This window comes from Arthrobacter sp. P4_F11, assembly GCF_056401395.1.
This window is the reverse complement of sequence record NZ_JBFUJK010000003.1, coordinates 230,163-286,714: the sequence shown is the minus strand read 5'-3', so window position 1 is coordinate 286,714 and position 56,552 is coordinate 230,163. Positions and strand designations below refer to the sequence as shown.

Genomic DNA, 56,552 nt, shown 5'->3' with positions numbered 1-56,552 from the left:
CGGCCCGCAGTGCATCCACCTCACTGCATCCCGGTGGTGAGCCACAGCGCCACGACCGCCAACGGGACGGTGAGGACGACGGCGGCCACGCCGGCGAGGGCGAAGCCTCCCCAGCGGATCTCCACGTTCAGGGAGCGGAGCCGCTCGTGCCACAGCAGCGTGGCCAGGGACGCCCAGGGGGTCACCAGCGGGCCCAGGTTCACGCCGATCAGCAGGGCCGCCAGCCGGGCCGGGGAGCCGCCCACCGGTTCCAGGGCCAGGTAGGCGGGGAGGTTGTTGACCGCGTTGGCTGCCCCGGCGCCCAGGCCGGCGAGCTGCAGGAGCGCCGGCAGGCTCTCGCCCGTGCCGGCGATCCCGGTCAGGAACTGGGTGAGCCCGTTGGCGTGCAGGGTCTCCACCACCATGAACAGCCCGGACGTGAGCATCAGCGGGCGCCAGGGAATCATGGACCAGCGCAGGACGGAGCGCCGCCGCCAGAGGAAAAGCAGGAGCAGCGCCGCCGCCGCCGCGAGCGCCGGGATCTGCACCGGAACCCCGGAGACAAGCGCCGGGAGCAGGACCACCATGACCCCCGACGCCGAGTACAGCAGCACCCGGTCCCGGACCTTATGGACGGGCTGGGGGCCGTAGGTGCCGCGCAGGTCCTTCCGGAACGCCAGCCACAGGAGCACCAGCGGCACGAGGATGCCCACCAGGGCCGGGGCCCACACGAGCGAAGCGAACGCGGCGGGGCTGAGGTTGAGCCGCTCCTGCGCGAGCAGGTTGGTCAGGTTGGAGACCGGCAGCAGCAGCGAGGCCGTGTTCGCCAGCCATACGGTGGTCAGCGCGAACGGCAGCGGCGGAATACGGGCGTGAATGGCCAGCAGCACGACGACGGGAGTCACCAGCACGGCCGTCGTATCCAGCGACAGGAACACCGTGGAAACGGTGGCGAGGGCGATGGCGAGGAACCACAGCAAGATGACCCGGCCGCGGCCCAGGGAGGCCAGCCGCTCGGTGACGACGCGGAAGAGCCCGGCCTCATCCACCAGTTCGGTGACAAGGGACATCGCGACCACGAACGCCAGTATCGGCACGGTGCGTGCTGCCAGCGCCTGGAAGGCGGGGACCGGCAGCAGCCCGGACACCAGCGCCGCGCACCCGGCCAGCAGCATGCCCGCGGGCAGCGCATAGCTCCTGAACTTCTTCAGCCGGGCGATCCTCTTCACCGCCATATCCTCGCACCTTTCAGAGCAGTGGCAGTGCCGTGGCAGCGCCGTGGCCGCGCCGACGTGCCCGCCGCGCCGGAGACGGTAACTTTGTACCTATGAAGTACGCCCCGTCCGTCCTGGACCTCATTGGCCATACGCCGCTCGTCAAACTCAACCACGTGACCGATGGCATCGCAGCCACGGTCCTGGTGAAGCTCGAATACCTGAACCCCGGCGGTTCGATCAAGGACCGCATTGCGGTCAAGATGATCGAGGAGGCCGAACGAACGGGCCAGCTCCTGCCCGGCGGCACGATCGTGGAGCCCACCTCGGGCAACACCGGCGTCGGTTTGGCGCTTGTGGCGCAGCAGAAGGGCTACCGCTGCATCTTCGTCGTGCCGGACAAGGTCGGTGAGGACAAGCGGGCCGTGCTCCAGGCCTACGGCGCGGAAGTGGTGGTCACGCCCACCGCCGTCCCGCCGGACAGCCCGCAAAGCTACTACGGCGTCTCCGACCGGCTCGTCACCGAAATCCCCGGCGCCTACAAGCCGGACCAGTTCTCCAACCCTGCCGCCCCGGCCAGCCACTATGAGACCACGGGCCCCGAGATCTGGCACGACACCGACGGACGCATCACCCACTGCGTGATCGGCGCTGGGACCGGCGGCACGATCACCGGCACCGGCCGGTACCTCAAGGAAGTCTCCGCCGGGCGCCCCGGGGCCGAGGGCGGCGTCGTGAAAATCATCGGCGCGGATCCCGCCGGCTCGGTGTACTCCGGCGGCACGGGACGCCCGTACTTTGTCGAGGGCGTCGGCGAGGACATGTGGCCGGCCAACTACGACAAGTCGGTCCCGGACGACGTCATTGCCGTCAGCGACGCCGACTCCTTCGCAATGACGCGCCGGCTGGCTCGCGAGGAAGGCCTGCTGGTGGGCGGGTCCTCGGGCATGGCCGTCGTGGCCGCCATGGAAGTCGCCAAGGACCTCCCGGCCGACGCCGTCGTCGTGGTCATCCTGCCGGACTCCGGCCGCGGCTACCTGGCCAAGATCTTCAACGACCAGTGGATGCGCTCCTACGGCTTCATGGCCGGCGGGGACGAGGCATCGGTTGGCGAGATCCTCAAGGCCAAGACCGGTGAACTCCCGGACCTCGTGCACATCCACCCGAACGAGTCCGTCCGCGACGTCATCAACATCATGAACGAGTACGGCGTCTCGCACATCCCCGTCCTGTCCCAGGAGCCGCCCGTCGTCATGGGCGAGGTGCTGGGCGCCGTGGACGAACGCACCCTCACGGCCAAGCTCTTCCGCGGCGAGGCCAAGCTCTCGGACAAAATCTCCGAACACATGGAGGCCCGGCTTCCCGTGATCGGCTCGCTCGAATCGATCTCGACCGCCCGCGAACTCCTCTCCGACGCCGACACCCTCATGGTGACGTTTGTCGGCGCCCCGGTGGGAATCCTGACCCGCCACGACCTCCTCGCGTACCTCAGCAACTGACCAGTTCAAGGAGTCCCATGTCTGTGCCTGAAAACCCGTCCTCGAAAAACCAGGGTTTCAACACCCGCGCCATCCACGCCGGCCAGGCGTTTGAGCCCCGTACCGGGGCGGTGGTGCCCCCCGTGCACTTCTCCTCGACTTATGCCCAGGACGGCATCGGCGGGCTGCGGTCCGGTTACGAATACGGCCGGGGCACCAACCCGACCCGTGACTCGCTGCAGGAGCAGCTGGCGGCCCTGGAAGGCGGGAGCGCCGCTTTCTCCTTTGGCTCCGGCCTGGCCGCCGAGGACTCGATGATCCGCGCCCTCACCCGCCCCGGTGACCACATTGTGCTCGGCAACGATGCCTACGGCGGCACGTACCGGCTCATCAGCCGGGTCCTGGGGGAGTGGGGCATCGGCAACACCCCGGTGGACATGTCCGACCTCGACGCCGTCGCGGCCGCCGTCGCAGCAGGCGGCGCGGCCGACGGTGGCGGCAAGACCCGCCTGGTGTGGGTGGAGACGCCGTCGAACCCGATGATGAAGATCACTGACATCGAGGCGCTCGCGAAGGTGGCGCACGACGCCGGCGCGCTCCTCGTGGTGGACAACACCTTCGCCTCGCCGTACCTGCAGACCCCGCTGGCCCTCGGCGCCGACGTGGTGGTGCATTCCACCACCAAGTACATCGGCGGGCACTCCGACGTCGTCGGCGGCGCGATCGTGGTCAACGACCCGGACCTCGCCGAGAAGATCGGCTTCGTGCAGTTCGCCGTCGGCGCCGTGTCCGGGCCGATGGACGCTTTCCTCACCACCCGCGGGCTCAAGACCCTCGGGGTGCGCATGGACCGGCACAGCGACAACGCCCAGGCCGTGGCCGAATGGCTGCTGGAGCGCCCCGAAGTGGAGGCCGTGCTCTACCCGGGCCTGCCCACCCACCCCGGCCACGGGCTGGCCAAAAAGCAGATGAAGAAGTTCGGCGGCATGATCTCCGTGCAGTTCAAGGGCGGCGAGGCCGCGGCCCGCAAGGTGGCCGAATCGACCTCAGTGTTCACCCTGGCGGAGTCCCTGGGCGGGATCGAATCGCTCATGAACTACCCGTCCGAAATGACGCACGCCTCGGTCAAGGGCACGGAACTGGCGGTCCCGGTCAACCTGATCCGGCTCTCGTGCGGCATCGAGGACGTGGAGGACCTGATCGCCGACCTCGACGCCGCGATTTCCTCCCTGGCCGCCGGCAGCTAGCTGCACCATAGCTGCGCCGGCAGCCAACCCCGGCGACCGCGCCATTCCGTCGGGCCACCCTAGCTTTCTCTAAGAGAGTCAGCTAGGGTGGCCGCATGGCACTTCGATCCGACTGGTCCCAACGGACCTGCAGCATGGCCCGCGGCCTCGACATCCTGGGCGATCCCTGGAGCGTGCTCGTCATGCGCGAGGTGTTCTTCGGCAACGGCCGCTTCGATGCCATGAAACAGCGGCTGGGAGCGGCCGATTCCGTGCTCACCAAGCGGCTCGCCGGGCTCGTCGCCGCCGGGCTCCTGGCCCGGAGGCCCTACGACGACGGCGGCCGCACCCGCCAGGAATACGTCCTCACCGCCATGGGCGAAGACGCCCTCCCGGTGCTCAACGCCGTCGTGATCTGGGCCGAAAAGCATCTCCCGGCGCCGTCCGGGCAGGCACACATGTTCGTCATCCACAGCGGCTGCGGGGAGAGGACCTCCTCGGCTGACACGTGCACGGCCTGCGGGGAACCGCTGACGGCCGCCAACACGAGCTGGCACAGCCTCTCCCGCACTGCGGACCCCGTGCCGCTGGCCTCGGCCGGCACCGGGACCCCTGTCCAGAACGGAACCGCCGCATGAATGCCCCCGAAACCACCGTGACCCCGGCGCCGGTCCGCCGCCGCATCCACCCGGCGTGGACCGTCGCCGCTGTGGCTTTCCTCGCGCTGGTCGGCGCGGCCGGGTTCCGGGCGGCCCCGGGTGTGCTGATGGTGCCGCTGCAGAACGAGTTCGGCTGGTCCACCACCGTGCTCTCCGCGGCGGTCAGCATCAACCTCGTGCTTTTCGGGCTCACGGCACCGTTCGCGGCAGCGCTCATGGAACGCTTCGGCATCCGCGCAGTCACGGCCGTGGCCCTGATGCTGATCGGCGCCGGCAGCGCACTGACGGTCCTCGTGACCCAGTCCTGGCAGATCCTGCTGACCTGGGGGCTGCTGATCGGGCTCGGCACCGGGTCCATGGCGCTGGTCTTCGCCGCGACCATCGCCAACACCTGGTTCGCCAAGAGCCGCGGCCTGGTCATTGGCATCCTCACCGCCGGCAGCGCCGCCGGACAGCTCGTGTTCCTGCCCTTCATCGCCGCCCTTGCCCAGGACCCGGGCTGGCGGCAGGCCTCGCTCCTGATCGGTGCCGGCGCGCTGGCCGTGGTGCCGCTCGTGCTGATGTTCCTGAAGAACTCACCGGCCGACGTCGGCGTGCTGCCCTACGGAACGACGCCGCCGGCCGCCGGCCCGAACGCCGGCACGGAATCCAGCGGGCCCGAACCGACAGGACCGGCCGCCGGGCAGGAAGAGCAGGAGCCCCGCCGGAACGCCGCGGTCCGTGCCCTGCAGGTCCTCAAGCGGGCCAGCAAAGTGCGTACCTTCTGGGCCCTGGTGGCCGGCTTCGCGATCTGCGGCGCGACCACCAACGGGCTGATCGGCACCCACTTCATCCCCTCCGCCCACGACCACGGCATGCCCGAAACCACCGCGGCGGGCCTGCTCGCCGTCGTCGGCCTCTTCGACATCATCGGCACCATCGCCTCCGGGTGGCTCACGGATCGCTTCAACCCCCGGATCCTGCTCGCCGTGTACTACCAGTTCCGCGGGATCGGGCTGCTGGTCCTGCCGCTGCTGCTCAGCGCCACCGTCCAGCCCAGCATGATCGTGTTCGTGGTCATCTACGGCCTGGACTGGGTCGCCACGGTGCCGCCGACCGCCGCGATCTGCCGCCAGGTGTTCGGTGCCGACGGGAGCGTCGTGTTCGGCTGGGTGTTCGCGGCCCACCAGCTCGGCGCGGCCGCCGCGGCCCTGGCTGCCGGGGCGGTCCGGGACGCCACCGGCCAGTACACCTACGCCTGGTTCGCCGCCGCTGCCATGTGCACCATCGCCGCCGTCATCAGCGCCACCATCCGCAAGGACGCCCGGAAGCCGGAGTCCGTCCCGGTCCCGGCGTAGCTGTTCTGTAGACTGACCCGACAGCGAGGGCGCGTTTGCGCCGCCCTGGACGGAACCGACCAAACGGCCAGCGCCTACATCAGCAGCCCGATGGGGGAGTACATGTCAGTGCCCGTTTCAGACCGCAGCCCGGTGCGGTATTCACCCTTCCCGCACCTGTTCAGGCTCTCCGTCATCCCGGCCATCGCTGCGGTGGCCTACTTCATCTGGATCTCGCTCGGAGTCTGGGGCAAGCACGGCCTGGACTTCAGCGTCTACTGGTACGGCGGCAAAATCCTCAACGACGCCGGCGCGGCACCCTCAGCGCTGTATGCGGGCAACGTGGACTGGGCCGGCGGACCGGCGCTGATGTTTACCTACCCGCCGTTCGCCGCCATCGTCTTCGGCCTCTTGGCCAGGCTGCCCCTGCCGGCGGCGCTGACCCTGTTCAACGCCGCCGGCGCCGGGGTGGCGATCCTGGCCGCGGTCCGAACGGTCCGGTACTGGAACGCGAAGACCTCCTGGCGCGACACCTTCCGGGCACCCGGCAACGGCTGGGCCGCCGCCGTCCTGGTCCTGGCGGTGCTGAACCTGGGTCCCTGGCGCGAGACCCTGGTGTTCGGCCAAATCAACGCCCTGCTGATGGGCCTGATCGCCGTGGACCTGTTGGCCCGCAACCGGCGCTGGTCCCGCGGTTTCCCCGGCAGCGGCTTCCTGGTGGGCGTCGCCGCCGGCATCAAGCTGACGCCCCTGGTGTTCGGGCTCTACTTTCTGGTCCGCAAGGACTGGCGCGGACTGGGCAACATGGCCGCCGGCTTCACCGCCACCGTGGCGGCCGGCTGGCTGCTCCGGCCCGCCGAATCCCTGCAGTTCTGGCTCCAGATGCTGCCCGACACCTCCCGGATGGGGGGAGCAGGCTATGTGGACAACCTGTCCATTAAGGGCGCCCTGCTGCACTTCGGGGTCCCGGAAGCGCACGTCACCGTGCCGTGGCTGCTGCTGAGCCTGGCGGTTGTGGCCGTGGGCGCCGCAGTGATCAAGGCAGCCAGCGATCAGGGTGCCCGCGTCGTGGCCGTATCGGCGACCGCGCTCACCATGCTGCTGATCAGCCCGGTCTCGTGGTCCCACCACTGGGTGTGGGTCGCGGCGGTCTTTCCGGCTTTCGCCTGGACCCTGCGGGAAGCTCCGCGCCGGTACGTCGGGATGCGCTGGACCATGGGCGGCGTGCTGGGCCTGTCGATCCTCGTATTCCTGTTCTCGCCCAAGACCATCGGTACGGCCCTCGGCGCCGAAAACCTCGACATCCAGACGCCCGGGGTGTGGATCATGGCCTCCAGCGCCGGCGTCTTCTGCGCCCTGGCCCTGCTGGTGTGCTGGCTCGTGGCCCTGCGGCGGGATCCGCTGGGGCCGGAGCCGGACCTTGCCCCCGAGGCGGTTGCCGAGCGGGACGTCCGGGCCGCCGTCTCCACTTCCACAGCCTCCTTGTAGGCACCGCACTTAGCGGGCCCCGCACTTAGCAGGCGCCGCGGCGGCCGCCACCGCTAGGCTGTTCGGCATGAGTTCACCCGACGGACGTAAGACGGCCCTTGTCACCGGGGTCGGCCGGCTCGCCGGAATCGGCGCAGGCATCGCCCGCCGCCTCGCCGCGGACGGCTGGGACCTCGTGCTGACGTACTGGCAGGACTACGACGCCCGGATGCCGTGGGGAGTCCAATCGGACGACGTCGAACGCCTCACCGCCGAGCTCCAGGCGATCGGCGCCGCCGTCGTGGCGCTGCCGGCGGATTTCCAGGACCCGGACGCCGTGGACCGGCTGATGTCCGCCGCCGCAGCGGAGGCCGGAACCCTGCAGGGCCTGGTGCTCAGCCACGCAGAATCCGTGGACTCCTCCATCCTGGACACGTCCCTGGAGAGCTTCGAGAGGCACTTTGCGGTCAACACCCGGGCCAGCTGGCAGTTGATTGCCGCTTTCGCCCGGCAGGCCGGTCCCGACGGCGGCGCCATCGTGGCCCTGACCAGCGACCATACCGCTTTCAACCTGCCCTATGGGGCATCAAAGGGCGCCCTGGACCGGATCGTGATCGCCGCCGCCCGCGAACTCGGCCCGCTCGGGATCAGCGCCAACGTCCTGAACCCGGGGCCGGTGGATACCGGGTGGATGGATGTGCCGCTCCGTGACGAACTGGCCCGCCGGCACCCCGGCGGCCGGCTGGGCACACCGGCGGACGTGGCCGGCACCGTCGCGTTCCTGCTCTCGCCCGAGGGCCGCTGGATGTCCGGGCAGCTGGTCAAGGCCGACGGCGGATTCTCCGCCTGAGCCGCTGGGACCCCGGTGACGCTCTGATTCATGGAGCGTGTGTGGTCTTTGGGCAGCGTCCGGTGGCGGCCGGACCCGGTCCGCCGGCGCTCAGCCGGCGGTCAGCAGGGCGAGGGCGGTTGCCAGTTCAGTGGCGGCGCCGTGGAGGAGGCGGGCCGTCTCCCGTGCCCGGGTCTTGCGTCCGGACTGGAGGTCGGCATCGATGAGGCCGGCGATGAGTTCGAGCCGGCACGCACCGGCCTTGGATGCGGACCAGGACAGGCTTTGGGCGGCCAGGCGCGCGCCCTCCCAGTCCCCGACGGCCAGGGCCTGGTGAATCTTTTCGACCCGGTGGGGAAGCATGAGCTGGAATGTGCTGACGAAGTCGTGGAACTTCCACGATTGGACCGTCCCCATGCTCTCCTGAAGCCGGTCGCGGTCCAGGACGAGTGCCGCGCTGATGCGGGCCCGGTGCCGGTGGGGTCCCTGGTCGGAAGCGGAACTGTCCTGGCCGTCCCCGCCCGCGCCGGCAGTGGCGTGACGTGCCGGAAAGAAACGAAGTGTCCACGCGGCTGGCTTTGCGTTGAGACTCATGATGTCCCCCTTTACTTGGCAGCCCGTTCCGCCCGTCGGGCACGCAGGGTGTTCAGCTCCTGTGTCTGGGACGGGCGGGACGACATCGGTTCGACCGGCCAGAGAAGAAGTGCCGTGGGCTATTTGGCTGCCTCTGCTCCGGTGGCGATGGCACCACTGTACGAATGCGCCCCCGGGAGAACACGAGTGTTGGCTACCCGAAAACCCAGCAGTCACCACTTGCATCACTGGCCTCATCCGTATCGCGTGAGGAGCGGACACGGAAGCACTGCCGCGAAATACCCCGCGGCTCTCAGCGGAACGCGGGGAGGCCCGTGATGTGCTGGCCCAGGATCAGGGTGTGGACCTCGTCGGTGCCCTCGTAGGTCCGGACGGATTCCAGGTTGGCGGCGTGCCGCAGCGGGGAATGGTCCAGCGTGATGCCGTTGCCGCCCAGAATCGTGCGCGCCTCCCGGGCAATGCTCAGCGCCTCCCGCACGTTGTTCAGCTTGCCGAGCGAGATCTGCTCCGGACGCAGCCTGCCGGCGTCCTTGAGCCGGCCCAGGTGCAGGGCCAGGAGCGTGCCCTTCTGGATCTCCAGGACCATGTTCACCAGCTTTTCCTGCGTCAGCTGGTACCCGGCCAGCGGCTTGCCGAACTGCAGCCGCTCCTGGGAGTAGGCCAGCGCGGCCTCATAGGAATCCCGCGCGGCGCCCATAGCTCCCCACGCGATCCCGTACCTGGCCTCGTTGAGGCAGGAGAAGGGACCCCTCAATCCGCGCGCCGCGGGCAGCAGCGCCTCGGGGCCCAGCCGGACGGCGTCGAACGTGATGTCGCACTGGATGGAGGCGCGCATCGAGAGCTTCTGCCCGATCGGCGTCGCGGTGACGCCCGCGGTGCCGGCGGGGACGAGGAAGCCGCGCACGCCGTCGTCGGTCATGGCCCACACCACCAGCACGCCCGCCACCGAGGCGAGCCCGATCCAGCGTTTCGCGCCGTCCAGGATCCAGCCCGCGTCGTCGCCGGAGCCGTCGCGGCGGGCGAAGGTCTTCATCGAGGCAGGATCCGAGCCGGCCGCGGGCTCGGTCAGGGCAAACGCGCCGATCAGTTCGCCGGCGGCCATCCGGGGGAGCCACTCCTGCTTTTGGTCCTCGGAGCCCCACTTGTGGATGGCCGTCATGGCGAGGGAGCCCTGCACGGAGACGAACGTGCGGACGCCCGAATCGCCGGCCTCGAGTTCCATCGCCGCCAGGCCATATTCGACGGCGGAGCGGCCGGGGCAGCCGTAGCCCTCCAGGTGCATGCCGAGCACGCCGAGCTCGCCAAGTTCCGGGGCGAGCTCGAGGGGGAACACGGCGTCCTCGTACCAGCCGGCGATGCCCGGCCGGATCCGCTGGTTCGTGAAATCGCGGACGCGCTCGCGCACGGTGCGCTCCTCCGCGCTCAGCAGGGAATCGATGGCCAGGACATCGGAGACGTCGGAAAGGTCATTGTTCATGCCAGCTTCGTTGCTCATGCCAGCATCCTACGGCCGCACCTGCAGGGGCGCGCCGGCGGCGGGGTGGTGCTGCAGGAAGTAGCCACGCGTGGACGGCGCGAAACGGCAGACGGCGGCCAGCGCAACGCCCAGCCCCAGGAGCAGCACGCCGCTGATGAAGGCCCCGCCGACGCCGAAGATCTGCGTATCACCGTAGTCCGGATCCCACATCTGCACCGCCGAGACGAAGAATGCCGCAGTCAGCATAAGGGCGCCGAGCAGGGGCATGACGCCGCGGAACCAGAAGTTCCGCGCCGAGCCGCGCAGGGTCGCGCGGAAGTACCAGACGCACGCAAAGCCGGTCAGGGCGTAGTAGAACGCGATGAACAAGCTGATCGACGTGATGGAATCGGAGAGCAGGTTCTCGCTCAGGAGACTCATCAGGACGTAATAGGCGACGGCCGCGGCCCCCATGACCTGGGTGGAATACCCCGGCGTCTGGTTGTGCGGGTGGACCTCGCCGAACCTGCGCGGCACGGCTCCGTGCACGCCCATGGACAAGGTGCCGCGGGCCGTGGGAAGGATGGTGGTCTGGGTCGAGGACAGCACCGACGCCAGGACGGCGACGACGATCAGCCAGCCCCAGGGGCCCAGCACCACGTCCTTCATGGCCAGGAAGACATCGTTCTGGTTGGCCTCGTTGCCCAGCCCAATCCCTTCCGTGCCCACCGTGGCATACATCATCACCAGCAGGGCCACAGAGACGTAGATCGCCACAAGGACAAGCGCGGAAATGACGGCGCCTCGGCCGGGCGTGGTGGCAGGGTTTTCGGTCTCCTCGTTCACCGCGAGGCAGGTGTCCCAGCCCCAGTAGATGAACAGGGCCAGCAGGGCTCCGTGCACCACCGCGCCGGGATCGGCGAACGCACCGGCGGGGTTGAACCACTCAAGGTCGAAGGCTTGGCCAGGGGCCGCGCCGGGCACCGCGCCCGCGATCCGGAAGATGATTGCCATCGCGAAGATGCCCAGCGAGAGGTACTGCACGTAGGTCAGGACCCGCTGGACATGTTCCCCGAGGCGGATGCCGCGGTAGTTCACGAAGGTCATGAACACGATGAACAGCACACCGGTGGCGGTGACCACGAGGCTGTTCCCGGCCAGCGAACCGTCGCCGATCAGCAGCCACAGGTACTGCCCGGCGACCTGGGCGAGGTTGGCCAGGACCACGACGCCGGCCAGGGCCACGCCCCACCCGCCCAGCCAGCCGGCCCAGGGACCGAACGCCCGGCGGGCCCAGATGAAAGTGGTCCCGCAGTCCGGCATGGCGCTGTTGAGCTCACGGAAAGCGAAGGCGATGAAGAGCACGGGCACGAAGCCCAGCAGCAGGATCAACGGGGTGTAGTTGCCGTTCACCGCCACGATCAGTCCCAGGGTCGCCGCGAGCGAATAGACCGGCGCGGTGGAAGCCAGCCCCAACATGACGGAGTCTCCGAGATCCAGGATCCCGGCGCGCAGTCCCTTGGCCGGAACTGCCGCGGGACCCCCGGGGCCGCCGGCCGTGGTCATCGTCGTGGTTCCGGTGCTCATAGGGCAATACCTGCCTTGCTGGAGTGGGCCTGGTTCGAGGCCGGGGCGGGCGCGTCAATCGTGTTGGGCACGAAGCGGCAGAAGTAGTCGGTGATGGGCCCGTCCGACTCGCGGATGCCGCAGCCAACCGATTCGCCGTCGACCACCCAGAGGCCGAGCACGGGGCGGTTGCCGTCGAAGTCGGGAAGGGCATGGAACTGCTGGTAACACCAGCCTTCCCGGCCGTAGTCGCCGGGCTGTTCGAGGTCGATGCCGGCGGCGTGGATCCTGATGTTGTCCCCTTCCCGGCCATGCAGCGGCTTGGCCACCCACTCCTTGAGCGGCCCGGGACCGTCAAGATAGGCCGGAAGCAGGTTGGGGTGGTCCGGGTAGAGGTGCCAGAGCGCCGCGAGCAGGGCCTTGTTGGACAGGAGCATCTTCCAGGCCGGCTCCACCCAGCGCGGATTGTGGGCGCGCTGCAGCAGCCGCTGCCCGAACGGCTCCTTCATCATCAGTTCCCAGGGGTAGAGCTTGAACATGGTGCTGATCATGAAGTTGTCGAGGTCCACGAAGCGGTTGAGGTCCGGATCCCAGCCGATGTCGGACATGTTGATGCCGATGGTGGTCCAGCCGGCCTGGCTCGCGACGTCCCGCATGTAGGCTGCCGTCATCCAGTCCTCGCCGGATTCTTCCGCCTCGGAGTGGGCGACGTGGAGGGTGCTCATGCCGGTGCGGTACTGCAGCCTCTTCCACTGTCGGATGAGGGCTTCATGGATGCCGTTCCACTGGTCCTTTTCGGGAAGGACGTCCTGCAGCCAGAACCACTGGGCGACGGCGGCCTCAATGAGTCCGGTAGGGGTGTCCGCGTTGTACTCCAGCATCTTGGCCGGGCCGCCCCGGCCGTCGTAGACGAAGTCGAAGCGGCCGTAGACGTCCACATCGCCGGCCTGCAGCGATGCAGCCGCCAGTTCCATGGCCTGCGGCCCGATCCCGATGTTGCCCATGGCCCCGGTGGCGAGGAACTTCGCGGCCTCGAGGCACATGCGGTGCATGTCCTCGGCGGCCTTTTCGAGGGTCTCCACTTCGTCCATGGTGAATTCGTAGTAGGCGCCTTCGTGCCAGTACTCGACGTTCGTGCCGTCGGGCAGGGTCGTGGTGGAGAAGACGAGGCCTTGTACTTCAATCCGCTGTTTCCAGTCCGGCCGCGGCGCGGATCCCAGTCGTTTCATCCCTAGCCCCCCGTGCTTCCGCCCTTGGCGCTGCCGCCGAAGCCGCCCCTGCTGACCGTGCCGCCCTTGGCGCTGTACCCCGTGGACGCCTTGGCCCCGGTGGGAACTGTCCTGCTGTAGCTGGGGTAGCCGGACCGGTTCTGGCCCAACCCGGGCACGCTGGCGCCGCGGGAGTAGAAGTACCAGGCGTAGATGCCGGAGCTGCGGCCGTCCGTGCTGCTGTTGTTGCACTGGGCATCATCGACCCGCTCGCCGGTGTCGTCGTTGAAGCACACCTGGGCGTAGTCGGCCGCGTCCTCGTTGCTGGCCACCATGGCGGTGATCGTGCCGGCCAGGAGCGCCGTGACGCCCAGCCCGACGACGACGGTACGGCGCTGCGAACGCTTCTTCCGCGCCGCCGCGGCCGCCAGGCCGCGCTCGCGTTCCAGAGCGAAGGGGTCAACCACGGCGGGGGCAGTGGCGTCAGCCGGAAGTCCCGGCGGCGCGGGCTGGCCGGGCTGGTTCTGCAGCTCGGGCCGGAGCTCCGGCTGTGGAATCTGCCACGGAGGCTGCTTCCGGTCCTGCCGTGGACTGTCCGGGTGCTCGTCGTTTCGGCCCAAATGTGTCCCCTCACGTCTGGCCGCAGGGTATCCCGCGGAAGGCTTGCGTGCTTTTCCCGACGCCAGCCTAACCGGCCGCCGGATCCCGGGCGATGGAAAGGGCGTGCCGTGTCTGCGGCGGGCGCGTGGGAAGCGTGCCTGCGCTGAGTCCGGGGCCGCGGGCACGCCGCAGGCCTACACTGGTGCCATGGAAACCGCATCCGTGCTTGCTGTCTGCAGGGTTCACCAGCTGCTCGATGATCCCGGCAGCGTCGGGGTCACCGCGATCGACAAGCGCCCCGTGGACGGACCGGTGAAAGTCCACAAACTTGGCCTGCGCGGTGATATCCAGGCGAGCAGGATCCACCACGGCGGCGAGGACCAGGCACTCTACGCGTACTCGCAGGACGACGCCGACTACTGGGCCGGCGAACTCGGCCGGGACATGCCAGCGGGCATCTTCGGCGAAAACCTGCGGATCACGGGCCTCAACGCCTCCAACGCCGTGATCGGCGAACGGTGGAAGGTCGGACTGGACGTCGAGGTGGAAGTCACCTCCCCGCGCATCCCCTGCGCCACCTTCCAGCGGCGGATGGGCGAGCCGCACTGGGTCCAGCGGTTCACCGAGGCCGGCAGGGTGGGCACCTACCTCCGCGTGGTCCGGACCGGCAGCATCGAGGCCGGAGACCACATCCACCGGCTCTTTGTCCCTGCCCACGGCGTGACAATCGCCAAGTGGTTCACCGATCCCACCCTGGAGGACATGGAGGCCCTGCGCGACGCCGACGCCGACGGCCAGATCCGCCTGCAGCCCGAGTACCACCAGAGGTTCGAACAGCTGCAGCGCCGTCTCGGGGTCTAGGCGTGGGGAGCCGGTGTGCGCAAGCTCACCAGCCGCCGTCGGCCCCTCAATTACCACTGTTCCGCTCCATGCCCTACACTTGAAATATCCCCCACTCCGGAAATCCCTTATTCCTGCCCAATTCTTGAGGCAGGACTGGCAAGTGTTGGGGCCCGCAAATGTGATGCGGGCATTTTCATAGGGAGAGCCGGCAAAAGAAAACGCTGTACAGACTGCTGGGATAGCAGCCAAGAGATGCAGCGGGAAGTCCTGCCACGGGATTGCGAAAGCGCCGGACTTCTATGTGACCCGCCGGTCAACCGTACGCCCGGCAATTCGTGTCACGCGTACTGCGGCTCCGCTCACCTCGGGTTGTGCCGCTTGGCCCCTATGGATGAGGAAATTTCACCTATGCCCGAAAATCAGAACAACTCCGTCGACACCGAACTCGCCACCGAGAACACCCAGATTGACGTCGAGACTTCTGAAACGGCTGCCCCCGCAGCCGGCTCCGCCCCGGAATTCACCGAGGCTCCTGCAAACGTTGTACCACCGGCCGCCGAAGCGGCCGAAGCTGCCCCGCAGGCAGAGACCAAGACCGAGGCCACTTCCGCCCCGGCGAAGGACGAGGACGCCGAAGAAGAAGGCGTCAAGTTCGTAGACCTCGGCATCGATGGCCGTGTCCTGGCCGCCCTGCAGGACGTCGGCTACGAGAAGCCGTCCCCGATCCAGGCAGCAACCATCCCGCTGCTGCTCGAAGGCCGCGACGTCGTGGGCCTGGCCCAGACGGGTACCGGTAAGACTGCAGCATTCGCAGTACCGGCACTGTCCCGCCTGGCCGAGCTCCACGACCTCAACGGCCCGTCCCGCAAGACCCAGGCCCTGGTGCTGGCCCCCACCCGTGAGCTCGCGCTCCAGGTTGCCGAGGCCTTCACCTCCTACGCCAAGCACATCGACGACTTCACCGTCCTGCCGGTGTACGGCGGCTCCGCCTACGGCCCCCAGCTCGCCGGCCTGCGCCGCGGCGCCCAGGTTGTTGTCGGTACCCCCGGCCGCGTCATCGACCACATCGCCAAGGGTTCCCTGGACCTGTCCGAACTCCAGTACCTCGTGCTGGATGAGGCCGACGAGATGCTCCGCATGGGCTTCGCTGAAGACGTTGAGCAGATCTTCCAGCAGACCCCCGCGGGCCGCCAGGTTGCGCTGTTCTCCGCCACGATGCCGAGCCAGATCCGCCGGCTCTCCAAGCAGTACCTGAACAACCCGGCCGAGGTGCAGGTCAAGTCCAAGACCACCACGGGCGCCAACACCCGCCAGCGCTACCTGCAGGTCATGGGCCCGCACAAGCTCGATGCGCTGACCCGCATCCTCGAGGTCGAAGAGTTCGAGGGCGTCATCGCCTTCGTCCGCACCAAGATGGCCACCGAGGACCTCGCCGACAAGCTGCGCTCGCGCGGCTTCCAGGCTGCCGCCATCAACGGCGACATCCCGCAGCAGCAGCGTGAGCGCACGGTCGAGGCCCTGCGCGACGGCAAGATCGACATCCTGGTCGCCACCGACGTCGCCGCCCGCGGCCTGGACGTCGAGCGTGTCAGCCACGTGGTCAACTACGACATCCCGCACGACACCGAGTCCTACGTCCACCGCATCGGCCGCACCGGCCGCGCAGGCCGTTCCGGCGACGCGATCCTGTTCATGACCCCGCGCGAGAAGTACCTGCTGCGTTCCATCGAGAAGGCAACCCGCCAGCCGGTGGAGCAGATGCACCTGCCCACTGCCGAGACCGTCAACACTCTGCGCCTGGGCAAGTTCGCCGAGCGCATCACGGAGACCCTCGCGTCCGAGGACGTTGCAGCGTTCCGCGACCTCATCTCCTCCTACGAGGAAGAGCACAACGTGCCGGCCTCGGAAATCGCCGCCGCACTGGCCGTCATGGCCCAGGGCGGACAGCCGCTGCTGGTCAAGGAACTGCCGGCAGCGCCCGAGTTCCAGAAGCGCGAGCGCTCCAAGGACGGCTTCGGCTCACGCGGCCCGACCCGCACCCTGACCGAGGGCAACGCCACCTACCGGATCGCCGTCGGACGCCGCCAGCGCGTCATGCCGGGTTCCATCGTTGGCGCCATTGCCAACGAAGGCGGCATCTCCTCGGCCCAGATCGGCGGCATCGACATCCGCTCGGACCACTCCCTCGTGGAGCTCCCGGCGGACCTGAGCGCCGATCAGCTCAAGGCACTGTCCCGCACCCGGATCGGCGGCGAGCTGATCCACCTGGAGCTCGACAACGGCCGTAAGCCGGCCGGGGACCGCGGTTCCTACCAGGGCAACCGCGGCGGCGACCGCGGTGGAGACCGTGGCGGCTACTCCGGCGGCAGCGGCAACTTCAAGGGCAACGGCGGCTTCAAGCGCGAATTCCGCAAGGGCGACGGCGAGCGGTCCTCCGCTGACCGTGGCGGCCGCTCCTACAGCGAGCGTTCCGAGCAGCGCACCTTCGGCGCGGACACCCGCAAGCCCCGCACCGAAGGCGGCTTCAAGCCCCGCAACAAGTGGTAACCACTAGCACCCTCTGAGAACGGGCCGGCTCCCTGAGCCGGTCCGTTCTTGTTTAAGCATTCCGGCCCCGTGTTCGCTTCGTCACAGCGGCGGCCGCCGAGTGGTCCCGGGAGCCGATTCGGCCCTCCAGGAGCGCCCCGGGAGCCCGGATTTGCGCTGTTTCCGGCCGGTCCGGCGTCGTACGGCCGCCGATTTGTTGGTGGGCGAATCTTCCGGTAGAGTATTTACTCGTTGCCCCCCTAGCTCAGTGGTAGAGCGCGTTCTTGGTAAGAACGAGGTCACCGGATCGATTCCGGTGGGGGGCTCTGAATGAGGGCCTGTGTCAAGGCGGTTTTTGACCGGCTTAGCGCAGGTTTTCCTCATTTACGGCGGTGTAGCTCAGTTGGTTAGAGCGCACGACTCATAATCGTGAGGTCGGGAGATCGAGCCTCCCCACCGCTACAGGCAAGACCCCCGGAATCCTTGAGAATCCGGGGGTTTTTCTGTCTCCGAGCCCGGACGGGTATCGGGGTTCAATCCTTAGAAACAGCAGACCGCCTGATGGGGTCAACGCGGGAGACCATCGAGCTGTGCCTAGGCATCAGCAAGCAGGCAGTACACAATAGGTACGGCAATCAGTAACGCGGCCAGCATGGCCAGCCTTTTGGGGGAGGTCTGATGGGTACCAAGCGTCGGCTGGGCACGGCACTGGGGGCCATCGGGGTTGCGGTTCTTCTGGTCAGACTCTTAGTCAAGTTCCACGAAGCCATGAGCTATCCGGACGGTCTCAAGGTTCTTGGGGTGGCCCTGCTCATCATGGCGGTTGTCATACCGCCTTGGCTGGCGTGGTTGTTCCACAAGGCGAGAACATTCAAGCGGCGGCTGCAGCTGGACCATCCTGGAGCCCTCGTCGTCGACACCTTCTGGACCGGGCAAGAACTCGGGAGATTCCTCAAGAAGGGGCCGCTGACATCAAAGACGAAAGGGATAGGGTTCGTCCTGGACCTGGTCGCGGACGACCGCGGCCTCCAGTTGGTCAGGCAACGACGGCGGCCCGTCTATTTCGGATTGGTGCCCTGGGAACAGGTTGTCGCCGTGAGAATGGAAACCCTGCGGAGGCCGCTGAGCCGCCGTCCCCTGGTGGTCATCGAGGTTGAATCGTGGGGTACCCCTTATGTCGCAGTCATTCGTTTGGTGCCTTCCGGGAGGCAGAACACGGAAACTGGTTTGGCGCTTGCCGACATGATCCTAGCGAAGCGGCCTCGCATTCCTTTCCTGGAGGATCGTGCCTAGCCAAGGGTGCAAGTTCGTCGTTCATCCGCGAAGCGGGAAGATCACTTCAAGCCCGCCAAGGTGTAGCCTCACCGTAGCTTTGCAGCAACTGACGGTTGGGGATATCAGTGGACCTTCTTGGCACCATCATGGCGCCGTTCAAATGGCTGGTCTCAGCCATGATGGCGGGCTTCCATGACGGACTCAGCGCCATCGGCATGCCGGCGGCCAGCGGCTGGACGTGGACGCTGTCCATCATCGGGCTGGTGCTGGTGATCCGCGCCGCCCTGATCCCGGTGTTCCTCAAACAGGTCAACGTCCAGCAGCGCATGAGCCGGCTGCAGCCGGACCTGAAGAAGCTCCAGGACAAATACAAGGGCAAGACCGATCCGCTCTCCCGCCAGGCCATGGCGCAGGAACAGATTTCCCTCTACAAGGCGCACGGCACCAACCCGTTCTCCGCCTGCCTGCCCCTGCTGATCCAGATGCCCTTCTTCTTCGCGCTGTTCCAGATGCTGTCCGGCATCAGCGCCGCGGCCGGCCAGGGCGAAGCCGTCGGGGCCATGAGCCCCGAACAGGTCACGCAGTTCGACGAGTCCACGATTTTCGGCGCCCCGCTCTCGGCTTCGCTGCTGCACGGCGGCGGCGGCAGTCAGCTCTCGGTGTGGATCCTCTGCGTTGCGATGATCCTGGCCATGACGGCCTCGCAGTTCATCACGCAGCGGCAGATCATGGCCAGGAGCTTGTCCGGCGAGGCCGTGGCGACTCCGCTCATGGGCCCGCAAAAGGTGCTGCTGTACAGCCTGCCGGTCGTCTTCGGTGTGGGCGGGATCGTGTTCCCCATCGGCGTCCTGATCTACTGGACCACCACCAACCTGTGGACCATGGGGCAGCAGTTCGCTGTCCGGTGGGACAGAATGGGACCATGACGCGCATCGCAATTATCGGCGGCCACGGCAAGGTGGCTTTGGAACTGTCCAGGATCCTCGCGGCGGAAGGGCACGGGGTCACCTCCTTTATCCGCAACCCGGACCATGCGGCCGACGTCGCGGACACGGGCGCCACGCCGGCGCTGCTGGATGTGGAGAACGCGACGACGGCGCAGATCGCCGGAGCCCTCCACGGACACGACGCCCTGGTGTGGTCGGCCGGAGCCGGCGGCGGCAGCCCCGAACGGACCTACGCCGTGGACCGCGACGCCGCGATCCGTTCCATGGACGCCGCGGCGGAAGCGGGCGTCACCAGGTACGTCATGGTGTCCTATTTCGGGGCAGGGCCGGACCACGGAGTCCCCGCGGACAACGGCTTCTTCGCCTACGCCGAGGCCAAGGCCGCGGCGGATGAGTACCTGCGCGGTTCAGGCCTTGACTGGACCGTCCTGGGCCCCGGAACGCTGACAGCGGGACCCGGCAACGGGATGATCGACGTCGACCCCGCCGACACCTCCGACGGCACCGAAACCGCCCGGGCCAACGTCGCACTGGTGGCAGCGGCGGTCCTCGGGCTGCCGGCCACGATCGGGCGTACCATCGAGTTCCGGGACGGCACGCTTCCGCTCGCGGCAGCGCTGCAACTTGAGCCGGAGCACCGTTAGCCCAGAGGCCTTAGCCCGCGACCTGAACCGCCGCGGATCAGCCGGCTAAGGGAGTACTACACTGCCTTGCACGGCAGACCAAGTGATTGTTCCGTTTTGGAACCGCTGGCTGCATGCACCGTTGACCAGGCCGCAGTCCTCCGCCGAAGCCGGGTAGCCAAGTCGTCCCCTTTCATAACCTAAGCTGCCCCAGGTTGCGCGGATGGGTCCCGAGGTGGCGAAGGCGCCGGTGGCGGGTGACCAGTGGATGGTGCCGCCCTGGAACGTCTGGTAACAGCCGCCGTTGACCAGGCCGCAGGTTTCCTTGCCCGTGGGATAGCCTAGTTTGCCTTTTTCGAGGCCCAGGCTTGCCCAGGTGGCACGGATGCCGCCCCAGGTGGCGAAGGCGCCGGTGGCGGGCGACCAGTGGATCGTGCCGCCCTGGAACGTCTGGTAACAGCCGCCGTTGACCAGGCCGCAGGTTTCCTTGCCGGACGGGTAGCCGAGTTTGCCTTTCTCGTAGCCCAGGCTTGCCCAGGTGGCACGGATGCCGCCCCAGGTGGCGAAGGCGCCGGTGGCGGGCGACCAGTGGATGGTGCCTCCCTGGAACGTCTGGTAACAGCCGCCGTTGACCAGGCCGCAGGTTTCCTTGCCCGTGGGATAGCCTAGTTTGCCTTTTTCGAGGCCCAGGCTTGCCCAAGTGGCACGGATGCCGCCCCAGGTGGCAAAGGCGCCCGTGGTGGGCGACCAGTGGATCGTGCCGCCCTGGAACGATTGGGAGCAGCCGCCGTTGACCAGGCCGCAAACCTCGCGCGCAACGGGATAGCCGAGTTTTCCTCGGGACGAACCCAGGCTCGCCCAGGCGGCCCAGATCGGCCCCGAGGTAGGGACAGCGCCCGCCGCAGCAGTCCAGTGGATGAGACCTGTCTGGAAAGACTGATCACAGCTGCCGACCGTTCCGCATAATTCATTGCTGGTTGGGTAACCGAGCTTTCCCTTTTCGTAGCCTTGGGCCCCCCACGCTTTGCGGATCGGGCCCCACGTGGCGAACGCTCCGACTCCCGGAGCGTAGTGGATTGCCCCTCCCTGGAACGCCTGGGAGCAGCCTCCCTTAACCAGGCCGCAGACCTCATTGGCAGTAGGGTAGCCGAGCTTTCCTTTTTCGTAGGCAAGGTTTCCCCAAGTACCGCGGATTGCGCCCAAGGTGGCAGCCGCGCCGGTGGCGGGCGACCAGTTAATGGCGCCGCCCTGGAATCGCTGATAGCAGCCGCCGTTGATCAAGCCGCAGGTTTCCTTGCCGGTTGGATAGCCGAGTTTGCCTGTTTCGTAGTTCAGGCTTGCCCAGGTGGCGCGAATGGGACCCCACGTGGCGAAGGCGCCGGTGGCGGGCGACCAGTGGATGGTGCCGCCCTGGAACGTCTGGTAGCAGCCGCCGTTGATCAGGCCGCAGGTTTCCTTGCCGGTTGGATAGCCGAGTTTGCCTTTTTCGTAGTTCAGGCTTGCCCAGGTGGCGCGAATGGGACCCCAAGTGGCGAAAGCGCCGGTGGCGGCCGACCAGTGGATGGTGCCCCCTTGGAACGTCTGGTAACAGCCGCCCCCCGCCAGGCCGCAGAGCTGACGGCCGGTCGGGTAGCCAAGTTTGCCCTTTTCGTAGCCCACGGCTCCCCAAGCGGCCCGGATCGCACCGAGAGTTGCGACTGCACCGGTGCCTGGTGTCCAGTTGACCGCGCCGCCCTGAAAACTTCGATAGCACCCACCGGCCGTTAGCCCGCACACGACGGCGGATGTCGGGCTTCCAAGGGCGGGTGTGGCTGCAGCGACAGGGGCGATAGCTTTGCCGGCCATTGAGAGTATCGATTCGACCGTCACGCCTGCGGCGGCGGTAGTGATCCAATCAATGCTGACCCGGGTGCCGGCATGGGTTGTGAAGGTCTGCCCCGCTTGCCAGGTCTGGCGGGGATTGTAATAGCCGGCGAACGGTCGGGAATCCGGCAGGAGAATCAGCGAGCCAGCTCCCAGCTGCTGGACAATTTTTACGCCACGATTTAGATCCACGGCCTCGGTGGTGTCGTAGCTGACCGGCAGTCGCAATTCGAGGAAATAGGTTTCGCCGCTCACGGGATCCGAGAACTTCACTGCCCGGTTCGCGTCGGTGCCCGCCCATGCTTTCAGGGTGAATTTCTTCAAATCGCCGATGGTCCCCGCGTCAACGATCTCGTCGCCGCGGCCAAACCCGCCATAGGTCCAAAGGGTTGAGCTGATGGCGGGCTGGGTGGTCTGGGATACGCCCATCAGATCCAGGCTGTCGCCGTATTCACGGATACTGCAGCTGGAATCGGCGAATGTCCCGTCCGAGTTCGTGGCCACATCCTGGGCGCCGCTTCCGCACTGAAGGCTGTTTGCGTGCATGAGGCCGAGCACGTGCCCGAATTCGTGCGTCAGGACGCTGTTGGTCAACGTCGCCGGGAGCGGCATAATGACCCGCCCGCTGGTGCCCTGGTAACTCCAGCCGGCACCGTAGGCGCCGTCGGAGAGTGTGGGCGTGGAGACGAAGACCACGAGGGCGGTGTTGGGACTGGGAGTCCAGCCGAGTTCGCCGGCAATAGTGTTCATCATGTCCGGGTAACGCTGGGTCGAGGTGGCTTTGCTGTTACGGCTTTCCATCTTGGTTACGGTCATCGACAACCGGCCATTGGACATTCTCTTCCAATAGTTACTGCTCGTGGTGATGCCGGCCTGTGCCGCTGCTTGCGGGATGGTTGCTTTTCTGTCGGCCAACTGGACCAGAACAAGGCGTACTTTGATGTCGCCGGAGCGGGTAAGCGAGTAGGACTCCGTGGTCCGTGCCGTCCCGGCGGCGGTGGCCAGTGCGCCCTTTTTGCCGACCGGGGGCGGGTTTTCGAACGTGTGCGCAATAAACGGCTGGTTGGGGCCTTCCACCGGGAGCGACTCAACCGTCGTGAGCGACGGGGTGACGCTGGCAGTGGCTGAGGAACTGGGCGTCGGCCGGACCGTCCCCGCGCTGGGAGCCGGGGCAGCAGTAGGTGCCGGCGTCGGCGTCGCCGCCGGAGCTGTTGCGGTACCGGTCGAGACGGGCGTCGGCGACTGCTCAGCGTAGGCTGGCGCCGTGCCGGTAGCCGGGACTGACGCCAAAGCAAGGACAAGCGCGGCAAACAACGCAGTCTTCATCCGTAGAGAGTTCACGTTTATCTTTCATGAGACCGCCGTCCAGCCGACAGGTCAGCTGAACGGCCGCAAGAGACCAAAGTGAGGTCAGTCTACGGATGACAGGCCGCAATACCGGGAAACTTGCGCCAAACTTTCGGCGTGGGTATCCAATCGTTGCCGAATCTTGAGCAACCGCTCCGGTGAAAGAACTAGCTGCCCGGCAAGGCTTCAGCCGGCCAGTTCCAGCTCCAAGGCATTCGCCTCGACGTAGTCCAGGGCGTGCCGGACCGCGCCCGCCGTGACGATCGCGTCGCCCAGGGGTGAGACCGTCACCCGCGGGGGAGTCGCGGTGAAGCGGGGAAGCTGCGCTGTGATGCCCGGCAGGAGCGCCCCGGCGGACTCGGCGACGGCGCCGCCGATCACCACCTGCTCGGGGTTGATCAGGCTCGCGATCGAGGCGATGACCCGGGCCATGCGCTCCGAAATCCGGTCCAGGATGGCCAGGGCCGCGGGGTCTCCCGCGGCCGCGTCCGCGAAGACGCGCGGCGCACTGGCAGGGCCGCCCGCGGAGGGTCCGCCGCCGGCCGCCGACCACTGCCGCACCAGGGCGGCGATGCCGTCGCTGGAGCCAACCCCCTCCACCATGTCCAGATAGCCCATCTCGCCGGCGGCCCCGCCGCGGCCGTGGAGCAGGCGGCCGGATTCCATCACCCCGGCGCCCAGGCGTTCGCCGGCCAGGAGCACCACCAGATCATCCACGCCCACGCCGGACCCGCGCCAGCGCTCACCCAGCGCAGCCAGGTTGGCGTCGTTCTCCAGGAGCACGGTCCAGCCGTGCAGTTCCTTCAGCGCGGAGCGGAGCCCGACGTCGAACAGGCTCCAAAACCGCTGCGTCACCAGCACGTTGCCGTCGCGGTCCACCGGCGCTGCGATCCCGGCGCCGACGGCCAGGACCCTGCCCGGGTCCGCTCCCGCGGCTTCCAGCGCCTCGCGGCAGGCGAGATCGACGACGCCGATCCGCTCCTGCGCGGGGATGTCCGCCGCGCGGAAGCTCCCGCTGGAACGGCCGATCACCGTGCCGCGGAGGTCGGCCACGGCGGCGGTGGTGGTTGCGGCACCAATGTCCACGCCCAGCACGAAACCCGCTTCCCGGTTGAAGGCGAAGCGCCGGGCCGGCCGGCCCTTCCGCGAACTTGCCGGGTCTGCGGGCTGGTCCTGCTCCACGATCCAGCCCCGGCCGATCAGGTCCTCGCAGACGGCAATCACCGAGGCCCGGGTCAGCCCGGTCAGGGCCATCAACTCGGTTCCGGTGGCAACATCGGCGCCGCGGATGTGGCGCAGCACGGCCTGGGCGTTGACGCGGCGCAGCAGCTGCGGCGTGGCGGCGGCTGCGTGCGGCATCACTTCTTGACCTCTTCTGTCCCCGGACCCATAATTGTTCAGGCAATATATTTAGCTTGTATCTAAATTACCAGAAGCCCTCCCAGACCCGAAGGAATCTCCTTTGACCAACACCGCCACGCTGGCAACCCTGTCCGGTTCCGATCTCGCCGCCGACCCCAACTGGTGGCGCCAGGCATCGGTGTACCAGATCTACCCGCGGAGCTTTTCGGACTCCAATGGTGACGGCCTGGGCGACATCAAGGGCATCACCGCCAAGGTCCCGTACCTGAAGGAGCTCGGGATCGACGCCGTCTGGCTCTCCCCGTTCTACCCCTCGGCCCTCGCCGACGGAGGCTACGACGTCGACGACTACCGCGACGTGGACCCCAAGCTCGGCACCCTGGCGGACTTCGACGAGATGTCCGCCGCGCTGCACGCCGCGGGCATCAAGCTCATCGCCGACATTGTCCCCAACCACTCCTCGAACCGGCACGAGTGGTTCCGGGAGGCCCTGGCCTCCCCGCGCGGCTCCGCGGCCCGCGAACGCTACATCTTCCGCGATGGTCTCGGCGAAAACGGCGAGCTCGCGCCGTCGGACTGGGAATCCGTCTTCGGCGGCCCGGCCTGGGAGCGCATCACCGAGCCCGACGGCACGCCCGGCCAGTGGTACATGCACATCTTCGCCAAGGAACAGCCGGACCTGAACTGGGCCAACCGGGAAATCCGCGACGACTTCCTCAAGACGCTCCGCTTCTGGTCCGACCGCGGCGTGGACGGCTTCCGCGTCGACGTCGCCCACGCGCTGACCAAGGACCTCACCGAGCCGCTGATCTCCAAGGTGGAGCTCAGCGCCGCCAACACCGGAACGGACGGCTTCCCGGACGGCTCGCACCCGTTCTGGGACCGCGACGAAGTCCACGAGATCTACGCCGAATGGCGCGAGGTGTTCAAGGAATACAACCCGCCGCGCACTGCCGTGGCCGAGGCCTGGGTGCACGCCACCCGCCGCGCCCGTTACGCCAGCCCGGAGGGCCTGGGCCAGGCGTTCAACTTCGACCTCCTGCAGGCCGACTTCGACGCCGGCGAGTTCCGCGAAATCATCGCCCGGAACCTCGCCGAGGCCACCGAGTCCGGTGCCTCCTCCACCTGGGTTTTCTCCAACCACGATGTCGTCCGCCACGCCACCCGTTACGGCCTGCCCCAGGGCGGCGGCAAGCACGCCCAGGGCCAGGACGGCAAGGGCTGGCTGCTGGCCGGCGCTCCCGTCGAGGAGCTTGACGTCGAACTCGGCCTGCGCCGGGCCCGCGCCGCGACCTTGCTGATGCTGGCCCTGCCGGGTTCGGCCTACCTGTACCAGGGCGAGGAACTGGGCCTGCAGGAAGTCGCGGAGATTCCCGACGCAGAGCGCCAGGACCCCACCTTCTTCCGGAATAAGGGCGTGGAGATCGGCCGCGACGGCTGCCGCGTGCCCCTGCCCTGGGCCGCGGAGGGCACCTCGTTCGGCTTTGGCGCCGGCGGGGCTCACCTGCCGCAGCCGGCCTGGTTCAGCCGCTACGCGGTGGCAGCCCAGGACGGCGTGGAAGGTTCCACCCTCGAACTCTACCGCAAGGCCTTGAAGCTGCGCCGCGAACTGCAGACCTCGGAGGAATTGCAGTGGCAGGAATCCGGTAGCGCCGACGTCCTGCGCTTCAGCCGTCCCGGCGGCTGGCAGACGGTGACCAACTTCGGCGACGCGCCGGTTGACCTGCCGGCCGGCGAGGTGCTGGTCAGCAGCGGCCCGCTGGATGGCGGACAGCTGCCGGCCAACACCACCGTATGGCTGCGGTGAGTCCCACACCGCAGGCTTCGCCCGGCACGCCCGCCGGCACCGGGAACCTCCCCCAGGAACTCGTCTACGGCTGCATGGGCCTGGGCGGCGACTGGTCGGCCGAGCCGTACTCGTCCGCACACGTGGACGAGGCGGCCGCGGCGGTCGAGGCCGCCCTGAACGCGGGCATCACACTGTTCGACCACGCGGACATCTACACCAACGGCAAGGCCGAAGCCGTCTTCGGCGAAGTCCTGGCCCGCACCCCCGGGCTGCGGGAGAAAATCCGGCTGCAGACCAAGTGCGGCATCCGGCTCAATGAGCAGGGCCTGGAGGCCTACTACGACCTCAGCCGGGACGGCATCCTGGCGCGGGTCAGCGACAGCCTGGCCCGGCTCCGGACCGACTACGTCGACGTGCTCATGCTGCACCGCCCGGATCCCCTGATGGATCCGGCGGAGGTGGCCTCCGCCGTCGCGCAGCTCATGGCCGAAGGCAAGGTGCGGGCCGTGGGCGTGTCCAACATGTCGGGCCCGCAGATCGAGATGCTGCAGGACCGGCTCGAGGTTCCCGTGGTGGGCAACCAGCTCGAAATGAGCCTGCTGAAACGGGCATGGCTGGAAAGCACGGTGCTGGTCAACCATGCCGAGGGCACGGACTACAGCTTCCCGCACGGAACCGTGGAGCACTGCGTCCGGAACGGCATCCGGCTGCAGGCCTACGGGTCGCTGGCCCGCGGCCTCTACACCGGGGCGTCGGCGGCCGCGCGGACGCCGGCCGAGGAGGCGGCCACCTCCCTCGTGGCCGCCCTGGCCGCCGGGAAGGGGACCACGGGGGAAGCGATCGTGCTCGGCTGGCTCATGAGGCACCCTGCCGGGATCGCGCCCGTGATCGGCACCGCGAACCCGGACCGGATCCTCGCCTGCGCCGGCGCCCCCGAGGCCGCCGCGGCGATGACGCGCGCCGAGTGGTACGGGCTCTGGGTCGCGGCCCGGGGAAGTAACATCCCCTAGCCAGTCCGCCCCACCCAACTGGCCGGCCGCCTGGCCGTTTTGAGCCTGGAAACGGCTTCTGCTGCCGGCCAGCTGGGCAGGGATGTGATTTTGGTCGTAATGGTCGCCGCTGAGGGCCGGATCGCTTAGCGGCAAGTGCCCCCGGGCGACTAGCGTAGATGCATGACCTCTACCACCACCGCCGAATCACTTCGGCCCCAACGCAACATCCCGGCCGACATCGCCCGCTCCTGGCTGCTGGTTAACGCGATGAAGACCGACCTCTTCGACCAGTCCGCCGTCTCCCGGGCCGATGCGATCATCCTCGACATCGAAGACGCGGTGGACCCCTCGCAGAAGGACGCCGCCCGCGCCAACGTCGTGAACTGGCTGACCGCCGGCGGCAGCGCGTGGGTCCGGATCAACGACGCCACCAGCCCGTTCTGGGCCGACGACCTCGCCGGCCTGCGCGGCACCCCCGGCCTGCTGGGCATCATGCTGGCCAAAACCGAATCGGCCGACCAGGTCACGGAGAGCTTCCACCGGATGGACGGCAAGACCCCGGTGATCCCCCTGGTCGAGTCCGCCGTCGGCATCGAGGAAGCCAACAACATCGCCAAGGCCCAGGGCGCCTTCCGCCTGGCCTTCGGCTCGGGCGACTTCCGCCGCGACACCGGCATGGCGGCCACCGCGGAAGCCATGGCCTACCCCCGCGCCAAGCTCGTTGTGGCCAGCCGCGTGGGCAACCTGCCCGGCCCCATCGACGGCCCCACCGTCGGCACGAACCACCCGATTCTGCGCGAACAGACCGGCATCACGGTGATGATGGGGATGACCGGGAAGCTCTGCCTCGCCATCGACCAGACCCCGGTGATCAACGAAGTCATCAGCCCCACGCCGTCCGACGTCGCCTGGGCCACGGACTTCATGGCCGACTTCGAGGCCAGCGGCCGCGTCATCCGGGACGGCTCCGACCTGCCGCGCCTGGGCCGGGCCGAGAAGATCATGAAGCTCGCCATCGCCTTTGGCGTGCAGCCGGCCCTGTAGCCACATCACCACCGCAGGAGACCCCGTGACCGATACCCGCTATCTGGTGCACGGGGTCTTTTGGGATGGTCCGGCGCCGGGACCCGCCGCAGCGTTCGGCGGCAGGCCACCGGCGATGCGCCTGCAGGACCCTGGCGGCGCCCTCACCGCACTGACGCTCGACGCCGGCACCCGCCTCGGTTTCCGGTTCGCCGCCGCGGGCAAGCAGTGCCTCGGGCACCACCAGGTGCACGGACCCGCGGACCGGGACCACGTCCTGTGCCCGGACCGGGCTCCCGCCGCCAGGGGCAGCCAGTGCGAGCGGTGCTTCGTTCTGGACGACTCCCGGCTGATCCATGACTTCCACCGCGGCGGCCGGGTCCCGCCGGGCCTGCGCGCGTACCTGATGCAGCCGCACTGGCTCTACGTCGCCACCTTCGCCAACGGGGCCAGCAAGGTCGGCACCGCGTCCCACCCGCGCAAATGGAACCGGCTCGCCGAACAGGGCGCCGTCGTCGCCCGGTACGTCGCCCGTGCCGAGGACGGCCGCGTGGTCCGCCTCCTCGAGGACATGATCACGCGCGAGGCCGGGCTGCCGCAGCAGGTCCGCGCTGCCGCCAAGGCCGCTGCGCTGCTCGCCCCGGCAGCCGCCGTCGACCTCGACGCCCTGAACGGACGGCTGGCAGGGGAGGCCCGGACCCTGCTCGCCGGTGCCGGCGGGGAGGGCTTCGCGGTGGTGGATGAACGGTGGGCCCGGCCGGAGCTCTCCGCGAAGGCCTGCGCCCCGGCTGCCCGGCACGCCTATCCGCACGACCTCGCGGCCGGAGCGCACGGGTTCCGGATCGACGCGCTGAGCGGCAGCATTGCCCTCGCGGCGCTGGATGGCAGCGGACTGGAATTCGTGGTGAACCTGGGCCAGCTCAAGGCCCGGGTGATCGAACTCGGTGACCACGGCTCGGACGTCCCGGCCGTGCAGGAAGCCTTGTTCTGACGCTGGAATGGCCCCGCGACGCGCAAATTACCGGACGCGCACGTACTCGCTCGCCGGCAGGCGCTGTGAGTGTCGCCAGGAATTTTGCGGCTCGCGGCGTCGTACGGCCGCCCCGGTAGACTGGCACGGTGCTGAATGAATTCTGGGCCACCGCGTCAACCACCTACAAGGTGCTCGTCTTCAGCGCCATGGGCCTGATCGCCCTCGGCATCATCCTCAGCGTGGTGGGCAACAGCACCGGCAACCAGCCCCTTGCCCTCGCCTCACTGGCAGTGATCGGACTCGGCCTGATCCTGCACATTGCCGGGCTTGTGGTCCGCGGCCAGGCGATCCGGAAAAACCTCAAGCGCTAGCGGCCGCGTTCCGCGCCACATGGCTCCGGGCATGCTCCACCGCGTCCGGGAGGGATGTGAACAGGTGCTTGTGATGCCGCAGTGAGCGGATGACCCCCACATTGGTCACGAGCTCCAGATGCTGCGGCTGGACCCCCTTCAGCAGGACCGTGACCCCGCGCAGCTCCAGCGCGGAGACCACCTCAACGAGCATGTGGGCGCCCGTGGCGTCCAGCATCCGCAGCTGGGACAGCCGGATGACGGCCACCTGGATGTCCCGGACCTGGCTGATCTCCTGCAGGACCCGCTCCGCTGCACCGAAAAACATGGCCCCGTCCAGCCGGAAGATGGCGATGTGCTCGTCGCCCGGAACCGGCGGCCCCGGGATGTCCTCGCGCCGGACCCCGCTCAGGGAAGCGAATGTCCGCAGCGTGAACACGGCGGCCGCGGCGAGTCCGATCTGGATGGCCACAATGAGGTCGAAGGCGACGGTAATGAGGGCGGTGACCACGAAGACCGCGGCGTCGGCCCGGGTGGAGCGCAAAATCGCCGTCACGGTGTGCCGCGAGACCATGCGGACGGCCGTGACCATGAGGATGCCGGCCAGCGCCGCCAGCGGGATCCTGCCGACGAGCCCCGCCGCCAGGTAAATGATGGCCAGCAGCACCAGGGCGTGCACCACCGCGGAGAGCCGGGTCTTGGCCCCGGAACGGACGTTCACTGCGGTCCGGGCGATCGCACCCGTGGCGGGCATGCCGCCGAAGAATCCGGCAGCGATCGAGGCCAGCCCCTGGCCGGTGAGCTCCCGGTCCGGGCTGTACGCGCCGGACGGACGGCCGTCGGGGCCGACCATGCCGGCGGCCACCCGGGCCGAGAGCAGGGATTCGATGGCGGCGAGCGTCGCGATGGACACGGCCGGCATCAGCAGGCCTCCCAGCGCGGCCGGATCGACAGAGGGCATCGAGGGCGCCGGCAGGGAGTGCGGAAGCGCGCCGATCCGCGGTATGTCCAGCGCCAGCATCTCCGACGCCGCAGTGGTGAGCAGCACCGCGATCAGGCTCGCGGGCAGGGCCTTGTTCAGCCTGGGCAGCAGGTACATCACGGCCGCGACGCAGGCCACCACCGCGAGCGTTTCCAGCACGGTCGGCATGGTGGCCTGCGACGCGCTCTCGACGGCGGCCAGGAGGGTGTTGTGGCCCGGCGTTCCCTCGGTGCCCGTGGCCAAGGGAACCTGCTGGAGGAAAATGATGGCGGCGATGCCGAGTGTGAAACCCTCCACGACCGGCCACGGGATGAACGCGACGGCCCGGCCCAGCCCGCTGGCGCCCAGGACCACGACCAGCAGCCCGGCCAATACAGAGACCAGGGCAATGCTGCCGACGCCGTGGACGGCGACCACCGGGGCCAGGACCACCACCATGGCGCCGGTCGGGCCGGAGACCTGGACGTTGGATCCGCCCATGACGGCGGCGACAAGTCCTGCCACCACCGCGGTGATGAGTCCGGCCTCCGCCCCGACCCCGGAACTGACCCCGAAGGCCAGGGCCAGGGGGAGCGCCACAATGCCCACCGTGATGCCGGCGAACAGGTCCGTCTTCCAGGCGGACCTCAAGAGCTCGTAGTCGCGGCGGGACGGCACAAACCGGGCGAAGCGTCCCCGTGCCGTGGCAGATGTCGTCGCCGGGTCTGCTGCCTGGGCCGCGCTCACGTTGCCGTGGCGTCGAGGTGGCCGGTACTGTCGGCGTCGCCCGCGCGGTCGAGGTGGCCTGCCGGCAGCTCCTGCGCTAGCCGGAGCTGTTCGCTGGAACCGGCCAGGGTGTCCAGCAGGAAGACCCGGGCGATCGCGAGCAGCTCCTTGATCTTGGGATGAGCGAGCCGGTAGGTCACGGCATTCGCCGTCCGGACCGACGTCACCACACCGTGCCGGCGCAGCGTGCCCAGGTGCTGGGACAGGTGCGAGGGCTCCAGCCCCGTCTCGGCGAGCAGGTAACTGACCGGCGCCGTATTATCCGGCGCGGCCGCCAGAAGCTCGAGGATCCGGATTCGGGCCGGGTGCGCCAGGGCTTTGAAAAGGTTGGCCTTGATTTCATACAAAGGGGTCTGCGCGGCGGAGATCATGGCGGGGAAACACTTTCTCGCATCCGTTCGCGGCGCGGTCCGGCGGCGCCTCGGTGATTCGGATTGATGGATTGATGTTTTCATCATACCGCGCCGGTCAAGACCCGGCGGGGCGCCCGTCAGTGCCCGTCCGGTCCCCGGCGCGCACCCTGTCACGAAGCCGGACGGCTCGGGGCGTGGCGATAGGCTGGAACCATGACTATCAATCCGGACCTGCAGGGGCGCAGCTACCCTGCCGCAGAGGTGTATGACGTCGGCCGCGAGAAGATCCGCGAGTTCGCGCGCGCGGTCAAAGCCACCCACCCTGCCCACTTCGATGTTGCCGCCGCCGAGGCGCTGGGTCACAGCGACCTCGTGGCGCCGCCGACCTTCGCCATTATCGTCGCGCAGCGCGCCGACGCGCAGCTGATCGAGGATCCGGAATCCGGGATCGACTTCTCCCGCGTGGTCCACGCCGACCAGCGGTTCACGCACCACCGCCCGATCGTCGCGGGGGACCGGTTGGTCGCCGAACTGCACGTCGACGGCGTCCGCGCCATGGGCGGCGGAGCCATGATCACCACCCGCTCGGAAATCTTCGCCCTGGCCCCCGGCGATGCCACCGGTGTCCGGGAGCCGGTCGCCACCACCACCTCGTCCATCCTGGTCCGCGGAGAGGGACAGTAGCCATGAGCATCGACATCGCAGCACTCACGGTCGGCCAGGACATTGGCAGCCGCAGCATTACCGTCACCCGCACCGACCTCGTCAAGTACGCCGGCGCATCCGGTGACTTCAACCCGATCCACTGGAACGAGGCCTTCGCCACCGGCGTCGGCCTGCCGGGCGTGATCGCCCACGGCATGTTCACCATGGGTGCGGCCGTCCAGCTCGTGACCGACTGGGCCGGCGATCCCGCCGCCGTCGTCGACTTCCAGACCCGCTTCACCAAGCCGGTTCCGGTCGCCGACACGACGGGGACACCGGAGTCCGGTGCCGTGATCGAGGTCAGCGGGGCCATCGGGGCCCTCGACGCCGACGCCGGCACCGCCCGCGTCGACCTCACGGTCGTCTCGGCCGCCCAGAAGGTCCTCGTCAAGGCCCAGGCCGTCGTCAGGGTGGCCTAGCCCATGGCGTTGCTGTGAATCTGGCTGCTGTGACCAAGGAAGTCTTCGTCCCGCCCGCCGAGATCACGCACTGGCGAAACGCCGTGGTGGTGGCCTACGCCGCGAGCGGAATCGCTTTTTCCACCTGGGTGTCCCGGCTGCCGGCCATCCGCGACGGCCTGGACCTGACCCCGGGCACGATCGGGCTGCTCCTGCTCTGCATGACGGCGGGATCCTTCGTGTCCGTGTCCGCCTCGGGCCTGATTGTTCTTCGCCTTGGCTCCAAGCGCACCATCCGGATCGGCAGCATCATGGTCGGATTCGGGCTGGCGCTGGCAGGCTTCGGCACCTCGGTGCTCGCCAGCCCGGTGGCGGTTGCCGCGGGTCTGGCAATCATCGGGCTGGGCACCGCCAGCTGGAACACGGCGTCCAACGTAGAAGGGGCGGCGGTGGAACGCGCCGTCCGGCGGCACATCATGCCCCGGCTGCACGGCTCCTTCAGCCTGGGCACTGTGGCGGGCGCCGGGCTGGGCGCCTGGGCTGCCGCCGCCGGGATCCCCGTCTTCCTGCACCTGGCCGTGGTGGGCCTGCTGGTGGCCGGCTCGGTGACCACCGCGGCGGCCTGGTTCCGGGCGGACATCACGCCCCTCGAGGCGGAGCAGCCCTTCAAAGCGTCCGGGACAGATACCTTCGAGGATCCTTCCACCGGGCCCATCCCGATCGTCCGGCAGACGGACGCGGTCCAGGAGCCGCCCTTGGACAACAAACGCCTCATCGCCCAGGCCTGGCGTGACAGGCGCACCCTGCTGCTGGGCGTGCTGGTCCTCGGGCTGGCCCTGGCCGAAGGAGCGGCGGGGGACTGGGTGGCGCTGGCGCTGGCCGACGGCCACGGCCAGACCGACGCCGCCGGAGCCGCCGGGTACGGGCTGTTCGTCACCTTCATGACCATCGGCCGCTTCGCCGGCACCCTGGTCCTGGACCGCTTCGGCCGGGTCCCGGTGATGCGCTGGTGCGCCGCGCTGGCGGTTCTGGGCCTCGGCCTGTTCGTCTTCGCACCGGTACCGTGGCTGGCCTACGTGGCCCTGGCCATCTGGGGACTCGGCGCGTCCCTGGGCTTCCCGGTCGGCATGTCCGCCGCGGCCGACAATCCCGTCAAGGCCGCCGCGCGGGTGTCCGTGGTGTCCACGATCGGCTACGGAGCGTTCCTGTGCGGGCCGCCGCTGCTGGGTCTGCTGGCCGAGCACGTCGGCATTCTCCACTCGCTGCTGGCCGTCATGGTGATGCTGATCGTCAGTTTCCTGCTCTCCCCGGTGACCGGCAAACTCCCCGCGCCCGTGCCCTTGCCGGGACAGAACAGCTAGCCAGGTGCGGCCGGCACCGGCTTAGGCGGGCTGATGATCCCGGCTAGGCTGGTCAGGTGACCCAGATTCAGCTCTCCGCCCTGACCACCTCCGCCGTCGGCGGCCCCGCCGGCAGCTACATCGAGGCCCGCACCGAAGCCGCGATCATCGACGCCGTTCGCACCGCGGACGCCGCCGGCCAGTCCCTGCTGATCATCGGCGGCGGCTCCAACCTGCTGGTGTCCGACGCCGGGTTCCCCGGCACGGTGCTGAAGATCGCCTCCGAGGGGTTCACCGTCGACGCCGAGGACTCCTGCGGCGGCGTGGCGGTGGTGGTCCAGGCCGGCCACAACTGGGACGCCTTCGTTGAACACGCCGTGAAGCATGCCTGGTCCGGCGTCGAAGCCCTCTCCGGGATCCCCGGTGCCACGGGCGCCACCCCCGTGCAGAACGTCGGCGCCTACGGGGCCGACGTGTCCCAGACGATCGCCGTCGTGCGCACCTGGGACCGGGAACGCAATGCGGTGAAGACCTTCACGAATTCCGAACTCAAGTTCGGCTACCGGGACTCCATCCTGAAGCAGACCACCGTCAACGGCTCACCGCGCTATGTGGTGCTCACGGTGGAATTCCAGCTCCCGCTCGGCCGGAAGAGCGCCCCGGTCCGCTACGCCGAACTCGCCCGGGTGCTCGGCGTCGAACAGGGCCAGCGGGCCTACTCCACCGACGTCCGGCGCGAGGTGCTGCGGCTCCGGGCGTCCAAGGGCATGGTCTGGGACGCGGACGACCGTGACACCTACTCCACGGGATCCTTTTTCACGAACCCGATCGTGACCGAGGACGTCGCGGCACGGCTGCCGCAGGAGGCCCCGCGGTACCCCGCCGGTGCGGACGGGCTGACCAAGCTCTCGGCGGCGTGGCTCATCGACCAGGCCGGGTTCGGCAAGGGCTTCGGCCTGGACCCGGACAGCGTCTCGGGCGGCCGGGCCTCGCTGTCCACCAAGCACACCCTCGCCATCACTAACAGGGGAGGGGCGAGCGCGGCGGACATGCTGGCCGTCGCGCGCGAGGTCCGCCACGGCGTCGTCGAACATTTCGGCATTGAACTGCACCCGGAGCCGCTGCTGATCGGCGTCGATCTCTAGGGAAAGTCCGGCCCCGGGAAAAGGGCCGCCGCCCGGGCAAGGCCCTTTTCCTCGGGACAGCGCCGGCCGGGCGCCCCCGCTCCCCGGCTACGGTTCCGTGTGGCGGGGTGCCACCTTGCTGAAAAGCATGAAGGTGAAACCGGAGGCCGCGGCCCCGAGCAGGAAGACCTGGCAGAACGCCACGGACTGGACGCTGGGCCCGCTTTGCAGCACCAGTCCGGCGCACGCGAACGCCACGGCGCCGGCGAGGAACGCCAGGGAGCCGAGCAGGAAGGCCTGTACGGTGGCCGGAAATTCGCCGCCATAGTCGAGCTGGAGTTCCCGGCCCTGCGGGGCGATGCTGCCGCTCTTCACGGCCGCCTGCACCCGTGCCTGAGACCGTGCCCGCGGCTGCAACGCCGCGGCCAAGACGAAGCTGGCCACGGACACCGCCATGGACAAGGCGGCCACCAGCTGCAGGGTGCTCATCATGGGTGAGAGCCGGGTACCGCTGGCGATGGCGACGGCGAGCCCGGCAGCCATGCCGGCGGCGCTGGACGCCCAGCCCAGCAGGGCCAGCTTCCGGCACAGGGGCCGCAGCAGCGGCCACACCTCACTCATAGTCATGATTCAAGGGTAGGGAAGCCTGCTGGATGGCGGCTGGGAACAGCCGGGCAACAACCCGACAGGCAACACAGGCGGCTTACCATGGTTCCATGGCAGCAGTGATGGGCATCCGCCGGCTTGGCCCCGGAATCATCGGCAGGCTGCGGCTGGCCGCCTAGGGACTGCTGGGACCGGGGTTTCAGTCCGTCCCCGACGCCGTCCGCGGCATGACGGCGATGCAGGCCCAGGACCTGCAGGCCGTGCTCTGGGCCGTCGGCCAGCGCGTGCCGGGTTCCCGCGCCGAAGACGTCCGCGGGGCGCTGGACCGGGCGGAGATCGTCCGTTCCTGGCCAATGCGCGGCACCTTGCACGTGCTGGCACCCGAGGACTTGAAATGGATGCTGGCCATCACCTCCGACCGGCTGATCCAGGGCCTGGCCCGGCGCCACCGGGAGCTCGAGATCACGGCAGCGGACGTCGACGCCGCCGCGGCAACTGCCCTGCAGCTGGTCTCCGGAGGAGCTGCCAGCCGGGCGGAGCTGTTCCAGGCCTTCGAACGGGCGGGTCAGTCAACGGCGGGCCAGCGCGGCATCCATCTGCTCGGGATCCTGTGCCAGCGGGGGTTGCTGGTGCAGGGTCCGCTGGCCGGCAACCAGCAGCTGGTCGTGGCCTTTGGTGACTGGATCACCCATTCGCGGACCCTGGACCGTTCCGACGGCATCGCCGAGTGGCTGCTGCGCTACTTTCGCAGTCACGGCCCCGCCACGGAACGTGATTTTGCCTGGTGGGCCGGCATCCCGCTGACGGAAACCCGGGCGGCCCTGGCCCGGGTGTCGGGCCAGCTGGCGGAGCTGGAGTTTGAGGGGACCAGCTACTGGCTCTCCGCAGAGACAGCCGCGCTGCTCGACGACGGCGTCCCCGGTCAGCGCACGGTGCTGGCGCTGCCGGGGTTCGATGAGTTCCTGCTCGGCTACGCGGACCGCTCCCTCGTGCTGCCGCCGGAACACGCCGACAAGATCGTCCCCGGCGGCAACGGCGTGTTCAAGAAGACCATCGTGGCCGGCGGCGTCGTGATCGGCACCTGGGCCGGGCCGCCGGGCGGCCGGGGAGCCGGCGTCGTGCCCGAACCCTTCGACCCCGTTAACGGGCTGCGGCCTGCCGCCCAAAAGTCTTTTGGGCTGCAGGCCGCGAAATACCGCAGATTCCTTGGCGCCTGAACAGGTGCCGGATCAGGTGCCTGAACGTCCGCCTGAAGGGGTGTCTGAACGTCCGCCTGTATGCGTGTCCCGGACGGTCTCCTAGAGGTTTCCGGTGGCGATGCGGAGCATGCGCCGCAGCGGCTCCGCGGCGCCCCACAGCAGCTGGTCGCCCACCGTGAACGCGCTGATGTACTGCGGACCCATCTCGAGCTTGCGGATCCGGCCCACCGGAATGTCCAGGGTGCCGGAGGCCGCCACGGGCGTGAGCTCGGCCATCGAGGCTTCCTTGGTGTTTGGCACCACGCGGGCCCACTGGTTGTCCGCGTCCACGAGCTTCTCGATCTCGGCGACCGGGAGGTCCTCGCGCAGCTTCAGTGTCAGGGCCTGGGAGTGGGAACGCATCGCACCGATCCGGATGCACAGGCCGTCCATGACGACGCGGTTCGCGGCGGAGGTGCCAAGGATCTTGTTCGTCTCCACTCCGGCCTTCCATTCCTCCTTGGACTGGCCGTTGCCGAGGTCCGCGTCGATCCAGGGGATCAGCGAACCGGCCAGCGGAACGCCGAACTGTGTGGCGTCGATGCCGGCGCGCTGGTGTGCCAGGACCTTGCGGTCGATTTCGAGGATCGCCGACGCCGGGTCGTCCAGTTCGGAGCTGACCTCGGCGTTGAGGCTGCCGAACTGGTTCAGCAGTTCACGCATGTGGCGTGCCCCGCCGCCGGAGGCCGCCTGGTACGTCATGGACGTGCCCCATTCGACCAGGTCGTTCTTGAAGAGCCCGCCCAGGCCCATCAGCATGCACGACACGGTGCAGTTGCCGCCGACGAAGTCCTTCACCCCGCCGGAGAGGCCGGCGTCGATGACGTCCCGGTTGATGGGGTCCAGCACGATGATGGAATCCTCATTCATGCGCAGCGTGGAGGCGGCATCGATCCAGAGGCCGTCCCAGCCGCGGCTGCGGAGCTCGCCGTGGACCTGCTTGGTGTAGTCCCCGCCCTGGGCGGTGACAATAATGGGCAGCTTCGCCAGCGTCTCGAGGTCGAACGCGTCCTCAAGCTTGCCGGCGGCGCCCGCAGCGGCACCGGCCAGGGCCGGGGCGGCACCGCCCGCGTTCGAGGTGGAGAAGAAGACCGGGTTGATGTTGGCGAAGTCGCCCTCATCCTGCATGCGCTGCATGAGGACGGAACCGACCATGCCACGCCAACCAACCAGGCCGACGGACGGGGTAGCTGCTGTAGTCATGGGCCCAGTTTAGACTTCACGGCCCGCCCGGCGCAGTCGGTTACGTCACGCGTTATAGTCGCCGCGGGGCTCTTCCAGCAGTGCCGCCTTGCGCCGGCGCAGCGCGAAAACCGCCCCGAACGTGAAGACCTGGGTCACCACCACCAGCACGATCGCCCCGAGGATCTTGTTGCCGCCCAGGATCATTGTCAGCCCCACGACCGCGGAGAGCAGTGCGAGCAGGGGCAGGAGCATGTACCCCAGGACAAAGAGTGTTTCTGGCTTCCTCAGCATTACTTGGCCTCCGTCCGGCGCCACAGCGTGATCCGGTAGCGGGTGCCGTTGGCGGAGGTCAGCCAGCCGTTGGCCGGGAGGCTGGCCGAGACGGTCCAGTCGTAGCCGAGTTCCGGAGCGAAGGTGTCCCCTTCGGCGCTGGTGTCGATGGTGGTGACGACGGCGACGTCGGCAAGGTCCAGGGACTGGGCAAAGATTTCGCCGCCGCCGATGATCCACACGGTCTCATGGCCGGCCACGAACTGGGATTCAAGCAAGGCGTCATCGAGCGACGCCACCGCCACGGCGCCTTCCGCGCCCTGGGTGTCCCGCCAGGCGGCCTGGCGGGTGATGACGATGTTCGTCCGGCCGGGCAGGGGGCGGTACTTGTCCGGGAATGATTCCCAGGTCTTGCGTCCCATGATGACCGGGTGGCCGGTGGTGAGGCGGCTGAAGTGCGACATGTCTTCGGGCAGGTGCCACGGCATGTCGCCGGCCTTGCCGATCACCCCGGTGCTGGTCTGGGCCCAGACGAGCCCGAGGCCAGTGGTGGACGCTCGGAGTTGCTCCGTGAAATCGCCGGGCTGCACGCCCGCGGTGTTGTCGTTGCTCATACGGCTATCGGGGCCTTAATCGTCGGGTGGTGCTGGTAGCCGACCACCTCGAAGTCCTCGAGGGTGTAGTCGAAGATGGAGTCCGGCTTGCGGGTGATGTTCAGCTGGGGGTAGTCGTAGGGCTCGCGGGCGAGCTGCTTGAGGACTTGGTCCATGTGGTTGTCGTAGATGTGGACATCCCCGCCGGTCCAGACGAATTCGCCCGGTTCCAGGCCGGTCTGCTGCGCGATCATGCGTGTCAGCAAGGCGTAGGACGCGATGTTGAAGGGCACGCCCAGGAAGGTGTCCGCCGACCGCTGGTACAGCTGGCACGAAAGCTTGCCGTCCGCCACGTAGAACTGGAAGAACGCGTGGCATGGGGGCAGGGCCATGTCCTTGAGTTCGGAGACGTTCCAGGCCGAGACGATGTGCCGGCGCGAATCCGGGTTGGACTTCAGGTTCTCGATGAGTTCGGCGATCTGGTCGATGTGGCCGCCGTCGGGCGTGGGCCAGGAACGCCACTGGACCCCGTAAACGGGACCGAGTTCGCCGTCGGCGTCGGCCCATTCGTCCCAGATGGTGACGCCCTGGTCCTGCATCCATTTGACGTTCGTGTCGCCGCGGAGGAACCAGAGCAGCTCCACCGCCACGGACTTGAAATGCACCCGCTTGGTGGTGATCAGCGGGAAGCTCTTGCTCAGGTCGAAGCGGAGCTGGCGGCCAAAAACGCTCAGGGTGCCGGTGCCGGTGCGGTCCGATTTGTGCGTGCCGTGCTCGAGGACGTCGCGCAGGAGGTCTTCATAGGGCGTAGGGATGCTCACCGTTCCAGTCTACTGAGAACTCGCCGGCTCTCCTTATTTGTGTGACCCGCCCTGCCTCGCCCGCAGGATCGCCAGCAGTGCCGCGTCGTCGAGCCCGGCAGTGCGGCCTTCCGCAATGCAGCGGTCGACGGCGGCGATCACTTCCACCGGAACCGTGCCCGGGGGAGGTGCGGGCGGGGTCAGGATCGGCTGGCTGCCGGCGACCACCGTGCCGTTGCGCCGCCGGGTTTCGACCAGTCCGGCCAGTTCGAGTTCCTTGTAGGCCCGCGCGACTGTCCCGGCAGCGAGGCCTAAGTCCGACGCGAGGCTGCGGACGGTCGGCAGCCGGGTTCCCGCTGCCAGCGTCCCGAGGCTGATGAGGGAGGCGATCTGCGTCCGGATCTGCTCGAAGGGGGGAACTGGCGAACGCAGGTTGATGGCGATGCCCGCCGTCACGCGGCGACTTCCTTCCGCGGCAGGGGAGCCGGGGTCTTCCGGGCCAGGCCGCCCACGGGGATGACGGCGATGACCACGGCGCTGGCGGCCAGGACAGCGCCGGCCAGGGTCGCGGGCCACCACGATCCGGCGGCCGGATCGACGGCGTCGCCGAACGCGTCCGACCCGAACACCGCCGCCCAGGCGTTGGTCTGGGTCAGCAGCAGGATACCGGCCTGGGCCGTGAGGGTGGCGGCGAGGGTCCGCACGATGCGGTGGACAGTGATGGCGCGCAGCGCGGCGTCCAGACCGCGCGGGGCGTCGCGGACGCCCTGGCGGGACCGGGCCCGGAGGAACGCCGGCAGGGCGGCAACGCAGGTCCCGGCCGTGAGCAGCGCAACCGGAACCCAGCCGGGATCTTCGGCCAGCAGGGCCCGCCCCGCGGCGGTGACGGCGAGGGCTGCCAGGAAGACCAGCAGCGCCAGGACAGCCGTGGTCAGCAGGGCGGCGTTGACCGGTTGCCGGGGCCAGTTGCGCGGCGCCTCCGGCGATCCGTAGTTGCGCTGCAGGACCAGCTCGCCTCCGGCGATGACCAGCAGGACGCAGGTGCCCGTCAGGGCCACGAGTCCCGCAAGTCCGTAGCCGGCGGCCGCCATGATCACGGGGGCGAGGAAGGCTCCGGCGACCAGCGGCACGGCGGCCGCGAGGCCCAGGAGCGCTCCAAGTGAGGAGACCAGCCTGGCGGCCGGGTGCTGGCGGCCGGCGGCGATCCCTGGTTCCGGCCGGTTCCGGACGCCCAGCCCGGCGGAAGCAAGCCGAGGCGGCCGCCACCACCACATTACGAGCAGGACCACGGTCGCCGCGAGGCCGGCGAAGTTCGTCCACGATCCCGTTTGCTGGGCCGGATCGGGACGGGCCGCGAAGTTCCCCGCGATGACTGCCAACCCGGCAGCCACTGTGGACACTGTGCGCAGCAGCCGGTTCATCGCGATGGTCCGCAGTACGGCGTTGTCCGCCGCGTCAAGGGACTCCAACTGTCGGCGGCGGGCGATCAGCCACAAAACCAGCCACGTGCCGACGGCCAGCACCAGCAGGGCGCCGCCGAGCCAGGCGGCCACCTCCGGTCCGGGGATACGGCCGTCGCCGCCGCTGTTGTAGTAGCTGTACGCGCCGTCGCTGACCGTAGTGGGAGCCACGGCCGCGAACCCGGGCAGCGTGGCAGTCCGGGCGATGGCCGCGGCAGCCGAGACGAAGATCGCAGCCGTGGTCAATGCCAGCCTGCGGGGCAGGAAGTCTTTGATGCGCCGCACGGACAGCACGGCCTGCCGCCGCATTCGCCGCGGACCCGGGTAGCTGACCTGTCCCAGGGCATGCACGCCCAGGCAGCCCAGGACCGGCCATGCCAGCGCCGGGATGATCGAGTCGGCGCCCACCACGGCGGACGCTGACGGATTGGCCGGGATGATGCCGAGGGTCATGGCGCCCTGGAGTGAGCTCGCGAGCCAGCCGATCACACCTACCCACAGCCCGTGCTCCGACACTGTCTGCGGCGACGTTCCGGTCCCGGGAGCCCAGATCACCCACCGCAGAACGGCATACACCAGCAGGGCGGCGATTGCCGGGCCGAGCAACAGCATCGGCGGCACGTTCAACAGGACCGGCACGGAATCCCCCAAGATTCAGCAGTAATGTATCAAGCTATTGATACAAACTAGGCTTGGGGCCCCCCGGGGTCAAGGACCTCAGTCGTCGAACGGCTTGAACCGCTCCACCGCGACCACTTTTTTCTTGCTGCCGCGGGCGACGTGGCAGACCACGATCTCGCCCGGCGCCAGGAACGGGTCCGAGGACGGCAGCAGGTCCCGCAGCCGGGAGTTCATGTGCTTCGCGAGTTGCTTCAGGACCGTGGGCAGCGCCGGACGGTGCGTACACAGCGCCACGGCCCGCTGCTTGTCGAACAATCCCTCGACGACGGCTGCCGTCTTGTGCGGGCTGCGGCTGTGCCGGTGCTCGGTGAGGGCCTCGTTGAGCTTGACCTTGGCGTCGGCCGCCTTGGCGTAGGGTGCGATGGTGGCCACGCACCGCAGCCACGGGCTTGAAACGATCCGGGCGGGCTTCCACGCCTGCAGGAGCCGCCCCACCGACTGCGCCTGCCGCATGCCGGTGGCGGCCAGCGGGCGGTCGCCCTCGGCCTTGGACCAGGACGAGCGGGGCTTGGCCTTCGCGTGGCGCACGATCAGCAGCGGCCAGGTCGCCAGCTCCCCGCGGTCGTGGGCGTTCACCAGGTGCTGCAGCGGCTCGATGTCGCTCGGGTTGCTCAGGAGGCGGGCGGCCTTCTCGGGCGGGCACCACATGACGCTGTCGACTTCCGTGCCGTCCGGGATCAAAGCGGCGCCGTCGACGTCGACCGCCCAGTAGTGGACCACCTTCAGCCCGGCCGCCACGTGGTAGTGGATGGGCGGGAGCGGGATCCCCAGGGGGGCGGTGAGCCCGATCTCCTCCTCCACCTCGCGCACGGCGCATTCCGGGATGGTCTCGCCGGCGTCGATTTTGCCCTTCGGCCACGACCAGTCGTCATACCGCGGACGGTGGATCAGCAGGACCTCGAGCTGGTCCTTGTTAACCGAATTGAGGCGCCACGGGATGGCGCCCGCCGCCGTGACGGAAACCTCTTCGCCGGGTTGGTCAGCCTGGTCCGCAACCAGTGCATCGCTGCTCACACTCACGATCCCTACCGCAGGCTGGTCGAGCGCTGGCGCGAGCGGGAGGCGAGCAGCCAGGACTGGACGTCCTTGAGGTCCTGGCCGTCTTCCGCCAGGTGGTGGCGGGTCCATTCGCCCTGCTTGTCCAAATGCCAACTCGCCGTTTCGGGCACCATGTATCGGTTGAGCAAGTCCAGGACGTAGCTCGTGTCGTCGCCGCTCGTCAGCTGCACGAGGGCTTCAACCCGGCGGTCGAGGTTGCGGTGCATCATGTCGGCCGAGCCGATGTAAACCACCGGGTCGCCGGCATTGGCGAAGGCGAAGACGCGGGAGTGTTCCAGGAAGCGGCCCAGCACGGAGCGGACCGTGATGTTCTCGCTCAGGCCCGGAACGCCGGGCCGCAGGGAGCAGATGCCGCGGACAATGACATCCACCTGCACCCCGGCCTGGGACGCGCGGTACAGGGAATCGATGATGGCCTCGTCCACCATCGAATTGACCTTGATCTGGACGCGGGCGGGGATGCCGGCCCGGGCGTTCCTGATCTCGGTTTCGATCCTGTCGATCAGCCCGGAACGGACCGAGCGGGGCGCCACGAGCAGCCTCTTGAACGTGGACTTCGGCGCGTAGCCGGAGAGCTGGTTGAACAGCTTCGAAAGGTCTTCGCCGACCTGTTCGTTCGCCGTCAGCAGGCCCAGATCCTCGTAGTAGCGGGCCGTGCGGGGGTGGTAGTTGCCGGTGCCGATGTGGCAGTAGCGGCGCAGGCCGTCCACTTCCTGGCGGACCACGAGGGAGAGCTTGCAGTGGGTCTTGAGCCCCACGATGCCGTACACCACATGGACGCCGGCCTGTTCCAGTTTCCGGGCCCAGGAGATGTTCGCCTGCTCGTCAAAGCGCGCCTTGATCTCCACGAGCGCCAGGACCTGCTTGCCGGCCTCGGCGGCGTCGATCAGGGCATCGACAATCGGGGAGTCACCGGACGTGCGGTACAGGGTCTGCTTGATGGCCTGGACTTTGGGATCCGCGGCTGCCTGTTCCAGGAACGCCTGGACCGACGTGGAGAAGGAGTCGTACGGGTGGTGCAGGAGGATGTCCCGTCGCCGCATGGCGGCAAAGACGTTGGCCGCCTTGGACGTTTCCGATTCGTTGAGGTAGCGCGAGGTGTGCGGGACGTGCTTGGGGTAGTGCAGGTCCGCCCGGTCGATCCCGGCAATCACCGAGAGTCCGCGCAGGTCCAGCGGCGCCGGCACGGAGTAGACCTCGGATTCCTCGACGCCGAGCTCGCGGATCAGCAGGGCACGGATGTTCGGGTTGATGTCATTGGTGACCTCAAGGCGGACGGGCGGGCCGAACCGGCGGCGCAGGAGTTCCTTCTCCAAGGCCTGCAGCAGGTTTTCGGCGTCGTCCTCTTCGACCTCGACGTCCTCGTTGCGGGTCACGCGGAAAATGTGGTGTTCCAGGACCTCCATGCCGGCGAACAGCTGGTCCAGGTGCACGGCGATCACTTCTTCGAGCGCGATGAACCGTGCCACCCGTCCGGGGACGGAGCCGGCGCGGGCGCCGTCGATGGAGATCAGGCGCGGGAGCTGGTCAGGGACCTTGACACGGGCGAAGAGCTCCTTGTCGCTGACCGGGTTGCGGACCACCACGGCAAGGTTCAGGGACAGCCCGGAGATGTAGGGGAACGGGTGCGCCGGGTCCACGGCCAGCGGCGTCAGGATCGGGAAAACCTTTTCCGCGAACATGGCGCTGAGCTGGTCCTTGGCCTGCGAGTCGAGTTCCTCCCAGTGCATCAGGTGGATGTGCTCGTAGGCCAGCGCCGGACGGATCTGTTCTGCATAGACCCGGGCGTGGCGCTGCTGCAGCCGGTGGGCCTCCTCGCCGATCTGCTCCAGGACCTGCATGGGGCTTAGCCCGGCAGGAGAGGGGACGGCGAGCCCCGTGGCGATCCGCCGCTTCAGCCCGGCCACCCGGACCATGAAGAACTCGTCCAGGTTGGAGGCGAAGATGGACAGGAAGCTGACCCGCTCCAGCAGGTACAGGTTGGGGTCCTCGGCCAATTCCAGGACCCGCGCGTTGAACGCAAGCCAGCTCAGTTCCCGGTCCAGGAACCGGTCGGGGCGGATGTCGCCTTCCGGTTCCGGGTTCGGCGCGAACTCCGGAATATCGATCCGGTCCTGCGTGGCGCGCGAGGCCGGCACTTCGGAGGAGCCAAAGCGGGCACGTACCGGACGCGCCCCCTTTTCCGGCGTTGCTGGTTCAGACGTGGATGTCCGGGCGGTATCCCGTGGCATGGTGTCTCCTCAATGCTGGCGCGATGTAGCTTCAACCTTACAAGCAATCATGGCCGGATGACCCCAGGTTTCGGCCCGGGCCGGGACGGTTATCCGCCGACTTGACTAACGCCGTCCGGTGCGGGAGCGGCGGCCGGTGTTGGCTCCTGCGGCAGCGGCGCGTACATCACATCGACATCCCAGCGGGTGAATCCGAGCCGGCGGTAGAGGGCGACGGCGGGGGTGTTGTCGGCATCGACGTAGAGCATGACGGCGCGGAGCCCCAGGCCCTGGAGATGCCTGATGCCGGCGACCGTGAGGGCCTTGCCGAGCCCGGACCCCTGGGCATCGGGGGTCACGCCCACCACGTAGACCTCGCCCATTGCGGGGTGGTCGCCGTGCCGGGGGTGCACCTTGGTCCAATGGAATCCCAGGAGCCGGTCCGCCGGGTCGACGGCCAGCAGGAAGCCCGCGGGATCAAACCACGGTTCGGCCATCCGGGCGTCCAGATCGGCCCGCGTCATGTTGCCTTGCTCCGGGTGGTGGGCGAAAGCGGCCTTGTTTGCGGCCAGCCAGGCGTCCTCATCCCGGCCGGGCACGAAGGTGCGGACCTGTACGCCGTCCGGGAGTTGGGCCTCCGGCAGGGCCGCTGCCGCCGTCATCAGCCGCATCTTCCACAGCTCACGCACGGCGCCGTAGCCGTAGCGGGCTGCGAGGTCGGCCGCGGCCTCGTGGTTTCCGTGGGACCAGGCTTTCAGGCCGGCGAAGCCGCGGACGGTCTTCAGTTCGCCCAACAGGCGGTCGCCCACGCCCTGGTTGCGGTAGCTGGGATGGACGGCGACCTCGAGGATGCCGCTGCCGTCGGGTTCCTCGATGACGACGGCGACGCCGGCCAGGTCCTGCGCCGTCGCGGGATCCAACTTGGCGTCCGGGGCATAGAGGGCCAGGGCAAGCACCGAGTGCTCGCCCGCATCGCCGGCGCGCAGCGTGACAAGCGTCTGTTCGGACAGCGGCGGATTGCCGTCGGACTCTTCCGCCGCGGCGACAAGGGCGGCGACGTCCCGCAGCAGCGCGGCGTCCACGGTTCCTTTTTCAGTGTGTACGGGCCAGTTTTCCGGGTGCGCAGGGCTCATGGTGCAAGGCTATCGGGTGCATGGGGGTCAGGGGCCGATTTTGTCGAACTGCGGACGGCCGCGTATAGTCGTTATCTCGTCCGGCGTTAAGCCAGATGCGAGGGGGATCCACCACTGGGGTGGCCTCGATACGTTCGACCCGTATGTCCTCCACTGAGAAGTACTGCTAGATACTGAGAAGTTTGTGCCGATGGTTTGGTGCACCAAGAAGGCCCCGGACTCTGGATTCCAGAGTCCGGGGCCTTCTGCGTTCAGTGCCTGCGTTCAGTGCTTGTGTACGGTGCCTGCGTACCGGCGCCGCCGCGTTGTGGCGGCCGTGGCGCTCAGGCTTCGGTCAGTTCGTCCTCGGGCTGGCGGACCAGGGTCAGGCGGTAGCCGACGTTGCGGACGGTGCTGATCAGGTTCTCGTGGTCGGCGCCCAGTTTGGCCCGCAGCCGCCGGACGTGGACATCCACGGTGCGCGTGCCGCCGTAGTAGTCGTAGCCCCAGACTTCGGTCAGCAGCTGCTGGCGGGTGAACACCCGGCCGGGGTGCTGGGCCAGGTATTTCAACAGTTCAAATTCCTTGAAGGTCAGGTTGAGCGCGGCGCCGTTGACCCGTGCGGTGTAGCTCGCCTCGTCGATCACGACGCCGGCGGCCCGGATTTCGGTCGGCACGTCCTCCTTCTCCGGAACGGCGCGCGCGACGCCGAGCCGGATCCTCGCCTCGACTTCTGCCGGGCCCGCGGATTCCAGGAGGATGTCGTCCACGGCCCACGCCGAGGAGACCGCGGCCATGCCGCCCTCGGTGAGGATCAGCATCAACGGGGCGCTGAGGCCGGTGGCCTTGAGCAGCTGGGTGAGGGAACGTGCGCCGACCAGGTCCTTGCGGGCATCGAGCAGGACGATGTCGCAGGGGTCGGTCTCGAGCAGGGCAGTGGGCTCGGCCGGAAGGATATGCACCCGGTGGTTCAGCAGTTCCAGAGCAGGCAGGACGTCCACGGATGTTCCCGTGCTGTTCGTCAATAGCAGGATGTGCGACATTGTTCCTCCAAGGGGTGTCCGCGCATCGTTGGGCGTCTTGTTGCTGATGTTGAGTATACCTAAAGGCCCCATACCGGCCATGGTCCCGTCACCTCCGGCGCCTCCTTTTGCGACACATACCGTTCACATAGGGCAGGATTGAACCGTCAGGGCCCGCGGCCCGTCGAAATTGAGCCGAGTCGAATTGGGGTCCGCAGTGAGCGAAGGTCTGGCCATGCTGGGTCTGCCGATGGCGAGCAGACAGTGAAGCCGTGGAGCGTCGGGATCATCGGCCTGGCCGGTCTCGCGGCGATTGTCGCCGGAGCCTATGCCTCGCCTGAGGTCCTCCTCGCCGTCGCGGCGCTCGCCGCCGCCGGCATCGGTATCGGCTGGCCCTACTTTCTCGGCATCCCCGCCAAGAAGACGCTCGCGGTCTTGATTGGCCTGCCCGGCGTGGGGTCGGCAGTGGCTGCGACCTATCTCCCGGCTCCGGGCTTCCTGGACTGGACGCCGTCGTTCTTGGCCGTCGGGGTCATTGCGATCTTCGTCATGCAGCTGATCCGGGGCACCGGTCAGGCCCAGCGCCTCGAATCCACCCTGGGCTCGTGCGCGGGTGTCCTGCTCTCCTGCCTCGGCGCCGGCTGGATTGCGAGTTCGCGCTTCAACGGGGTCCGAGAAATGATCCTCGTGGCGGCCATCAGCTCGGCGATCGCGCTGCTGGCGGGGCTGATCCGCTGGCCGGACCGGATCGTGGCGCCGCTGGGCATCGTGAGCGCCGGCCTTGCCGGGCCGCTCGCCGGCCTGGTCTTCTCCGACATCGCCGTGCTGCCGGCGGCCCTCGTCGGCGTCGTCGTGGGGGCGGTGCTGGTGAGTTTCCGCCGCCTCGTCATCCTCAACGGTGAGGGCCTGAATGTTTTGGCGGCCGTGGGCATGGGGCTCGGGCCGGTTTCTGCTGTCGGTTCACTGGCCTACTTCATAGACAAACTACTCATCTACTAGGCGTTAGGATGGCATCATGTCCGTACTTGCATATGAGATCTTTTTCCTTGTCCTGCTTGGCGTGGCCAGCCTGTCCATGGCGTGGTTTGCCGGCTTTGTCGTGTACCGCCTCTTCAAAGGCCAGAAGTAACACGTTCCAGACCCCGTAGCCTCCAGAGGTAGATGCTGTGCCGATTGAAATCCCTACTGATCTGACCCCCGAAATCGTTCCGCTGTCCTGGCTCATTGGTGAGTGGGAGGGCAGCGGCCGGCTGGGGGCTGGAGACGAGGACTCCGAGCACTTCCTGCAACACGTCTCGTTTACGCACAACGGCCTGCCGTACCTGCAGTACCGCGCCGAGAGCTGGCTGACCGACGACGAGGGCACCAAACTGCGTCCCCTCACCGTCGAGACCGGCTTCTGGGCGCTGGAGCGTAAGCAGCGTGAGGAGGACGGCGGCCCCGGCCTGATCCCGGCGGACATCGTCCCGGTGCTCAAGAGCGCCGACGAGGTGGAGGCCCTGCGCAACAGCGACGGCGGCTTCGACATCTCGGTCTCCATCGCCCACCCCGGCGGGATTTCGGAGCTGTACTACGGCCAGATCAAGGGCCCCCAGATCCAGCTCAGCACCGACATGGTGATGCGCGGCAGCCACTCCAAGGAGTACACGGCGGCCACCCGGATCTTCGGGCTGGTGGAAGGAAACCTGCTGTGGCGCTGGGACGTGGCCACCGGCAGGAATTCGACGGCGGGCGGCGGCCTGGAGGCCCACGCATCGGCCATCCTCGCCAAAGTAGGCTAATTACGCGGTCTCACTGATTTTTCCGTTGTCACCATCGACCGAGGAGAAATACCGTGAATGACACAGGCACCAGCTCAGCACCCGGCAGCACAGCACCCGGCAGCGCCAGCTACGCCGACCTCAAGGCCGTGTTCTTCAACGGTACGCTCAAGAAGTCCCCGGACGTGTCCAACACCCAGGGCCTGATCGAGGTCAGCCGCCGGATCATGGAGAAGCAAGGCGTCACCACCCGCGTGATCCGCACGGTGGACCACGACATCGCCAGCGGGGTCTATCCGGACATGCGCGAACACGGCTGGGCCACCGATGAGTGGCCGGAACTCTACCCGGCCGTCCAGGAAGCGGACATCGTCGTCGTCGCGGGGCCCATCTGGCTGGGGGACAACTCCTCGCAGACCAAGAAGCTCATCGAGCGCCTCTACGCCCACTCCGGGCAGCTGAACGCGAAGGGCCAGTGGGCCTACTATCCGAAGGTGGGCGGCTGCCTCATCACCGGCAATGAGGACGGCATCAAGCATTGCGCCATGAACGTCCTGTACAGCCTCCAGCACATCGGCTTCACCATCCCGCCGCAGGCCGACGCCGGCTGGATCGGTCCCGTCGGGCCGGGACCGAGCTACCTTGACCAGGGGTCCGGGGGGCCGGAGAGCGATTTCACCAACCGCAACACCACCTTCATGACCTGGAACATGCTGCACCTGGCGCGCACGCTCAAGGATGCGGGCGGCATTCCCGCCTACGGAAACCTGCCCGATGCCTGGAAAGCGGGCACCCGTTTCGACTTTGAAAATCCGGAATACCGCTAGGACCGGCCGGCCCCACAGTCCGGCGGAGCCAGATTGTCCCTGCCGGGGCCGGAACCTGCCGGGGCCGGAATACGCACAGAGCTAAGGACGTTCCTTTCAATATGACTATCAAAAGCCCCCTGTTGTCGCGCCCGGCCGCGGTTGAGGCCGGCGGCGCCGATGCCGGCGTCGCCGCCCACTACGGCGAGCCGCTCCGGGAGCAGCGGGCGCTGGCCGCCGGCACCGCCGTCGTCGATCTCTCGCACCGCGGTGTGGTGACGGTCAGCGGGCCGGACCGCCTGAGCTGGCTCAACACGCTGTCCTCCCAGGAGCTCACTTCGCTGGCCCCTGGCCAGTCCACCGAACTGCTGTTGCTGAGCGTGCAGGGCCGGATCGAATTTGACGCCAGGGTGGTGGACGACGGCGCCACGACCTGGCTGATCGTCGAGGCAGCCGAGGCGTCCCCGCTCGCCGAATGGCTCAACAAGATGAAATTCATGCTCCGGGTCGAAATCGCGGACGTCTCCGCCGACTGGGCGGTACTCGGCTCCACACACCGCATCCCGGAATGGGAGGCGCTGCAGGCCTGGGAAGACCCGTGGCCGCACGTCGGCGCCGGCGGCTACTCCTACGCTGTGGTGGGCGAGGACGCCCATCCAGGACTGGAACGGCCGTGGTTTGAGTACCTGGTCCCGGCGGACGAGCTGGTCGCGACCGTGGGCGACCGGGCCCTCGCCGGCACCATGGCCTCCGAAGCGCTGCGGATTGCGGCGTGGCGGCCCCGCTGGGGCGCGGAAACGGACGACAAGACCATCCCGCATGAGCTCGACCTCCTCCGCACTGCCGTGCACCTGGCCAAGGGCTGCTACAAGGGCCAGGAGACGATCGCGCGCGTCCACAACCTGGGCCACCCGCCGCGCCGTCTCGTGTTCCTCCAGCTCGACGGTTCCCAGCACACCCTGCCCGCGGCCGGCAGCGAGGTGCGTGCGGGCGAGCGGAAAGTGGGCAACGTGACCTCCGTGGCGCAGCACTACGAGATGGGCCCCGTCGCCCTGGCCGTGATCAAACGCTCCGTCGCCCCGGACGAGGTCCTGACCGTCGTGGACGGGGACGAGCCGTACTCCGCGGCCCAGGAAGTCATTGTGGCCCCCGACGCCGGCCAGGTGGTGGGACGCCAGACCGGCTTCCTGCGGGGCACCCGATGAGCGGCGAGTCCACAGTGAACGAGCCGGGCGCCGCACCCGACGACGAGACACTCGCACTGGCGCACGCGCTCTTCGACGCCGCCCGCGAGGGAAACTCCACGCTGCTGGGCAGCTACCTGGCTGCCGGCGCCCCGGCCACACTGACCACCTCCTCCGGCGACTCCCTGGTGATGCTGGCGGCCTACCACGGCCACGCCGGCACTGTCCGGCTGATCCTGGACCACGGCGGCGACGCCAACACGCCGAACGACCGAGGCCAGACCCCCCTGGCCGGTGCTGTCTTCAAGGGCTACACGGACGTGGCCCGGGAACTGCTGGACGCCGGGGCCGACCCGGACGCCGGCACCCCCACCGCGCGGGCCGCCGCGCAGATGTTCGCCCGGACGGAGATCCTGGCCCTCCTCGGCTGACCAATCGAGCCTGGGGCCGGGGCGCAGCCGGCCCGGGTTTGGGGAGGATTGCCCTCAAATACTCCACGTGGAATAATCTTTAGTGGAGTAACTGCCGTTTAGGCCGAAGAGAACACTGCTAAACCGAGAAGGACTGCACCATGGCCCGGGCGACCGCATTGACACCCCTGGGTGTCGCCGCACTTTCCCTGCTCGTGGAAGAACCGATGCATCCCTACGAGATGTATCAGCTCCTGATCGCACGGCACGAGGACCGGCTGGTCAAGGTCCGGCCAGGAACGCTTTATCACGCCGTCGGGCGGCTCGAGGATCGGGGGCTGGTCACAGCCACGGGAACGGACCGGGGAGGCAACCGTCCGGAGCGCACCACCTACACGATCTCGGCTGCGGGCCGCGAAGCGTTCACGGCGTGGCTGCAGGACATACTCGCCGCCCCGGTCAACGAATACCCGGCCTTCCCGCTGGCCATCTCCGAGGCCTACAACCTGCCCGCCGGCGTCGTCGTGGAACTCCTCGACCGGCGTCTTCAGGCGTTGGAGGAACATCTCGGCTTCCTGGTCTCAAGCGAGGAACTGCTCGCGAAGAAGGGCGTGGAGCGCAAGTACTGGATCGATGTCCAGTTCCAGCAGAGTACGCTGCGTGCCGAAATCGCCTGGATCCGCAGCCTTCAGGACCAGCTCCGCTCCGGCGAACTGCCGTGGTGAACTCCGCGCAGGACCGCGGCCGGGACCCGGCCGCCCCCACACACACAGCCCATCCACCGTTTCACACCAGCCCCTAAGGAACCGCATGGAAAACGTAGCCCGGCCATGGCCGGCACTCTGGTCCCTGGTGATCGGCTTCTTCATGATCCTGATCGACACCACCATCGTCTCGGTGGCCAACCCCAGCATTATGGAGGGCCTCAACACTGACATTAACTCCGTGATCTGGGTCACCAGCGCCTACCTGCTCGCCTATGCCGTGCCGCTGCTGATCACGGGCCGGCTCGGGGACCGTTTCGGCCCGAAGAAGCTCTACCTCTCCGGACTCGTCGTCTTCACCGTGGCATCGCTGTGGTGCGGCCTGTCCGGCAGCGTCGAGATCCTCATCGCGGCCCGTGTGGTCCAGGGCCTCGGCGCGGCCATGATGACGCCGCAGACCATGGCCGTCATTACCCGGATCTTCCCCCCGGACCGCCGCGGAGCGGCCATGGGCATCTGGGGTGCCACGGCCGGCGTCGCCACGCTGGTTGGCCCGATCCTGGGCGGCGTGCTGGTCGACGGCCTCGGCTGGGAATGGATCTTCTTCATCAACGTTCCCGTCGGGATTGTCGGTTTCATCCTCGCCCAGCGTTTCGTCCCGTCGCTGACCACCCACCCGCACAAGTTCGATATTCCCGGCGTGCTGCTCAGTGCCCTCGGCCTGTTCCTCCTGGTCTTCGGCATCCAGGAGGGCGCGACGTACGACTGGGGCACCATCGCCGGCCCCATCACCGTCTGGGGCCTGATCATCAGCGGCATCGCCGTGCTGGTGGTCTTCGTCCTGTGGCAGAAGTTCAACACGGGTGAACCGCTGCTGCCCCTGTCCCTATTCAAGGACCGGAACTTCTCGCTCGCCAACATTGCGATCACCACGGTGGGCTTCACCGTCACCGCGTTCAGCCTGCCGCTGATCTTCTACTACCAGATCGTCCGCGGACTGACCCCGACCCAGTCGGCGCTCATGATGGTGCCGATGGCGCTGATCTCGGGCGGCCTCGCCCCCGTCGTCGGCCGGATCATCGACAAGGTCAACCCGAAATTCATCACCGCGACCGGCCTGGTCCTGATGTCCGTGGCGCTGTTCTGGAATGCCCTGCTCATGCACCCGGACACCCCCATCTGGCTGTTCCTGCTGCCGAGCGCAGTGCTGGGCTTCGCCAATGCAGGCATCTGGGCGCCGTTGAGTTCCACCGTCACACGCAACCTGCCGCCGCGGCAGGCGGGAGCCGGCTCAGGTGTCTACAACACGACCCGCCAGATCGGCGCCGTGCTCGGCAGCGCCGCCATCGCCGTCCTGATCCAGTCGCGGCTGGCGGCCGAGCTCCCCGCCCGGCCCGGAGCAGGCGCAGACGCCAGCCCGATGGGCTTCGGCGGGGCCCTGCCGGCGGAGCTTCATGAGGGGTTCTCGACGGCGATGGGCCAGTCCATCCTGCTTCCGGCGGCGGTCATCCTGCTCGGTGCTGCCGTGGCGCTGTTCTTCGCCAAGCCCAAGCCGGTCCAGGGCTGGGGCGAACCAGATGCTGCCGCAGCCACAGCCGCAGCAGCGGACACGGACCAAGCGGACGCGGACGAAGCCGACGCGGACAGGGCCGCAGCGGAGCGGGGCTAGCCTGGCGGCATCCGGATCAGCCCAGCAGCACGCTGGTCTGGATGCCGCCCGCGGAAAATCCCAGGCTCCGGGCCAGCGCCAGCGACCCCTTGTTGCTGACTTCTGAACGCCACTGCAGCGTCAGCCCGGCGGCGAGGGCCTCGTGGGCGGCTACCGAGGCGGCCAGCTTGCCCAGGCCGTGGCGCCGCCATTCGGGCGAGACCAGCACGCCCATATGGGCCAGGAGCCCTTCCCATTCCGCATACGCCCCGCAGGCCACCGGCGTCCGCCGCCCGTCTTCCAGATGCAGGACGGTGAAGCGGTGTTCCAGGTCGGCGAGGCCCACCTCGTTGACGTCGTCGGGCGGGCAGAACGTCTCCAGTTCGATCGCTTCCGGGTTCCCGTGCGAGACCGTCAACTCCCCGGCAGGCTGCTGCAGGGGGAGGTCGTCGGCGAAGAAGAGTGCCGCGGCGCCGAGCCCGTGGCCGCCGTGCCCGCGGGTGATGGTCAGCAGCGTCACGTGCTGGGCCAGTTCCTCGTCCGAGAGACCCTCGGCGGCGTCCAGCGCCCACTGCGGGCCCACCAGGGCGGAATTGCCGAACAGGCGGACGAACTGCAGGGACCGGGCTGTCTCATCCGCCCGGGTGAGCCTCACGCCGGCGGCAGCCGCGAAGGCGCCGTCGTCGAACCCCAGGCGGCGCGCCCATGCGAGCTGGACAATTTCTGCGGAACCTGGCTCAAGAGTCATGAATCAACCCTACCCACCGCGGCCGGGCGTCCTGCTGCTCGCCCGGCTCTTCCCTGCGGCGCTGCCCGCCCGGCTCTTCCCTGCGGGCCGCGCCGAGCCGGACCCCGCCGGTGTTGTCCCGCTTAGCCGAAGAGGACTGCGGCCTCGTCGTAGCGGCTCTGCGGTACGGACTTGAGGTTGCCGAGTGCGGCGTCGAAACCGACATGCACAATATCCGTGCCGTGCAGCGACACCATGGTGCCCCAGCGCTTTTCCACTACCGAATCGATGGCGGCCATGCCCAGGCGGGTGGCCAGGACCCGGTCGAACGCCGTCGGGACGCCACCGCGCTGGATGTGGCCAAGGACCGTCGCGCGGGTCTCGATGCCGGTGCGGGCCTCCAGTTCGGGGGCCAGCATTTCGGCGATGCCGCCGAGGCGGGGCCGGCCAAAGGTGTCGAGGCCGCGCTCCGAATGCGGGGACTCCTGGCCTTCGGGCACAAACCCCTCGGCGACGACGAGCAGCGGGGCGCGGCCACGGTCGTGGGCGGAGACGACCCACTCGGCGATCTGTTCCATGGAGGCCTTCTGCTCCGGGATCAGGATGGCGTGGGCGCCCGAGGCCATGCCGGCGTGCAAGGCGATCCAGCCCACATGCCGTCCCATGACTTCGGCAATCATGCAGCGGTGGTGGGACTCTCCGGTGGTGCGCAGCCGGTCGATTGCCTCGGTGGCGATTTCCACGGCCGTGTCGAAGCCGAAGGTGTAGTCCGTGGCGTCGAGGTCGTTGTCGACCGTCTTGGGCACGCCCACGATTTTGAGGCCGGCGTCGGTGAGCCGCTTTGCGGCGGCCAGGGTGCCTTCTCCGCCGATGGCGATGATGGCGTCGATCCCGAGCCGGTCCATGTTGGCTTTGATGACCTCGGGACCGCCGCCGTTCTCAAACGGGTTGGTTCGGGACGTGCCCAGGATGGTGCCGCCCTGCTTGGCGATGCCGCGGACCATGGTGCGGGGAATTTCCACGATGTCGCCCTCGACAACGCCGCGCCAGCCATCCTTGAATCCTACGAACTGCTGGCCGTGGACCGCGATTCCTTTGAGGACGGCGCCACGGATGACGGCGTTCAGGCCGGGGCAGTCTCCGCCGCTGGTGAGGATTCCAATTTTCATGTCTTGGCTCAAATCCTGGTTTGAAGGGGTACAGGCAGAGCGCCACGCTGAGCTCACCCTAGAGTCTAGTGGCGGGTGTGGGGCAGGACACAAACGGTTACAAAAGGTGCCCCCGCCATGATGGCGGGGGCACCTTTTCGTGGTGCGGGGCAGCTTGCCGCCGGGCCGGGCCGGCCTGTGAGTGGCCGGCCTGTGATTGGACGGCCGGTGCTTGGACGGCCGGTGACGGATGTCAGGGCCGGGAGGAACGCTTCGAGAGGAAGCTTTGGAGGACGATTGCGTTGCGCTGGTCCGGGAGGAGGAGCCAGGCCGCGAGGTAGACCACGAACGCCGGGCCAGGGAGCAGGCTCAGGAGCAGGTAGGCGATTCGGACATAGGCCACATCAACGTTCAGTCTGGCGGCAACCCCGCCGCAAACGCCGCCAACCCAGCGCTGCGGACCACGTTTCAGGCCGAGGCCCCGGATGGTGTCGAAGAATTTATCCATGGGTCAAGACTTCCCTGTAGTTGACTTATTGTCACGCCTGCGCGCCGAGACCAGGCCGCCCACGACCAGGGCGCCCCCTGCCCCGATCATCAGGCCGATCAGCACATAGGTGCCGTTGAGGGCCACGAGGCCGAGCCGGGAAATGATGATCAGTGCGGCCAATGCCACCACTGTCAGTCCCCAGACCACTGTGCCCACCCGGGCGGGCGAACCCGCTTCGGGGTCGTGCCCGGCGTCGGCCAGCGGCGA

Annotated in this window: 53 protein-coding genes, 2 tRNA genes and 1 pseudogene (1 of these 56 only partly in view); 31 read left to right on the top strand and 25 right to left on the bottom strand. The window is 68.3% G+C overall.

Translation table 11 applies throughout. The annotated features are described in order from the left end of the window. Nucleotides 1–20: 20 nt before the first annotated feature. A complete protein-coding gene (locus AC1DRO_RS05920) occupies nucleotides 21–1,214 on the bottom strand; it encodes an ArsB/NhaD family transporter (protein WP_476950151.1) in 1,194 nt (397 codons plus the stop codon). 92 nt (nucleotides 1,215–1,306) lie between these two features. Here AC1DRO_RS05920 and AC1DRO_RS05915 point away from each other — a divergent pair, with 92 nt between their 5' ends. From AC1DRO_RS05915 to AC1DRO_RS05890, 6 genes are all read left to right on the top strand, one after another. Continuing rightward, nucleotides 1,307–2,692, top strand: coding sequence for a cystathionine beta-synthase (locus AC1DRO_RS05915; RefSeq protein WP_476950150.1), 1,386 nt, complete (start codon nucleotides 1,307–1,309; stop codon nucleotides 2,690–2,692). Between the two features lie 17 nt (nucleotides 2,693–2,709). Next, a complete protein-coding gene (locus tag AC1DRO_RS05910) occupies nucleotides 2,710–3,918 on the top strand; it encodes a cystathionine gamma-synthase (RefSeq protein WP_476950149.1) in 1,209 nt (402 codons plus the stop codon). A 95-nt stretch (nucleotides 3,919–4,013) separates the two neighbouring features. Continuing rightward, nucleotides 4,014–4,535, top strand: a complete 522-nt coding sequence (locus AC1DRO_RS05905; protein WP_476950148.1) for a winged helix-turn-helix transcriptional regulator — start codon at nucleotides 4,014–4,016, stop codon at nucleotides 4,533–4,535. After that, complete coding sequence (locus tag AC1DRO_RS05900) at nucleotides 4,532–5,893, top strand: MFS transporter (protein WP_476950147.1); 1,362 nt, start codon at nucleotides 4,532–4,534, stop codon at nucleotides 5,891–5,893. The genes AC1DRO_RS05905 and AC1DRO_RS05900 overlap by 4 nt, the downstream gene beginning before the upstream one ends. 108 nt (nucleotides 5,894–6,001) lie before the next feature. Next, complete coding sequence (locus AC1DRO_RS05895; RefSeq protein ID WP_476950146.1) at nucleotides 6,002–7,360, top strand: glycosyltransferase 87 family protein; 1,359 nt, start codon at nucleotides 6,002–6,004, stop codon at nucleotides 7,358–7,360. A gap of 67 nt (nucleotides 7,361–7,427) precedes the next feature. Further along, nucleotides 7,428–8,189: an SDR family oxidoreductase gene (locus AC1DRO_RS05890; RefSeq protein ID WP_476950145.1), complete on the top strand. Its 762-nt coding sequence runs from the start codon at nucleotides 7,428–7,430 to the stop codon at nucleotides 8,187–8,189. 90 nt (nucleotides 8,190–8,279) lie between these two features. Here the strand turns inward: AC1DRO_RS05890 and AC1DRO_RS05885 are convergent, their stop codons facing one another. From AC1DRO_RS05885 to AC1DRO_RS05865, 5 genes are all read right to left on the bottom strand, one after another. Next, complete coding sequence (locus AC1DRO_RS05885; protein ID WP_476950144.1) at nucleotides 8,280–8,762, bottom strand: hypothetical protein; 483 nt, start codon at nucleotides 8,760–8,762, stop codon at nucleotides 8,280–8,282. Between the two features lie 292 nt (nucleotides 8,763–9,054). Then, complete coding sequence (locus AC1DRO_RS05880; RefSeq protein WP_476950143.1) at nucleotides 9,055–10,257, bottom strand: acyl-CoA dehydrogenase family protein; 1,203 nt, start codon at nucleotides 10,255–10,257, stop codon at nucleotides 9,055–9,057. A 9-nt stretch (nucleotides 10,258–10,266) separates the two neighbouring features. Further along, a complete protein-coding gene (locus AC1DRO_RS05875; protein WP_476950142.1) occupies nucleotides 10,267–11,805 on the bottom strand; it encodes an APC family permease in 1,539 nt (512 codons plus the stop codon). After that, a complete protein-coding gene (locus tag AC1DRO_RS05870; RefSeq protein WP_476950141.1) occupies nucleotides 11,802–13,013 on the bottom strand; it encodes a glutathionylspermidine synthase family protein in 1,212 nt (403 codons plus the stop codon). Before AC1DRO_RS05870 ends, AC1DRO_RS05875 begins: the two co-directional genes overlap by 4 nt. Before the next feature lie 2 nt (nucleotides 13,014–13,015). Continuing rightward, entirely contained in the window at nucleotides 13,016–13,612 is a 597-nt protein-coding gene (locus AC1DRO_RS05865) for a Tat pathway signal protein (protein ID WP_476950140.1), read from the bottom strand. Between the two features lie 187 nt (nucleotides 13,613–13,799). Between AC1DRO_RS05865 and AC1DRO_RS05860 the strand changes: the two genes are divergently transcribed. The 7 genes from AC1DRO_RS05860 (at nucleotide 13,800) to AC1DRO_RS05830 (ending at nucleotide 19,827) form a co-directional block, all read left to right on the top strand. After that, nucleotides 13,800–14,453 carry an MOSC domain-containing protein gene (locus AC1DRO_RS05860; RefSeq protein ID WP_459385436.1) on the top strand — a complete coding sequence of 218 codons (654 nt, stop codon included), beginning with the start codon at nucleotides 13,800–13,802 and terminating at the stop codon, nucleotides 14,451–14,453. A gap of 390 nt (nucleotides 14,454–14,843) precedes the next feature. Further along, a complete protein-coding gene (locus tag AC1DRO_RS05855) occupies nucleotides 14,844–16,982 on the top strand; it encodes a DEAD/DEAH box helicase (RefSeq protein WP_476950139.1) in 2,139 nt (712 codons plus the stop codon). Nucleotides 16,983–17,215: 233 nt separating this feature from the next. After that, nucleotides 17,216–17,287 (top strand) — tRNA-Thr (locus tag AC1DRO_RS05850). 62 nt (nucleotides 17,288–17,349) lie between these two features. Continuing rightward, a tRNA-Met gene (locus AC1DRO_RS05845) sits at nucleotides 17,350–17,423 on the top strand. Between the two features lie 216 nt (nucleotides 17,424–17,639). Then, entirely contained in the window at nucleotides 17,640–18,254 is a 615-nt protein-coding gene (locus tag AC1DRO_RS05840) for a hypothetical protein (protein WP_476950138.1), read from the top strand. Nucleotides 18,255–18,361: 107 nt separating this feature from the next. After that, complete coding sequence (gene yidC / locus AC1DRO_RS05835; RefSeq protein ID WP_476950137.1) at nucleotides 18,362–19,162, top strand: membrane protein insertase YidC; 801 nt, start codon at nucleotides 18,362–18,364, stop codon at nucleotides 19,160–19,162. Further along, nucleotides 19,159–19,827, top strand: coding sequence for an NAD(P)H-binding protein (locus AC1DRO_RS05830; protein ID WP_476950136.1), 669 nt, complete (start codon nucleotides 19,159–19,161; stop codon nucleotides 19,825–19,827). Before yidC ends, AC1DRO_RS05830 begins: the two co-directional genes overlap by 4 nt. A gap of 45 nt (nucleotides 19,828–19,872) precedes the next feature. On the opposite strand, the gene AC1DRO_RS05825 is transcribed toward AC1DRO_RS05830, so the two are convergent. Next, nucleotides 19,873–22,263, bottom strand: coding sequence for a M43 family zinc metalloprotease (locus AC1DRO_RS05825; RefSeq protein ID WP_476950135.1), 2,391 nt, complete (start codon nucleotides 22,261–22,263; stop codon nucleotides 19,873–19,875). Nucleotides 22,264–22,765: 502 nt separating this feature from the next. Here AC1DRO_RS05825 and AC1DRO_RS05820 point away from each other — a divergent pair. Next, nucleotides 22,766–22,924: a hypothetical protein gene (locus tag AC1DRO_RS05820; protein WP_476950134.1), complete on the top strand. Its 159-nt coding sequence runs from the start codon at nucleotides 22,766–22,768 to the stop codon at nucleotides 22,922–22,924. Nucleotides 22,925–23,202: 278 nt separating this feature from the next. Here AC1DRO_RS05820 and AC1DRO_RS05815 read toward each other — a convergent pair whose 3' ends face one another. Further along, nucleotides 23,203–24,375, bottom strand: coding sequence for an ROK family transcriptional regulator (locus AC1DRO_RS05815; RefSeq protein WP_476950163.1), 1,173 nt, complete (start codon nucleotides 24,373–24,375; stop codon nucleotides 23,203–23,205). Between the two features lie 103 nt (nucleotides 24,376–24,478). Between AC1DRO_RS05815 and AC1DRO_RS05810 the strand changes: the two genes are divergently transcribed. The 5 genes from AC1DRO_RS05810 to AC1DRO_RS05790 all read left to right on the top strand — a co-directional run bounded on the left by AC1DRO_RS05810 (nucleotide 24,479) and on the right by AC1DRO_RS05790 (nucleotide 29,526). Further along, nucleotides 24,479–26,185, top strand: coding sequence for a glycoside hydrolase family 13 protein (locus tag AC1DRO_RS05810; protein ID WP_476950133.1), 1,707 nt, complete (start codon nucleotides 24,479–24,481; stop codon nucleotides 26,183–26,185). Next, nucleotides 26,173–27,177 carry an aldo/keto reductase gene (locus AC1DRO_RS05805; RefSeq protein WP_476950132.1) on the top strand — a complete coding sequence of 335 codons (1,005 nt, stop codon included), beginning with the start codon at nucleotides 26,173–26,175 and terminating at the stop codon, nucleotides 27,175–27,177. The genes AC1DRO_RS05810 and AC1DRO_RS05805 overlap by 13 nt, the downstream gene beginning before the upstream one ends. Nucleotides 27,178–27,339: 162 nt before the next feature. Continuing rightward, nucleotides 27,340–28,203, top strand: coding sequence for an HpcH/HpaI aldolase/citrate lyase family protein (locus AC1DRO_RS05800; RefSeq protein ID WP_476950131.1), 864 nt, complete (start codon nucleotides 27,340–27,342; stop codon nucleotides 28,201–28,203). A 25-nt stretch (nucleotides 28,204–28,228) separates the two neighbouring features. Then, nucleotides 28,229–29,173, top strand: a complete 945-nt coding sequence (locus AC1DRO_RS05795; RefSeq protein WP_476950130.1) for a DUF2797 domain-containing protein — start codon at nucleotides 28,229–28,231, stop codon at nucleotides 29,171–29,173. 128 nt (nucleotides 29,174–29,301) lie between these two features. Continuing rightward, complete coding sequence (locus AC1DRO_RS05790) at nucleotides 29,302–29,526, top strand: DUF3188 domain-containing protein (RefSeq protein WP_028276510.1); 225 nt, start codon at nucleotides 29,302–29,304, stop codon at nucleotides 29,524–29,526. Here AC1DRO_RS05790 and AC1DRO_RS05785 read toward each other — a convergent pair. Together AC1DRO_RS05785 and AC1DRO_RS05780 are read right to left on the bottom strand one after the other, a co-directional pair. Further along, nucleotides 29,516–31,213, bottom strand: coding sequence for a SulP family inorganic anion transporter (locus tag AC1DRO_RS05785; RefSeq protein ID WP_476950129.1), 1,698 nt, complete (start codon nucleotides 31,211–31,213; stop codon nucleotides 29,516–29,518). The genes AC1DRO_RS05790 and AC1DRO_RS05785 overlap by 11 nt on opposite strands. Next, entirely contained in the window at nucleotides 31,210–31,623 is a 414-nt protein-coding gene (locus AC1DRO_RS05780) for an ArsR/SmtB family transcription factor (protein WP_476950128.1), read from the bottom strand. Before AC1DRO_RS05780 ends, AC1DRO_RS05785 begins: the two co-directional genes overlap by 4 nt. Nucleotides 31,624–31,818: 195 nt before the next feature. On the opposite strand from AC1DRO_RS05780, the gene AC1DRO_RS05775 reads away from it, so the two are divergent. Genes AC1DRO_RS05775 through AC1DRO_RS05760 form a run of 4 tightly spaced genes read left to right on the top strand, consistent with a single transcriptional unit; the run spans nucleotide 31,819 to nucleotide 35,193 of the window. Continuing rightward, a complete protein-coding gene (locus AC1DRO_RS05775) occupies nucleotides 31,819–32,289 on the top strand; it encodes an FAS1-like dehydratase domain-containing protein (protein ID WP_476950127.1) in 471 nt (156 codons plus the stop codon). Nucleotides 32,290–32,291: 2 nt separating this feature from the next. Continuing rightward, nucleotides 32,292–32,729 (top strand): MaoC family dehydratase, encoded by a 438-nt coding sequence (locus AC1DRO_RS05770; RefSeq protein WP_028276514.1) that lies wholly within the window; start codon nucleotides 32,292–32,294, stop codon nucleotides 32,727–32,729. A 14-nt stretch (nucleotides 32,730–32,743) separates the two neighbouring features. After that, nucleotides 32,744–34,069, top strand: a complete 1,326-nt coding sequence (locus AC1DRO_RS05765; protein ID WP_476950126.1) for an MFS transporter — start codon at nucleotides 32,744–32,746, stop codon at nucleotides 34,067–34,069. A 56-nt stretch (nucleotides 34,070–34,125) separates the two neighbouring features. Continuing rightward, on the top strand, nucleotides 34,126–35,193 hold the full coding sequence (locus AC1DRO_RS05760; RefSeq protein WP_476950125.1) for a UDP-N-acetylmuramate dehydrogenase: 1,068 nt from the start codon (nucleotides 34,126–34,128) through the stop codon (nucleotides 35,191–35,193). Between the two features lie 87 nt (nucleotides 35,194–35,280). Here AC1DRO_RS05760 and AC1DRO_RS05755 read toward each other — a convergent pair whose 3' ends face one another. Then, nucleotides 35,281–35,799, bottom strand: a complete 519-nt coding sequence (locus AC1DRO_RS05755; protein ID WP_476950124.1) for a hypothetical protein — start codon at nucleotides 35,797–35,799, stop codon at nucleotides 35,281–35,283. A gap of 89 nt (nucleotides 35,800–35,888) precedes the next feature. On the opposite strand from AC1DRO_RS05755, the pseudogene AC1DRO_RS05750 reads away from it, so the two are divergent. Next, nucleotides 35,889–36,995 (top strand): annotated as a pseudogene (locus tag AC1DRO_RS05750) (winged helix DNA-binding domain-containing protein). 81 nt (nucleotides 36,996–37,076) lie between these two features. Here AC1DRO_RS05750 and asd read toward each other — a convergent pair. The 10 genes from asd to AC1DRO_RS05700 form a co-directional block, all read right to left on the bottom strand. Further along, nucleotides 37,077–38,219, bottom strand: a complete 1,143-nt coding sequence (asd, locus tag AC1DRO_RS05745) for an aspartate-semialdehyde dehydrogenase (RefSeq protein WP_476944033.1) — start codon at nucleotides 38,217–38,219, stop codon at nucleotides 37,077–37,079. Between the two features lie 45 nt (nucleotides 38,220–38,264). Further along, the gene (locus AC1DRO_RS05740; protein WP_028276519.1) at nucleotides 38,265–38,492 is read right to left on the bottom strand and encodes an NF038396 family protein; all 228 of its coding nucleotides are present in this window, start codon (nucleotides 38,490–38,492) and stop codon (nucleotides 38,265–38,267) included. Next, entirely contained in the window at nucleotides 38,492–39,085 is a 594-nt protein-coding gene (locus tag AC1DRO_RS05735) for a dihydrofolate reductase (RefSeq protein WP_476950123.1), read from the bottom strand. The genes AC1DRO_RS05740 and AC1DRO_RS05735 overlap by 1 nt, the downstream gene beginning before the upstream one ends. Next, nucleotides 39,082–39,885 carry a thymidylate synthase gene (locus AC1DRO_RS05730; RefSeq protein WP_079550143.1) on the bottom strand — a complete coding sequence of 268 codons (804 nt, stop codon included), beginning with the start codon at nucleotides 39,883–39,885 and terminating at the stop codon, nucleotides 39,082–39,084. The genes AC1DRO_RS05735 and AC1DRO_RS05730 overlap by 4 nt, the downstream gene beginning before the upstream one ends. 33 nt (nucleotides 39,886–39,918) lie before the next feature. Beyond that, a complete protein-coding gene (locus AC1DRO_RS05725; protein ID WP_476950122.1) occupies nucleotides 39,919–40,320 on the bottom strand; it encodes a GntR family transcriptional regulator in 402 nt (133 codons plus the stop codon). Further along, a complete protein-coding gene (locus AC1DRO_RS05720; RefSeq protein WP_476950121.1) occupies nucleotides 40,317–41,975 on the bottom strand; it encodes a hypothetical protein in 1,659 nt (552 codons plus the stop codon). The genes AC1DRO_RS05725 and AC1DRO_RS05720 overlap by 4 nt, the downstream gene beginning before the upstream one ends. Nucleotides 41,976–42,041: 66 nt before the next feature. Further along, nucleotides 42,042–43,019, bottom strand: coding sequence for an NUDIX hydrolase (locus tag AC1DRO_RS05715; RefSeq protein ID WP_243181103.1), 978 nt, complete (start codon nucleotides 43,017–43,019; stop codon nucleotides 42,042–42,044). Between the two features lie 11 nt (nucleotides 43,020–43,030). Further along, on the bottom strand, nucleotides 43,031–45,295 hold the full coding sequence (locus AC1DRO_RS05710; RefSeq protein WP_028276525.1) for an RNA degradosome polyphosphate kinase: 2,265 nt from the start codon (nucleotides 45,293–45,295) through the stop codon (nucleotides 43,031–43,033). A gap of 89 nt (nucleotides 45,296–45,384) precedes the next feature. Continuing rightward, a complete protein-coding gene (gene mshD / locus AC1DRO_RS05705; protein WP_476950120.1) occupies nucleotides 45,385–46,407 on the bottom strand; it encodes a mycothiol synthase in 1,023 nt (340 codons plus the stop codon). A 323-nt stretch (nucleotides 46,408–46,730) separates the two neighbouring features. Beyond that, nucleotides 46,731–47,429, bottom strand: a complete 699-nt coding sequence (locus tag AC1DRO_RS05700; RefSeq protein ID WP_028276526.1) for a winged helix-turn-helix transcriptional regulator — start codon at nucleotides 47,427–47,429, stop codon at nucleotides 46,731–46,733. Nucleotides 47,430–47,672: 243 nt separating this feature from the next. Here AC1DRO_RS05700 and AC1DRO_RS05695 point away from each other — a divergent pair, with 243 nt between their 5' ends. From AC1DRO_RS05695 to AC1DRO_RS05665, 7 genes are all read left to right on the top strand, one after another. After that, the gene (locus tag AC1DRO_RS05695; protein WP_476950119.1) at nucleotides 47,673–48,407 is read left to right on the top strand and encodes a permease; all 735 of its coding nucleotides are present in this window, start codon (nucleotides 47,673–47,675) and stop codon (nucleotides 48,405–48,407) included. Between the two features lie 167 nt (nucleotides 48,408–48,574). Then, nucleotides 48,575–49,189: a nitrobindin family protein gene (locus tag AC1DRO_RS05690; protein WP_476950118.1), complete on the top strand. Its 615-nt coding sequence runs from the start codon at nucleotides 48,575–48,577 to the stop codon at nucleotides 49,187–49,189. A 53-nt stretch (nucleotides 49,190–49,242) separates the two neighbouring features. Next, the gene (locus tag AC1DRO_RS05685; RefSeq protein WP_476950117.1) at nucleotides 49,243–49,995 is read left to right on the top strand and encodes a flavodoxin family protein; all 753 of its coding nucleotides are present in this window, start codon (nucleotides 49,243–49,245) and stop codon (nucleotides 49,993–49,995) included. Nucleotides 49,996–50,096: 101 nt separating this feature from the next. Continuing rightward, complete coding sequence (gene ygfZ, locus AC1DRO_RS05680) at nucleotides 50,097–51,179, top strand: CAF17-like 4Fe-4S cluster assembly/insertion protein YgfZ (RefSeq protein WP_476950116.1); 1,083 nt, start codon at nucleotides 50,097–50,099, stop codon at nucleotides 51,177–51,179. Continuing rightward, nucleotides 51,176–51,589: an ankyrin repeat domain-containing protein gene (locus tag AC1DRO_RS05675; protein WP_476950115.1), complete on the top strand. Its 414-nt coding sequence runs from the start codon at nucleotides 51,176–51,178 to the stop codon at nucleotides 51,587–51,589. Before ygfZ ends, AC1DRO_RS05675 begins: the two co-directional genes overlap by 4 nt. A 140-nt stretch (nucleotides 51,590–51,729) precedes the next feature. Beyond that, nucleotides 51,730–52,293, top strand: coding sequence for a PadR family transcriptional regulator (locus tag AC1DRO_RS05670; RefSeq protein ID WP_476950114.1), 564 nt, complete (start codon nucleotides 51,730–51,732; stop codon nucleotides 52,291–52,293). Between the two features lie 85 nt (nucleotides 52,294–52,378). Next, on the top strand, nucleotides 52,379–53,941 hold the full coding sequence (locus tag AC1DRO_RS05665; RefSeq protein ID WP_476950113.1) for an MFS transporter: 1,563 nt from the start codon (nucleotides 52,379–52,381) through the stop codon (nucleotides 53,939–53,941). Nucleotides 53,942–53,957: 16 nt separating this feature from the next. Here AC1DRO_RS05665 and AC1DRO_RS05660 read toward each other — a convergent pair whose 3' ends face one another. From AC1DRO_RS05660 to AC1DRO_RS05645, 4 genes are all read right to left on the bottom strand, one after another. Further along, the gene (locus tag AC1DRO_RS05660; RefSeq protein WP_028276531.1) at nucleotides 53,958–54,668 is read right to left on the bottom strand and encodes a GNAT family N-acetyltransferase; all 711 of its coding nucleotides are present in this window, start codon (nucleotides 54,666–54,668) and stop codon (nucleotides 53,958–53,960) included. A gap of 122 nt (nucleotides 54,669–54,790) precedes the next feature. Further along, the gene (locus AC1DRO_RS05655; RefSeq protein ID WP_018773638.1) at nucleotides 54,791–55,816 is read right to left on the bottom strand and encodes a 6-phosphofructokinase; all 1,026 of its coding nucleotides are present in this window, start codon (nucleotides 55,814–55,816) and stop codon (nucleotides 54,791–54,793) included. Nucleotides 55,817–56,048: 232 nt separating this feature from the next. After that, the gene (locus AC1DRO_RS05650; RefSeq protein ID WP_476950112.1) at nucleotides 56,049–56,303 is read right to left on the bottom strand and encodes a PspC domain-containing protein; all 255 of its coding nucleotides are present in this window, start codon (nucleotides 56,301–56,303) and stop codon (nucleotides 56,049–56,051) included. Nucleotides 56,304–56,306: 3 nt separating this feature from the next. Next, nucleotides 56,307–56,552, bottom strand: partial view of a hypothetical protein gene (locus AC1DRO_RS05645; RefSeq protein WP_028276533.1) — the 3' portion only. Its footprint extends 18 nt past the window's final position; 246 of the gene's 264 nt are visible here — the last part of the coding sequence; its start codon lies off the right edge, out of view; the stop codon is at nucleotides 56,307–56,309.

Bases quoted from the DNA above. Each gene is read 5' to 3' on its own strand.
- AC1DRO_RS05920 (WP_476950151.1), bottom strand. From the start codon at position 1,214: ATGGCGGTGAAGAGGATCGCCCGGCTGAAGAAGTTCAGGAGCTATGCG.
- AC1DRO_RS05915 (WP_476950150.1), top strand. From the start codon at position 1,307: ATGAAGTACGCCCCGTCCGTCCTGGACCTCATTGGCCATACGCCGCTC.
- AC1DRO_RS05910 (WP_476950149.1), top strand. From the start codon at position 2,710: ATGTCTGTGCCTGAAAACCCGTCCTCGAAAAACCAGGGTTTCAACACC.
- AC1DRO_RS05905 (WP_476950148.1), top strand. From the start codon at position 4,014: ATGGCACTTCGATCCGACTGGTCCCAACGGACCTGCAGCATGGCCCGC.
- AC1DRO_RS05900 (WP_476950147.1), top strand. From the start codon at position 4,532: ATGAATGCCCCCGAAACCACCGTGACCCCGGCGCCGGTCCGCCGCCGC.
- AC1DRO_RS05890 (WP_476950145.1), top strand. From the start codon at position 7,428: ATGAGTTCACCCGACGGACGTAAGACGGCCCTTGTCACCGGGGTCGGC.
- AC1DRO_RS05885 (WP_476950144.1), bottom strand. From the start codon at position 8,762: ATGAGTCTCAACGCAAAGCCAGCCGCGTGGACACTTCGTTTCTTTCCG.
- AC1DRO_RS05880 (WP_476950143.1), bottom strand. From the start codon at position 10,257: ATGAGCAACGAAGCTGGCATGAACAATGACCTTTCCGACGTCTCCGAT.
- AC1DRO_RS05875 (WP_476950142.1), bottom strand. From the start codon at position 11,805: ATGAGCACCGGAACCACGACGATGACCACGGCCGGCGGCCCCGGGGGT.
- AC1DRO_RS05870 (WP_476950141.1), bottom strand. From the start codon at position 13,013: ATGAAACGACTGGGATCCGCGCCGCGGCCGGACTGGAAACAGCGGATT.
- AC1DRO_RS05860 (WP_459385436.1), top strand. From the start codon at position 13,800: ATGGAAACCGCATCCGTGCTTGCTGTCTGCAGGGTTCACCAGCTGCTC.
- AC1DRO_RS05855 (WP_476950139.1), top strand. From the start codon at position 14,844: ATGCCCGAAAATCAGAACAACTCCGTCGACACCGAACTCGCCACCGAG.
- AC1DRO_RS05840 (WP_476950138.1), top strand. From the start codon at position 17,640: ATGGGTACCAAGCGTCGGCTGGGCACGGCACTGGGGGCCATCGGGGTT.
- AC1DRO_RS05830 (WP_476950136.1), top strand. From the start codon at position 19,159: ATGACGCGCATCGCAATTATCGGCGGCCACGGCAAGGTGGCTTTGGAA.
- AC1DRO_RS05815 (WP_476950163.1), bottom strand. From the start codon at position 24,375: ATGCCGCACGCAGCCGCCGCCACGCCGCAGCTGCTGCGCCGCGTCAAC.
- AC1DRO_RS05805 (WP_476950132.1), top strand. From the start codon at position 26,173: ATGGCTGCGGTGAGTCCCACACCGCAGGCTTCGCCCGGCACGCCCGCC.
- AC1DRO_RS05800 (WP_476950131.1), top strand. From the start codon at position 27,340: ATGACCTCTACCACCACCGCCGAATCACTTCGGCCCCAACGCAACATC.
- AC1DRO_RS05780 (WP_476950128.1), bottom strand. From the start codon at position 31,623: ATGATCTCCGCCGCGCAGACCCCTTTGTATGAAATCAAGGCCAACCTT.
- AC1DRO_RS05775 (WP_476950127.1), top strand. From the start codon at position 31,819: ATGACTATCAATCCGGACCTGCAGGGGCGCAGCTACCCTGCCGCAGAG.
- AC1DRO_RS05770 (WP_028276514.1), top strand. From the start codon at position 32,292: ATGAGCATCGACATCGCAGCACTCACGGTCGGCCAGGACATTGGCAGC.
- AC1DRO_RS05755 (WP_476950124.1), bottom strand. From the start codon at position 35,799: ATGACTATGAGTGAGGTGTGGCCGCTGCTGCGGCCCCTGTGCCGGAAG.
- asd (WP_476944033.1), bottom strand. From the start codon at position 38,219: ATGACTACAGCAGCTACCCCGTCCGTCGGCCTGGTTGGTTGGCGTGGC.
- AC1DRO_RS05740 (WP_028276519.1), bottom strand. From the start codon at position 38,492: ATGCTGAGGAAGCCAGAAACACTCTTTGTCCTGGGGTACATGCTCCTG.
- AC1DRO_RS05735 (WP_476950123.1), bottom strand. From the start codon at position 39,085: ATGAGCAACGACAACACCGCGGGCGTGCAGCCCGGCGATTTCACGGAG.
- AC1DRO_RS05710 (WP_028276525.1), bottom strand. From the start codon at position 45,295: ATGCCACGGGATACCGCCCGGACATCCACGTCTGAACCAGCAACGCCG.
- mshD (WP_476950120.1), bottom strand. From the start codon at position 46,407: ATGAGCCCTGCGCACCCGGAAAACTGGCCCGTACACACTGAAAAAGGA.
- AC1DRO_RS05700 (WP_028276526.1), bottom strand. From the start codon at position 47,429: ATGTCGCACATCCTGCTATTGACGAACAGCACGGGAACATCCGTGGAC.
- ygfZ (WP_476950116.1), top strand. From the start codon at position 50,097: ATGACTATCAAAAGCCCCCTGTTGTCGCGCCCGGCCGCGGTTGAGGCC.
- AC1DRO_RS05675 (WP_476950115.1), top strand. From the start codon at position 51,176: ATGAGCGGCGAGTCCACAGTGAACGAGCCGGGCGCCGCACCCGACGAC.
- AC1DRO_RS05670 (WP_476950114.1), top strand. From the start codon at position 51,730: ATGGCCCGGGCGACCGCATTGACACCCCTGGGTGTCGCCGCACTTTCC.
- AC1DRO_RS05665 (WP_476950113.1), top strand. From the start codon at position 52,379: ATGGAAAACGTAGCCCGGCCATGGCCGGCACTCTGGTCCCTGGTGATC.
- AC1DRO_RS05660 (WP_028276531.1), bottom strand. From the start codon at position 54,668: ATGACTCTTGAGCCAGGTTCCGCAGAAATTGTCCAGCTCGCATGGGCG.
- AC1DRO_RS05655 (WP_018773638.1), bottom strand. From the start codon at position 55,816: ATGAAAATTGGAATCCTCACCAGCGGCGGAGACTGCCCCGGCCTGAAC.
- AC1DRO_RS05650 (WP_476950112.1), bottom strand. From the start codon at position 56,303: ATGGATAAATTCTTCGACACCATCCGGGGCCTCGGCCTGAAACGTGGT.